The sequence below is a fragment of the Streptomyces sp. NPDC058246 genome (genome assembly GCF_042881985.1).
Taxonomy (GTDB): domain Bacteria; phylum Actinomycetota; class Actinomycetes; order Streptomycetales; family Streptomycetaceae; genus Streptomyces.
This window is the reverse complement of the sequence record NZ_JBHVWZ010000001.1, coordinates 1-57,671: the sequence shown is the minus strand read 5'-3', so window position 1 is coordinate 57,671 and position 57,671 is coordinate 1. Positions and strand designations below refer to the sequence as shown.

Below are 57,671 nucleotides of genomic sequence, written 5' to 3'. Positions count from 1 at the left end.
GCCCGACCGGGGCGATGCGCAGGTGCGCGTAGAGGTGTTCGGAGCGGCCGTGGTAGCGGTAGCGGACCGTGGTGCCGGGCGGTACGAGGCTCACCCGGCCGGGACGGATGAGGTGCGCCGTGCCGTCGACGGTCAGTTCGGCGTCGTACTGGTACAGGTGCAGTTGCCACAGCTCCGGCAGCCGGAAGACGTCGGTGGGGCTCGCGACACCGTGTACGCCGACGCCGATGTTGACCACGGCGGGCGGCTCGCCCAGGTGCAGCTCCGTCTCCCGCATGGTGAAAAACTACCAGTGATGGTGAGTGCGGCCAACGCGCCGACGGCGCTGCCGGTCCTACGTTGACGGCATGACCACCAAACTCCTGAGTTCGGTACAGATGGCGCGCTTCGTCGCCCAGGGGTCCCTGCGGCTGGATGCCGTGGAGCCTCCGGAGATGAACGCCGAGGGGATCGAGGTGCTGCGCGGGGGCATGCCCGGCGTGCCCTACGGCAGCAGCGTGCCGGACGCCTACCCGCCGGAGTCCTTCGCCCGTCGGCTCCTCGAACTTCCTTCTGTGGCCGGGGCTTTGCGCAGCCTTGTCGGGCCCGGTCCCACCGTCGACCACCACGCGGTGCACATGCGCGAGCCCCACGAGGGGCAGGCGCAGCCGCTGCACGCCGACGCGATCATCGATGTGCGCACCGATGCCTTCGACGTCCAGTTGATGTACTACCCGCAGGACGTCACCCTCGACATGGGCGGCACCCTGAGCGTCCCGGGCAGTCATCTGCGGCGCACGAACGAGTCGGACACCGGGCGCTACCAGAATCTGCGCGGGCAGAGCCGACTCGTCTGCCCGGCCGGTACCGTGGTGTTTCTGCACCATGGACTGTGGCACGGCGGGCGGCGCAACGACAGCGACACCGTCCGCTATATGTTCAAGATCCGCTTCAATCCGACGGTGCGGCAGCGGCGCCTGTGGGACACCTCGGACCTCGGGGACCCCCGCGTCGCCGAGGAACTCGCCACGACCTTCCCCTGGTACGAACCCGCCACGGCCCGTCTCGAGGTCTACAACCGCGTCCTGCTGTGGCGCTCGCTGACCGGGGACGGCTCCTTCGACCTGGACCACTGGATGACCCGGGTCTCCAACCGCCCGCGGAGGGAAGCGATATGAGTCTCCGTCAGCTGGTTCTGGTGCTGTACCTGGCCACGTCCGCGCTCGACTCCGACGTGGTGGGCTGGTCGGTCTACGACGGCACCGGCCGGACGTCTCCCACCACCGGGGACAGCGACGCGCCCCCGTACAAGTCCGGTGTGCACGCCCTGGAGGACGGGTGGCGGCTGTTCCAGGCGGCGCAGCTGATGCCGCCGTATCCAGGGCGTGAGTACGACGTGTCGTTCCTCAAGCACGAGTTCTTCTTCGAGAAGCTGGTCGAGACGGAGTCCGCGACCGAGGCCGGCATCGAGTCCGGGACCGATCTCGGTGCTGCCTGAGGTCAGGCCCGCAGTACACCGATGAGCCGCGCCACCGCCCGCGCCATCGCCTCCCGCCCCACGCTGAGGTACTTGCGTGAGTCCACGGCCTCGGGATGGGCGGCGAGGAACTCCCGGATGGCGCCGGTCATCGCGATGTTCAGCGCGGTGCCGACGTTGACCTTGGCGATACCATCCGTCACGGCTGCCGCCAGCTCGTCGTCCGGCACCCCGGACGAGCCGTGCAGGACGAGCGGCACGTCGAGGGCGGCGGTCAGCCGTTTGAGCAGTGGGTGGTCGAGGGCGGCGGTGCGGGTGGTCATGGCGTGCGAGCTGCCGATCGCCACGGCCAGGGCGTCCACACCGGAGTCGGCCACGAAGGCTCGCGCCTCGGCGGGGTCGGTACGAGCGCCGGGCGCGTGCGCGTCGAGCGGCGGCTCACCGTGCTTGCCGCCGACCTCTCCCAACTCGGCCTCGATCCACAGGCCTTGGGCGTGTGCCCAGTCGGCGGCGGCGCGGGTGGCGGTGAGGTTCTCCTGGTACGACAGCCGTGCGGCGTCGTACATCACGGAGCCGAACCCGGCGCCCGGCGCCTGCCGCAGCAGATCGTCGCTCTGGACGTGGTCGAGGTGCAACGCTACGGGCACCGAGGCGCGCTCGGCCGCCGCGGTCGCGGCGCGGGCCAGCGGGAGCAGCCGTCCGTAGCGGAACTTCACCGCGTTCTCGCTGACTTGAAGGACGACGGGCGCGCCGACGGACTCCGCTCCCGCGATGACGGCCTCGACGTGTTCCAGGGTGATGATGTTGAACGCGGCAACGGCGGTCCGCGCCTCGGCGGCTGCGACGACCAGTTCACCGGTGCGTGCGAGGGGCACGACTCCTCCTTCTCGGTGGGCGGTTGAGCCGGTTCAGTGGGCTGTTCGGCCGAGGATCACCGAGCGGGTGAGGTGGCGCGGCTGATCTGGGTCCAGCCCACGGGCCGCGGCGACGGCGACGGCCAGCCGCTGTGCGCGGACGAGTTCGGCGAGCGGGTCGAGACCGCCGGCCACCCACAACCCGCCGGTCTCCCGCACCTGTTCGGCCAGCCCTTCCGGCGCCTCGCCGAGCATCCAGGTGGCGGTGCCCCGGGTGGTGATGCTGATGGGACCGTGCCGGTACTCCATCGCCGGGTAGGCCTCGGTCCAGGCGAGCGACGCCTCGCGCATCTTGAGCCCGGCTTCGTTGGCGAGCCCGACCGTCCAGCCGCGGCCGAGGAAGGTGAACTGGGCGCAGTCGACGAGCCCTTCGGGCAGTGGCGTCTCCAGGGCGGTGCGCGCGTCGGCGACGACGGCGTCGCAGTGCAGCCCGAGATGGGCCCGGAGCAGGGTGAGCGCGGTGGTCGCGAACCTGGTCTGCACGACGGACTGTTCGTCGGCGAAGTCCAGCACCACGATGTCGTCCGCGGACTCCATCACGGGTGTGTACGGGTCGGCGGTGACGGCGGTCGTACGCGTACGACCCCGGAGGCGCCCGAGGAGTTCGAGCACCTCGGTGGTCGTCCCGGAGCGTGTGAGGGCGACCACGCGATCGTACGAGCGGGAGTCCGGGAACTCCGACGCGGCGAAGGCGTCCGTCTCGCCCTGCCCGGACTGTTCGCGCAGCGCGGCCACCGCCTGCGCCATGAAGAACGAGGTGCCGCACCCCACGATCGCGACCCGCTCCCCCGCCGCCGGCAGTGCGGCACCGTGCGCGGCGGCTTGCTCGGCGGCTCGTATCCAGCACTCCGGCTGACTGTTCAGCTCGTTCTCGACATGAGTCATGCCGCACCCCTCCCGCTGATGATTGTTCATGCAAGATATAGCGAACTTTCGAGCACAATCAAGCATTCCAGCCGCAGCGGGGTGCGCTAGGGTCGCGGAAGATCGAGGAACGGAGAGTGCGGATGTCGCGCGACGCCCGCTGGAAGGCGCTGCTGGAACTGCTCGTGGAGCGGGGCCGCTTGGATGTCGAGGAGGCCGCGGCCCAGCTGGAGGTGTCGGCCGCGACGATCCGGCGCGACTTCGACCAGCTCGCCGAGCAGCAGATGCTCGTCCGCACCCGGGGCGGCGCGGTCGTCCACGGTGTCTCGTACGAACTGCCCCTGCGCTACAAGACCGCCCGGCGCGCGTCCGAGAAACAGCGCATCGCGAAGGCGGTGGCCGACCTCATCGCTCCCGGCGAGGCGGTGGGCCTGACCGGCGGCACCACGACCACCGAGGTGGCCCGCGCCCTGGCCGTACGCCCCGATCTCGCTTCCGGCTCCCCCGCGCTGACCGTCGTCACGAACGCGCTGAACATCGCCAACGAGCTAGCCGTGCGCCCGCAGTTCAAGATCGTGGTGACCGGCGGGGTCGCACGCCCCCAGTCGTACGAGCTCATCGGGCCGCTCGCGGACGGTGTACTCGGCCAGATCACCTTGGACGTCGCCGTACTCGGCGTGGTCGCCTTCGACGCCACGCACGGCGCGGCCGCCCACGACGAGGCGGAGGCCGCGATCAACCGTCTCCTGTGCGAGCGTGCCGAGCGCGTGATCGTCGCCGCCGACTCCAGCAAGCTGGGCCAGCGCGCCTTCGCCCGCATCTGCTCCGCCGAGTCGGTGAACACGCTGGTCACGGACGCGGCGGTGGGGCCGGAGATGGTGCGGCGGTTCGAGGAGGCGGGGGTAGGGGTGGTCGCCGTCTGACGACGGGCGGCTCGCGCGGCGTCCCCTTCAGCCACCCGGTCACCCAGTCACCCCGGTTGCCTTGCGTCCGACGGCTGGGAGGAGGCTTGTGGCTGGGGCTGGGGCTGGGTGGGAGTCTGCGGGGACTGGGTGCGGGACGGTGCCTGGCCCGCGGTTTGTGGATCGTTCCCGGTTGGCGTGGGGACGGGGGTTCGTGGGTCGGCCGGGGGCTGCGCAGAGGGCGGGGCGACCGGCTGGGTGGGGCTTGGCGGCTGTCTCGGAGTCTGCGGCTCGCTCGGGGTTGATGTGTCGCTCCGGGGTGGGGTCGCGGGCGGAGTGGATGCGCTGCCCGGTGTCGATGTCCCGCTCGAAGCCGGTGTCTCGGTCGGGGCCGGTGTCTCGGTCGGGGTTTGTGACGGTGCGAGGCCCTGCGGTCCGTGCGATGTGTCCGCGTCGCTCGGGGTCGGCGCATCGCTCGGGGGGTGCGGAGGCCGCGAGGATGGAGACTCGCCCTGGGTCTGCTGCCGGCTCGACGACTGCGTGTCCTCGCCCTTCGGCTTGCCCTGGTCCGTCTTCTTGCCGTTGTCCGTCGGCTTGCCCGAGTCCGTCGGCTTGCCCTGGTCCGTCGGCTTGCCCTGGTCCGTCGGCTTGCCCTGGTCCGACTTCTTGCCGTTGTCCGTCGGCTTGCCTGTTTCTGTCGTCCCGTCGGTGGACTGCTCCGGTGATCCGGAAGGGGGCGACGGCAGGACCGGGAAGGGCGACTTCGAGGTCTGACCTTCCGGCCGAGGAACCTGCCGGTCCTTCCCGCCGGTCAGGTCTCCGCTCGGGCGCTCGAACCAGCCTTCGCGGACGGGGTCGTACATCGTGACGGTCCGCATGGGCGCGGCGGCGGGCGTGATCGCGACGAGGCGGGAGGGCTGGAACGACGACCATCGCGGGCCGGTGTAGGTCTGCGTGCCCGTGTCCGCGACGGGCGGATTCAGGGGGTTGCCGCAGGCGCAGCGCACGCGCGGTACGCCGCGCTCGTCGACCAGGACGGCCGTGCCGGCCTGCAGGATCGCCTGATACGTGGTGGCCGCGCCGTCCTTGTACCCGTGGTTGGTGACCCGGGTGTCCCAGTCCAGCCGGGCGGGCGTCAACGACCGTAGATAGGAGGGGATTTCGGGCTGCTGGATGCCCAGGGCACCGGCGAAGGCCGTCCCCTTGTCCCGGTTCTGCGTGAGGAACTTGATCTGCTTCTCGACGTCGCAGCTCGCGACGCTCTGCGTGCCCCCGTACAGCCCCGGATGCGCACCGGTGACCCGGAGCACGTAACCGGTGCGGTCGGCGTCGGACGTCGGGCCGACAGGGTTTGCGGGCGGGGCGTCGATGCCGTTGGCCTCCTGTGCCGTCGACAGGGTGAACGGATCCCGGTCGGGTGCCGTGGCGGTCTGGAGGAAGACCTCTCCGCCTCTCGTGCCACCGCCCAGGAGCGGGAAGCCGAGGCCCACGGCGGAGGCCGCGACCGCCGCGGTGGCGGCGATCAGCGCGGTTCGGCGCGCCCGCCACCAGGGTCGCGGCCCTGGTGGGGGCGAAGGCGCCGACGTCGTCCTCGGTGGTGGTGGCGGGGGCGGAGGCACCGGTCTCCCCGCCGACCGCACATCTGTCGGCGGGACGGACAGGGGACCCGAGGGAGGGCCGGTGGGTGGCTCGAAGGCTGAAGGCAGGGAACTCATGTGACTCTCCTCGACCTTGGGCATGGAGGCATGGGAAAAACGACGATGCTGCGTCAGGCCACCCGCTCCGGGTGTGCCCATGTCTCCAGTAAGCCGAGGCCGTCCGATCGCGTCATGCCGCTGCTTTTCGGGACTTGACAAGCGACGACACCCGGCCCGCCCCGGCCGCGGCTCCTGACCGGCTACGCTCGGCCCGTTCCGGCCCCGGTTTTTGACCGGCCACGCCCGGCCGCTCCGGCCGCGGTTCCTGACGGACGACACCCGCCCGGGCCCCGGCCGTGGTTGACGTCAGCGTGGGTGCGCGGCGAAGACCTCGTGCAGGATGTCGACGTAGGCGCCGTGGCCGCTGGAGCTCGGCCAGTCCGTGGACGACTCGACGGCCGTTCCCTCGCCCCATTCGTTGTAGGTCACGACCAGCTGGAACGGCTCGCCCGAGGTGGCGACGGCGGTGGCCTCCTTGCGGAAGCGGTTCAGGTCGCGTGGGACGGTGGGCTTGTCGTCGGTGTTCTTCCAGAAGCCGGGGGACACGATGGCCGAGTAGCCCTTCTGGATGTCCAGGCCGGAGGCGTACTGGTGCCAGCCCTCCGGCTGGTTCGCGCAGTCGCGGTAGCCGCCGAAGACCTTCAGGACGACGTAGTAGCCCTCGGTCTTGTTGGCCTGCGCCCAGCGCGTGGCCATGTCGCAGCCGTCGCCGCCTCCGCCGTACACGAAGATCACCGGTTTGCCGTCGACGTGCAGCCAGGTCTTCTGGACGGCGTACTTGCGCAGGTAGGTCAGGTTCTTCCTGATCTCAGCCGCCGAGGGGTCGGCGTAGGCCTCGTTCTCGTAGTAGACCGTCCAGGAGAAGCCGAGTTCCGCGCCCTTGGACATCAGCAGGGGCAGCCGCTTGTCCTCGCGCTTGCCCTCGCCCCACCACGAGGAGATGCCGGCCTGGAGACCGGCGTACTGCATGTCCTTGATCTGGCGCTCGACGGTGGCGGGGTCGTCGACGTCGTACTTGCCCGCCGAGGGCGTGTACTTGCTGCCCCCGGGGGTGAAGTTCTCGCTGTACCAGGGGTAGTAGAAGGCGGCGCGTACGGGGAGCTTGGTGTTGGTGACGGCCGCCGGCTTTCCGGCGGTGGCGGGCTTCGGTGACGCGGTCGGGTGCGACGGCTTGGGGCTCGGGGTCGCGGAGCGCTTGGGGGTGGGCGAGGGGGACGGGGTGGCCGACGGCCGGACGGCCGGGGGTGCCGACGCCGCCGTGCCCGCCGGGGTCTCGTCGTGCGCGGCGTCCTGTCCGAACAGGCCGAGGGTGTACGCGACGGTGGTGGCTACGAGGGCCAGTGCGGCGGCGGAGGAGACGACCGCGGCCTTGCCGAAGGAGACTCCCCCCGCTTTCGCGGCGCGAGCGGCCGCCCGGCCGGCCCGGGCGGACGTGTGGAAGGCCGCGGTGGTCGCATCGCTTCCGGGCGCGGCCGCGCCGCCGGCTCCCGCGCCCGCGGTCAGCAGACCGATGAGAACGGGGGGAACGGACACCAACGCCAGGTCGGCCAGCAGCCGCTCGGCCGGGACCATGTCGACGGGGACCCCGCCGCACGCCGGACAGGTGCGTACGTGCCGGGCGATCCGCTTGCGCCACAGACCGGCGGGCCGCCCGTCCCAGCCACGCAGGTCCGCGTTCAAGTCCGGGCAGCGGGGCACGGCGCCGAGGGCACGCACGACGGCGCGCGCCGCATCGAGGCGGGCCTTCATCCGCTGCACCCGGACCGCGGTCTGCGGCATCGGCAGCTCCATCGCCGTGGCGAGTTCGGCCCGGGTCAGCCGGCCCGCGACCTCCATCCACCACAGGGAGAGCAGCTGTCGGTCGTCGGCGTCCAGCCACCGCGTGGCCTCGGCCGTCTCCTGCCGCTGGCCGGACAGGTGCAACACGGTGATCGTCAGGTCGACGAAGTCGGCTCCCGGATCCGCGAGCAGGGCCGTCTCCTCCAGGTCCTCGATGCCCGCGGTCGCCGGTCCGCCACGCCGCACCCGCCAGTGCCGGCGCACCTCGCGCATCGCGATGGCGACCAGCCAGGACCGGAACGCCTCGGGGTCACGCAGCGTCCGCAGGTCGCGGATCATCTGCAGCATGACCTCCTGCACGACGTCGTCCGTGTCGGAGGGGGCGTCCAGCGCCCGGCCCACGATGTTGTAGATCAGGGGCAAGTAGTCGGACACGAGTGTGTCGAGGGCCCGCTGGTCGCCGGCCTGCGCGGCCCGCACGAGCGCGGCCCGCGCCCGGGGGCCGTCCGGCCCGTCGTACTCGTCGTACTCGCTGTGAGAAGTCTCGGTCATGACTGGAGGAGGGTCCCTCGTCGGCGTCGGCATAACAGAAATCGGCGGAGCGGAACTCGGGAGCTGAAGCGTCAGAGCTGAAGCGCGAGAAGAGCAACGCGACGACAGCGACGCGAGAACGGGAATCGGTGCGTCATCATCGCACCGCCCGTCAAGACGGTCGGTCGTCAGTCCCCGACGACCCGCTGGGCCGGGAGCCGGACCCCGGGTGCCGGGGTGGGCGCATCGGCCGCGGCACCGGCGTCCGGGTGTCTCTTCAGCCATACGACGAGGCCGATGTAGACGAGGTCGAACACGCTGCACAGGAGGCCGATGCCGAGCACGAAGGAGGAGTGGTCGAGCACGCCGATCAGGATGGTCGGGGCGAGCGTGCCGAGCCATTTCGCGACGGCGATGGTGAGGGTCTGCCCGCGCAGGCCGCGCCGCGCGACGAGCATCGCGATGAACAGGCCCGACATCAGCAGGTTCTGCAGGAAGGCGGAGTAGCGGGCGGCTTCGTGTACGCCGTACTCCGCTATGAACAGCCACTGCACCGCGTACGAGGCGGCGAAGACCAGCGCGCCGAAGGCGGCGAAGAGCGACCGGGGCACCCAGCGCGGGTACTCGGCGCGCCCGAAGGCGAAGAAGGTGTACACGATGGCGAGGTCGGCCAGCGCCCAGACCAGATTGATCCAGCCCTGCGGCGATACCTCGCCACTCAGGTCGTGCACCGTATACGTCGTCTCCCACGCGAAGTTGAGGCCCAAGGCGGCCAGCGGTATCGCGTAGGTCCGCTGGCGGAACCCGATCCGGATCGCGTCTATGTAGACGATCGTCCAGGCGAGACCGCTGAGAGCGCTGAGGAAGGGGTCCATGGGTGTTCTCCTGCGAGGGTGAGGCCGAGGCGCGGAGTGCGGGGCAGCCGAAGGTCAGCGGGCGGCGCGGTAGCGGCGGATGAGATCGCTCACCGCGTCGCGCAGGCGGCCCGGATCGCGTGCCCGGTCGGGCGCCAGAGCGGACAGGACCAGCCCTTGCAGCGCGGCCGTGACGGTCGAGGCGGCGGCTTCCGACTCGACGTAGGAGAACAGCAGGCGGGACAGGCGCTGTTCGAGAAGTCTTTTGACCGGACCGAGTTCCGGATCGTGAGCGGCCGCGACGATCATCTCGAAGACGGCGATCGTGTCGGTCCGCCGCTCGGTGACCAGACGCGCGGTGAAGTCGCCGCAGATGTCGGGAAGCGCGTCGGGGTCCGCGGCGGCGCGGGTGACGAGGGCGAGGAACTCCAGTCCGATCCGTGATCCGGCGTGCTCGAAGGTCGAGCGGCGCAGGTCGTCGATCGACGGGTAGTGGTACGTGACGGAGGCGAGGGACACGTCGGCCGCGGCGGCGACCGCGCGGTGGGTGAGCGCGCCGACACCCCGTTCGCCGACGATGCCCACGGCTGCGTCGAGCAGCAGCTTCCTCCGAGCCTCGCCACGCGCCAGGCGCCCGTCGGCCACGATCTGCGTCACCGCCGCCTCACCATCTATCCGTACGGATGTACGGATAACTTACGGTACGGATGTACCGCCGATCAACCTCCTATGTACCGCCCCGCAATCGCGGCACGCACCGTCAACCGGGGTGCGCGGCAGGTTCGAACGGTGATCTCCGCGACCACGCCTGTGCCGCGGCGGCCTTCCGGCCCCGGGTCGGCCAAGACCGCACGCGTCCTTCCGGACCGTGTGAGGCGGTCACTCGGACGCGACGAGAGTGAGAGCCCGTGTCAGGTCATCGCCCCGCTGGAGTGCAGCGCGCCGGGCGAAGGATCGGGGCGGGTGGCGAGGAGGGCGAGGGCGGCGGCGTCCGGGCTGCCGGGGGCGGCGGTGCCGACGAGGAGGGACTGACCGGGGGCGTCCTGCACGTCGAAGGTCTGATAGGTGAGCGTGAAGCGGCCCGCCCGGGGGTGCTGGAAGGTCTTGGTCTTGCTGCCGAGCCGGCCGACGCCGTGCTGCGCCCACAGGGTCGCGAACTCCTCGCTGTCGCGCAGGAGTTCGGCGACGAGGGCGGCGGTGACGCGGTCCCGCCGCTCGTGGCCCGACGCCAGTCGCAGCGCGACGACGGTGTCCTCGGCGACCGTCGGCCAGTCCGTGAACAGCTGCCGGGCGGCGGGATCGGTGAACAGGGAGCGGACCATGGCGCGCGGATCCGCGAGCGGGGACAGCAGGGCGTCGGCAAGGGCGTTCGAGGCCAGCACGTCGAGACGGCGGTCGACGACATAGGCGACGGCCATCGGGAAGAGGTCCATCAGCCGCAGCAGCTCGGGAGCCACCCGTTCCTCGGGACGGTCGAAGACCTCGGGCCTCGGGACGAGCCCGGCCAGCCGGTACGCGTGCCAGCAGGCGTCCGTGTCCAGGTGCAGGGCCCGGGCCAGGGCATCCACGACCTGACCGGAGGGGTTGCGTTCGCGGCCCTGCTCCAGCCGGGCGTAGTAGTCGGCGCTCACCCCGGCGAGGACGGCGACCTCCTCACGCCGCAGCCCACTGACCCGACGGCCCTCCGAGCGGGGGAACCCCGCATCCGCGGGACTGAGCCGGGAGCGCCGCGCCCGGAGGAACTCCCCCAGTTCATTGCCGCTCATCGACTCATCGTACGTCGCCGCTTCCTAGGAGTGGCGCACCCAGGAAGCGGCGTCCTGCCGCTCCCGGACCGTTGCGCGCATGATCGGACTCCCGGCCGGACAGCGCCGGGACCGCAGCCCACGAAGGGGTACTCATGACCATCCCGTCCACCGCCGAAGCCGTCGGCAAGGTGGTGCTGATCACCGGAGCCAGCGGCGGAATCGGCGAGGCCGCGGCCCGGCGGCTGGCCGCCGCGGGCCACCGTGTGGTGCTCGGCGCCCGGCGCACCGACCGGATCGAAGCCCTCGCCAAGGACATCGCGGCCGAGGGCGGCGACGCGACTGCGCACCCACTGGACGTGACCAGCCAAGGCGACGTGCGGTCCTTCGTCGAGGCCGCGCACGACCACCACGGACGGGTGGACGTGCTGGTCAACAACGCGGGCGTGATGCCCCTGTCCCGGCTGGACGCGCTCGACGTGGACGCATGGAACCGCATGATCGACGTCAATCTGCGCGGGGTCCTGCACGGCATCGCCGCCGTTCTGCCGGTCATGCGCGCCCAGCGTTCCGGGCACTTCGTGAACATCGCCTCCGTCTCGGGGCTACGGGTCGACCCCACCGCGGCCGTCTACAGCGCCACCAAGTTCGCGGTCCGCGCGCTCTCCGAAGGTCTGCGCCAGGAGAGCCGCGAGCTGCGCGTCACCGTGATCAGTCCGGGCCTGACCCGCAGCGAGCTGACCGACGGCATCAGCGACGGCGACGTACGGCAAGCCGTGCGCGAGCAGATGGCCATCGCGATGCCGGCCACCGCGATCGGCGAGGCGATCGCCTACGCCATCGGACAGCCCCCGGAGGTCGACGTCAACGAGATCGTCGTCCGTCCCACCGCTCAGGGCTGAGGGAAGGGCCGCACGGATGGTGACGGAACAGCGGGTCCGTACCTGGGTCGAGGGGTACGTCCGCGCCTGGGGCAGCAACAGCGAGAAGGACATCGTCTCGCTGTTCCCGCCGGACGCGGAGTATCACGAGTGGCCGTACGAGACCCACTGGCTGGGCCGCGAGGAGATCGTCCAGGGCTGGATCGGCCGCGCCGCCTGGCAGGAGGGCGGCTGGGACTTCACCTGGTCCCTCCTGACGATCAACGGGGACACCGCGGCCATCGAGGGCACCGGCCGCTACAAGGAACTCGGCACCTTCGCCAATCTGTGGACGGTGACCTTCGACCGGAACGGAAGATGTGCCGTGTTCCGCATGTGGAACAACGAGGTGTGACCTCGCCGTGCGGCGTCGGCCGCCGACAGCTTCGTAGCGGAATCGGCCACCGACAGCTTCGTAGCGGCATCGGCCGCGACATGGTCATCGGGCCGACGACCGCCTTGGCGTTCCTCGGGAGTGGTTCGGGGCGGCCGTGGGCCGTGGTGGACGCTTCGCGGGCCGCGGCCACGGCTTGTCGACGTCGGCGGTGGTGGCCCGGGCCGCGCGCCGCCCGAGCAGGGAGCGGTCATGGGGCGAGTGGATGCCGAGAAGGTGACGACCTTCGCGCTCACCCGGGCTGTGCCCACCCGAGCTGTGTCCACCCGGGCTGCGCCCACGCGCCCGACCCCGGCGCCATGAGGCCGACAAAGCATGCGAAAATGGGCCAAATCGGCAACGAGGTGACGGCGGTATGGCGGACCCGGGGATCGACTACGCGGCGGTGTTCAGGGCCCTGCCCGGCATGGTGGCGCTGCTCACGCCCCAGCTCGTGTACGTGGATGCCAACGAGGAGTTCCTGCGTCTGTCCGGGCGCACCCGGGAGCAGGTGGTCGACCGCTACCTGTTCGACGTCTTCCCGGACAACCCGAACGACCCCACCGCGACGGGCACCCGCGACCTGTGTGCCTCGCTGCGCCGGGTGCTCGCCACCGGTGAGCGGGACGCCATGGCCCCGCAGCGCTACGACGTCCAGTGCGCCGACCGGCCAGGGCACTGGGAGCAGCGCTACTGGAGCCCGGTCAACGTGCCGGTGCACGGCCCGGACGGAAAGGTGGTGCTGCTGGTTCACCGGGTCGAGGAGGTCACCGAACTGATCCGGTCCCGCAGCGGCCCGCGCGGGACCCGGGCCCGCGTTCTGGAGACCGAGCTGTACACGCGCGCCCGTGAACTGCAGGAACTCAACGAACGGCTGCGCCAGGCGCACGCCCGTGAGCGCGAGGTGGCGCTCGCCCTGCAGGAGGCGATGCTGCCCGCTCCTCGGCAGGTCGGAGACCGCCGGGCCGCCGTGCGCTACCGCCCCGCGGTGGGCGCGCTGAACGTGTGCGGGGACTGGTACGACCTGGTCGACCTGGTGGGCGGCAACCGCATCGGTGTGGCCGTGGGCGACGTGGTCGGGCACGGTCTGGAGGCCGCGGGTGTGATGGGCCAGCTGCGCAGCGCGCTCAGCGCCGCTTCCCGCGTCGCCGAGGGTCCCGCCGAGGCGCTGAACGTCCTCGGCCGGTACGCCCACGTGGTCGACGGCGCCGAATCCGCCACCGCGGTCACGACGTTCATCGACTTCGACCACCACACCATCACCTACAGCAGTGCCGGCCACCCCCCGCCCGCGCTGGTCCACGCCGACGGCCGTGTGGAGTTCCTCGACCAGGCCACCGACCCGCCGCTCGACGCCCGTCCCGACCCGATACCGAGGCCCCAGGCCACCACCACGTTCGCCGAAGGCGCCACCGTCGTGCTGTACACCGACGGTCTGATCGAACGGCGGGACGAGGACATCGACGTCGGCCTCGGCCGTCTCGCCGCCGCGCTGCTCCGCCACCAGGACGCCGACCCCGAAACCCTCGCCGACTCCGTCCTCCTCGAACTGCTCCCTCCCGGGGGTGCGACCGACGACACCGCGGTGATCATCGTGCGTCTGTGAGCGGGAGAACCCCCACCGCGTACGCGCCCTTCAACGGCAAGGCCGCGCCACAAGGGGTCAACGGCACAAGGGGTCAACGGCACAACAGGGCGGCCCACAGGTCGAGCCGGTCGTAGAGGCGGGAGAGGTCGCGGCCGGTGAAGTGCTCGATGCGCTGGATGCGGTAGTGGATTCTGCGCAGCGTGTACGCCGCCGACGCGGGCAAGGTCATGAACCCCATGCAGTGCCGTGGCCAGGTCGAGGGCGGAGTCGCCCAGGCGCTGGGCGCGACCCTCTTCGAGAACGTACGGGTCGACGCGCACGGCGCGGTCGAGACGGCCGCCTTCCGCCGCTACCGCCTCCCCCAGTACGCCGACATCCCGCGCGCCGAGGTCCACTTCGTGGAAAACCGCCGACGCCATCGGCCCGCTGGGCGCCAAGTCGATGAGCGAGAGCCCCTTCAACCCGGTCGCCCCGGCCTTCGCCAACGCCCTGCGCGACGCGACGGGGATCCGCTTCACGGAACTCCCCCTCACCCGGGACCGGGTGTTGCCGGCCCTCGACGCCGCGTCCACGCCCCGCCGGAAAGGACGGTGAGCCGTCCTTCCGGCGGCCTGCGGAGTCATGCCCGTTCGGACACGAACCAGTCGAGGGTGGAGGTCAGTTCGGCCGGCTTCTCCACCGGGAGTTCGTGGCCGGCGTCCATGATCCGGACCACTGCGTCCGGGTAGGCCTTCGCCATGCGCAGCATCTGGGCGACGGGCAGCTGGATGTCGTGGTAGCCGTGCACGAGGAGGGTGGGGACGCGGATCTCACCGAGCCGGTCGAGGATGTCGAAGGACCGCATGGCGTCGTAACACGTCATGACCACCTCCCGGGGGGTGGTCGCGGAGGCCCGGATGTACTCGCGGATCTCCTCGCGCGGATAGCCGGGGGCGAAGGCCCGCTGGATGTTGGCGGCGACGAACAGCTTGAACGGTACCCGGGTGGAGACCGCCATCAGCAGGCCCCTCCCCCGGCTGAAGGCCATCCGGCTGATCGAGTTCACCAGGACCATGCGCTCGATCCGCTCGGGATGCCCCAGCGCCAGGGTCTGCGAGATCATCCCGCCCATGGAGTGGCCGACCGGGACGAACCGGTCGACCTTCAGGTGGTCGAGGACGGCGAGGACGTCCCCGGCCAGCTCCTCGATGCTGCGCCGTCCCGACCCGGCGCTCTCGCCGTGCCCGCGCAGGTCGAGGCGTATCACCCGCCGCGTGAGGGCGAAGTGGGCCATCTGGTGGTCCCAGCGGTGCCGGTTCGCCGTCCAGCCGTGGATGAACACCAGAGGGACACCGTCACCGTCACGGGGGCCCTCGTCGTCGTACGTCAGTGTCGCGCCGTCGACTTCGAGCTGCGCCATGGGTCCCCTCCAGCGATCCGGTTACTGACGGGTACAGTAGCCGCCCGCCCGCCGGCCGTCACTGTCGTTCGCCGAGGAAATCGAGGATGTGCCCGAACACGTCGAGGGCGGCGCCCCTGCCGAGGAACGTGTCCAGGTGGCCGTAGCCGGGGATCTCGGTGTATGCCACGTCCAGCTGCGGCTGTCTGCGCGCAAGGACGTCGTGGCAGAGCTTCTGGGAGTCCAGCCACAGGCCGTTCTCGCTGCCGGCCAGCAGCAGCACGGGGGTGTCGATACGGGCGGCCGCGTCCAGTGCGTTGGGCGGCAGGGCCCGGTAACGGTGGTCGCCGTCGTGCCAGCGGACCACGGTGCGGGCCAGCTCGATCCGGCGCAGGTGCGGCAGGATCCACAGCGGGGCGGGGCCGAGCAGCTCGGCGAGCCGGTTGTGGGTGGCCTCGGACAGGTTCTCGTGCACGAAGAGTGAAGCGCCCGTCCCCCAGGCCGAGTTGTGCAGGATCTGGCAGGTCGGATCGGGGCAGCTCGCCTTGCGGGAGGCGAGCGCGAACAGGGGGGTGTACTTCGACCACAGGCCCACCCTGCGGAAGTCGACCGGGATGTGGTCGATCCGGTTCTTCAGCAGTTCCCCGGCCAACGACATGCGCAGCGAGGTGCGGCCCGCCAGCTTCGGCGTCAGGAACACGCCCTGCGACACCACGCCCGCGAGCCCCGGTACCAGCCCCGCCGTCATGCTCAGCGACAGCGTGAGCGAGCCGATGCAGTGGGCGACCACGAACAGCGGCCGGTCACCGATGCGCCCCCGGACGTAGGAGACCGCCTCGGGGATGTCGTACAGGGCGACGTCGTCGTACGTGTACTTCTGGCCGGTCTCGTTGTACGGCAGCCGGCAGCTGCCCCGCCAGTCGAGCAGCCAGGGCTCGTAGCCGCCGTCGAGCAGCACGTCGACCAGGTTGCGGGTCTCGGGCTGCAGGAACATGTCGGCGGACGCGGTGTGTCCGTGCAGGAGCAGCACGGCGGGCCGTTCCGCCGCGCCGCTGTCGACGCGGGTCAGGCCGAGGCGTACGCCGTCGCCCGCCCGGAAGTCGATCTCCTCGACCCTCGCCGGATCGAGACGGTGGTGGAGCGGGCGCAGGGCGGTGGTGGTCCTGACCTTGCGGAGGGCCGGCCTGGTCCGGGCGGTGGTCGTCCTGAGGATCATCGGGGGTGCTCCGAGGGGGTCTGGGTGCGGCGCAGGTCGAGGAGGTCGGCCGCGGCCCGGGCGAAGGGGCCGAGCAGGCCGCGGCCCATCTCCAGGCCGAACCAGGCGAGCCAGGTCAGCTTGGCGGCCCGCTTCTCCTGGCTGGTCAGGCGCGGGTCGACCTTGATGCCGTCGACCTGGTCGCGCAGGTAGCTGTCAGCGGGCACGACGACCTCGCCCGCCAGACTCGCCGGTTCACCCTCGCGCCCGATCCCGACGGTGAGCGCACGGGTCTGCCGCCATACATCGCGGCGGGCCCGGGCGTACTTGTGGCCCTCCAGCCACCAGCGCCCCCCGTCGGCGTCACGCAACGCCAGCCGGTAGCTGAGGAGTTGATGCCGCCTTCCGTGGTGCTGCGGGATGCCTTCGTCGGGGCGGATCACGACATCGCCGCGCTCGACGACCAGCGGTTCGGGGTGCAGAGCCGCGCATCTCAGCTCGCCGCTGACGTCGACCCGGCGCTCCTTCACCAGCTGGTACATGCTCGCGATGGAGAGGGTGAGCGCCATCGAGCACGGGGTGTCGGCGGCGGCGCCGACCGGGCCGACGCTGCCCTCGGTCGTCTCGGAGAACCAGAGGTACGGCTGATCGTCCTTGTGCGGCAGCTTGGCCAGGCCGTCCCGGGCGAGCCGCTCGAACGTTTTCAGCTGGGCCTGGGCGTCGTAGCGGGCCGCAGGTCGGAGCCCGAGCGCCTCGACCAGCGCGGCGGTGCGCTCGGCGGTGGCCGCCGGGCCCTTCAGCGTCGCCTCGCACAGCTTGAGGGCCGTGGGACTCTGCAACACGCGTGCCAGGAAGGCCAGTTCGGGCACTGGGTCGGCCTCCAGGCGGGCCAGGGCGTCGGTGCGCCACTCGTCCCAGTCCTGTACGCGCACATGCATGCCGCCGAACGCCATGTCCCGTACGACGTCGTCGAGGGTGTTGGGTACGCCGGTCAGGTGGTAGTCGTAGCCCCAGGCGTCGGGTTCGCAGACGACGCCCACGGCCACCCGGCTCACCCAGTCGACCGGGGCCGCGTTCAGATAGTGGAAGGCGGGCACGGTGCGGAAGCGGCCGAAGGCCGAGATGAGGCCGCTGCTGAGGTCCTGCGGGTTGTAGGCGCCGGTCCTGGTGTGGCCGCCGATGCCGCCGGGGCGCATCGCCGTGACGATCAGCCCGTGGTCACGGGCGCGTCGCAGGGCGACCTCGGCCGCCCACTTGGTCTGGTCGTAGCCCGCGACGAGGCGGTCGGCATGGGCGAGCGGGTCGTCCTCTCCCATGGCCGTGATGCCGACCTCGTTGAAGACCGCGATGGAGGAAATGTGGTGCAGCGGCTTGGGCCGGCCGGTCGCCGCGAGCTCGGCGAGGGTGAGTGAGCCGATGACGTTGCTCTGCCTGAGCGACTGGTAGCCGCGCAGGAAGTCCACGGCGGCCGCCACGCCGACCACGCTGTCCAGCTCGTGGGCGAGCGTGTGCCACAGCTCCTCGGACAGGCCCAGGCGCGGGCGCCGGATGTCGCCGGGGAGCACGGTCACCCGGCGGCGAACCTCGGACGACCAGGGCAGCGCGTAGCTCTTGAGCGCCGCGCCGAGCCGGGCGACGGCGGCCTCCTCGTCGGCCGCGCGGACCAGACAGTAGACGTGGGCGTCGCTGTGCCGCAGCAGGTCGAGGAGCATGTGGCTGCCGAGGAAGCCGGTGGCGCCGGTCAGCAGGATCCGGCGCGGCGGCAGCGGCTCGGGCAGTCCGGTCCACGGCAGCCGGTCCGCCAGAGCGAGATCGGCCAGGATCTGGTCGAGGTCCTCGGGGCGGGCTGTGGAGTACGGGGCGGAGGTGCCGGCGGCTCGGGGGGCGGGGCTCGGCGGGGGTGCGGTGCGGGGGTACGTGACGGGGAGGGCGCTCGGGGCGGGGGCCGGGGTCCCCGCCCGTACGGTCAGCTGGACTCCCGGCAGGACCGGGGCCCAGGACGCCGCCCCCGCTTGGATTTCGCGCGCGTCCGGGGCCCAAGATGCCGCGACCATCGCGCTTCCCGAGGGGGCCGAGGTCGGCGCGACGTCGGGCGCAAGGCCCGCCGGGGGCCGAGTCGGCGCGGCCGTGGCGGTAGCCGGCGGGGCCGGGGTCGCCGGGGTTTCTGACGGCATGGCCGGGGCCGAGAGGACCGCCGTGGCGCCCGCGGTCGACAGCCAGCGCCGGGCGAGGCTGCGTGGCCGGGCGTCGGCGAACACGTCGTCGAGGTCGATCTCCATACCCAGCTCGTCTTCCAGCGCCGCGACGAGCTCGACGGCACCGACGGAGCTGCCGCCGGCGTCGAAGAAGTCGGCGTCGGGCGACAAGTGCCCCTCGGGCAGATGGCGGCTCGCCGCGGCGGCGATGGCGACAGCCAGACCCTCCACGTCCGGGACCGCTGAAGGCGGGGCGGCGGCTGCTCGGGGCGGGGCGGCGTCCGCGGAAGCCGCGGACGCCGCAGAAGCCTGGACCACGGGAGCCGGCCCCGAGGCCTCCCCCTCAGGAGCGGGGGCGGGAGCCAGGCCGGAGCCAACCACCGGGGCCGCGGGGGCCAGTCCGGTAGCGGCCAAGGCCGCAGGAGCCTCGCCGCGGGCCAGGCCGGGGGCGACCGCGACCGCGGGGGCCGAGCCGGGAACAACCGGGGCCTCAGGAGCCCAGCCCGTGGCAACCGGGGCCTCAGGGGCCGAGCCCGTGGCATCCGAGGCCCCAGCGACCGAGCCGGGAGCAACCGGGAACGCGGGGACCGAACCAGGAGCAACCGGAGTCGCAGAGGCCGAGCTGGGGGCGGGTGGAACCGTCGGTTCGGTGGGGGCGGTAGCGGCACCCGGCTCCGTGTCGGCGCCGGGTGGCGTCGGCGCGGCGGACGACCTGACCTTGGCCAGCAGCGCGTCCACGCTCAGCCCGCCGCCCCGCTCGATCGACTCGGCGGTCGCCCGCTGTCCGGCGTACGCCGATGTGTCCTCGTTCACTTCACGCATGAGAGCCCTTCACCCTGTGCACTGTCCTCTCGCTCACTGCCACTCACTGCCACTGCTTTCGAAGCCGAAGTCGAGGCCGCAGCAACCCCAAGCCGAACCAAGCCCGACCCGCCTCCCCTTGTCCACGGCCGGTTCACGGCCGCCGCCAGGAGCGGAAAGCCCGCAGGTGTTCCGGCGTGACCACGCTCTCCAGACGCCGGTCGTCCTGGTCGCCGCCGCCGAGCGCGGCCAGCAGACGGCGGGCGGGTACGTTGCGCGGGGTGTGCTCCGCCGTCAACCGGACCTTGACGCAGCCGAGTTGGTCGGCACGGTCGGCCAGCCACTGCAACAGGCGTTCCTCGACGCCTCGGCCGAGCGCGCGGCAGCTCATCATCCAGGCCAGTACGTCGAGTTGGTCGCCGTCCTGGCGCAGGGCGAGCAGTCCGATCTGGCCGTAGTCGCCGAACCGGTCCCGGGCCGCGGCCGTCCACACCTCGCCACGCTCCCGCCACCGGGCGAGGTCGCCACCGTCGGCCGACCGGGCGCGGAGAGTGAACTGGTTGGTGCGGCGCACGAGTTGCCCGGCCCGTTCGACGTCGGCCTCGGACAGGGCCCGGATGTCGACCTCGAGCTCCAACTGGGCGAGAAACTCCTCGAATCCGGCCTGCTCGCGGACGGCGTCCCGCTCCCGCTCCTGCTCGTAGAACCGTGCCCGCAGCGCGTCCTCGGCCGTCGCCGCGGCCGGCACGAGCGGCCACAACCGGCCCAGGAAATCCTCCAGTTCGGCGGCCGGCGGGCAGGTCACCGACAGCACCTCGGGCAGCCCCGAGCGCACTCCCGCGATCTCGACCGGGTTGTCGTCGAGGAACAGGAAGCTGTCGGGGCCGAGGTTGAGCGTGCGCGCCGCCTCGGCCAGCCGACCGGACTTCGGGCCCCAGGTGGCGGAGAGCACGCTGAAGTGCTCCGCCTTCAGCAGGCTGTCCGGGCGGTCCAGGACGGCTCGTACGGTGGCCTCGTCGTTGTTGCTGACGAGCGCCAGCAGCGCGCCCGCGGCCCGCCACTGCGACAGCCGGCGTGCGAGCAGCGCACGCGGACCGGTCAGGTCCACCGCCTCCGGGCCGATCTCTCCGGCCACCCCGCCCCACAGCGTCTCGTCGCCGTCCACCGCGATCACCTTCGGCGCCGGGCGCCGCACGGCTCGTACGATCTCGGCGAGCCGGAGCGCCACCGCCGCCTGGAAGGGCGGGGTGAAGGGGAGGTGCGCAAGCCGTTCGGTCCGCTCGTCGAAGCGTTCTCCGACGGCGTGGTGCCGGGTCCAGTCGTCGGGGCGGAGCACCGCGATGCCGGGCAGCTCGGCCAGCTCGTCGGCGATCTCGCGCTCCCACCGCGCGAAACGGTCGTTCTCGCGCGCGGACGGCAGGAAGCCGACGACCAGCGGCTTGCGGGTCCGTTCGGCCAGGGCCCGCAGCGCGGCCGGGTACTCGGTCCGCAGTTCGGCGAGCAGCGCGTCCCCCACCGGTCCGAACCGCTCCAGATCCGCTGCGCGCAGCAGCACCACGCCCAGGGCCGTGCCGGGGTCGGCGAAGACGCCGGAGGGATCCCGCAGGGCGGCGAGGACCTGGTGGTACGGGGCTTCGGCGACCGTCAGCCCGTGGTTCCCCGCGCCCTCCTCTACCGCCGCCTCGCACAGCAGTGGCAGATTGCCGAGGGCGAAGGTGGCGGCGAGGGCGAGCTGACGGCGCGGGGATCCAGCGGGCTCTTCACCGGCGGAACCTTCCGTCACGGCCGTCGCCTCCTCGGCGGTCGCACCCGTCGAATCCGGCCGACCCGTCGTCGTACGCACCACCGTCGTCGTGCGCATCACCGCCGTCGTACGCACCACCGCCGTCGCATCCTGCACCGCCTCGTCGAGCAACCGCAGGAACTGCTCCCCCAGCGCGAGGGAGGTCGCCGCGTCCAGGATGTCGAGGTTGTGGTCGAGCCGGATCCGGCCGGCGTCGGGCGTCATGGTGATCATCAGGTCGAGGTCGGAGTAGCCCGTCCCGGCCGGCAGCACCTCCAGGTTCCTGAGGCGGCCCGCGGCGGAGCGTACGTAGTTGAAGTACACCTCCACCAGCGGCGCGTTCGCCCGGTGCAGCCCCTGCCGGGCGAGTGTCGACAGCACGTCCGTGAACATGGCGCCCTTGGCGAGCACCCGGTCGAGGCGGCTGTCGGTGCGGCGCAGTGCCTCCTCGATCCGCTCGCCCGCGCGGGCCTCGGCCGGGAACGGCACCGGCACACCGAAGAAGCCCACGGCGTCACAGGCGTCGGCGTGGATGCGTGTGTCCACGGGCACGGCGAGCACGAAACGCTCCCGCTCCCGCAACCGCGCCAGCAGCACGGTCAAGGTGCCGAGGCTGAAGGCGGCGGGCGTGACGGCGAGCCGGCTCGCGGCGGCCGAGACGCGTTCCATGAGCCCGTCGGGGATCGGCACGGTCACGCTGCCGGCCCGGTACGAGCGCGTCGCCGGGCGCGGCCGGGCGAGGGTCAGATCGAGTCGCTCGCTGCCGTGGAAGGCCGCGCGCCATTCGGCCGCGCCCTCTCCCGGGGAGTCGTCGGTCTGCTGCGCCTCGATCAGTTGGTGGATGTCGCGGTTGGTGACGGCGTCACCGAGCGAGGTGCCGGAGAGTTCGGCGTCGATCTCCCCCGCCACGAGCAGCAGCGACTGCAGATCGCTCACCGCGTGGTGCGCGCCGAACGCCAGGGTCTGGCCCCGCGCTCCGGCGTCGAGCAGCTCGAACCGCCACAGCGGCGCCTGCGTCAGGTCGAACGCCGGCTCCAGGAGCCGGCGCAAGTGGTCAGCCGCGTCGAGTTCGGCCTCGGCGTCGGCGTCGGCGTCCGTCCAGCGCAGCAGCGGCCGCGCGGCCTCCCTGTCCACCCTCAACTGCCGCCCGCCGCCTTCGCCGTTGACGATCGCGGTGCGCAGGGCCGCGTGCCGTCGGGCGAGGCGGCCGAGGATGTCGGTGAGCGTCTCGTGGGTGGTCGGCGTGGTGAGCCGCAGGGCCAGGCCGACGGCGTGTGCCGCGTCCGGCATGCCCGGCTGGGCGCTGCGCAACAGCCGGACGACGTCGCGGGTCGCCGGGCGCACCTCGCTCTCGGGCACCTCGGTGGTGACCTCGGCCTGCCGCTCGTCCCGCTCCGCTCCCTCCACCACGGCAAGCCGTTCGGGAAGGGCCCCGCCGAGCGCAAGTGCCAGGCCTCGGATGTCGGACGCCGAGAACACGTCGGCGGCCGGGAGTTCGGCGCCCAGCTCGCGGGCGAAGGTGTTGCGCAGCCGGACGAGCATGAGCGAGTCCAGGCCGAGTTCCTTCAGGGCCGTGGTCGCGGACACGTCCACGGTCCCTCCGGAGACCTGGCTGACCCTGTCCCGTACGTACGCTTCGAGGCGTTGGGTGCGGTCCCAGTCGGTCGTCGCCGCGAAGACCTGCTGGACGAGGGTGTCCGCGTCCGCTCCACCGGTCGGGACGGTGATCAGATCGCCCAGGATCGGGCGGGCCGCCGCCGCGTCCGGGTCGAGGGCCAGCATCTCCCAGTCCAGGGCGAGGGGGGCGAGCTGGCGGCGGGAGGTGGACAGCACCCGCTCGAACAGTTCGCCGCCGTCCTGCGGGGAGAACGCGACCAGACCTGACCGGCTGGTCTCGGCGGCACGGGTACCGGACTCGGCGACCATGCCGACACCCTTCCAGGCTCCCCAGTCCAGGCTCAGCGCCCGGCGGTCGGTACGGGAGAGGTGGTGTGCCCAGGCGTCGAGGAAGGCGTTCGCCGCCGAGTACGGGCTCTGTCCGGCGGAGCCTAGGAGACCGGCCGCCGAGGCGAAGAGGACGAGGTTCCGGGCTTCCGGGATCAGCTCGGTGAGCAGGGCGGTGCCGAGGACCTTCGGGGCGAGGACGCGCCGGACACGGTCGTCCGTCAGGTTCGCCACCGTGGCGTCGTCGAGGACACCGGCCGCGTGGACGACACCGGCGATCGGGCCGGCTTCCCGTCGTACGGCGTCCAGGGCTGTCGTCAGTCCGTGGCGGTCGGCCACGTCGGCGCGGGCGAGGTGCACCGCGACGCCCTGTTCTTCGAGGCCCCTGATCCAGCCCGAGGTCGGCGCGTCGGGGGTGCCCCGGCTCAGCAGGGCCAGACGCCGGGCGCCCCGGCGGACCAGTCGCTCGGCGACGACGCGGCCGAGACCGCCCAGACCGCCGGTGATCAGGTACACGCCGTCCGGGGTGATCTCGGCGGCACCGCCGTCGTCGGGGCGGGTGCGGGTCAGGCGCGGCACCAGCCGGCCCGACTCGCGCAGCGCGACCAGCCGTTCGTCGTCGGCGTGCCACAGCTGCGTCCACAGGTCGTCGACGCCGTCCGTGGGCGGCAGGTCGATCAGCGTGGCCGACAGCCCGGGGTACTCCTGCGCGACCGCGAGGCCGAATCCCCAGGCGAGCGCCTGCTGAGGGTGTGTGACCTGTGTGCTGTCACCGGCGGCCTGGCTGCCCCGGACGACCACGGACAGGCGCGGAGCCCGGCCGTGCGGACGGTCGGCCAGCGCCCGTACCAGGTGCAGAGTGCTCAGGCAGCACAGGCGTGCCGCCTCCTCCGCCGTACCGGCGTCGCCGATCGCCGGGGCGTCGAGTGCGGACAACTGGACCACCTGGTCGGGCAGCGCGTCGGCGAAGGCCTCGTCGAGGAGACGGGCCAGGTGCCGTGGATCGGCCGGGTCGAGAACGTAGCGGCCGGGCCCCTCGACGCCGAACGACTCGCCCCTGCGGGCGATCACATGCGGCACCGATGCGCCCAGCCGCTCCCCGAGTGCGGATGCCACGCCCGTCTCGTCGGCCAGGATCAGCCAGCTCCCCTGGGCGGGTGGCTCCTGGGCGACCGGACGCGGCTGCCAGCGTGTCTCGAAGAGCGCGCCGTCCAGCGGGGAGAGCGCGGCCAGCTCCAACTCGCTCGCCTCAAGTACGAGTTGTTCGTTCTCGTCCCACAGCCGCAGGTCCAGGGTGGCGATGTCGCCGTCCACGGAACGCAGATGGCAGGTCACCCACGCAGGCGTGGTGCGCGGCCCGGTGAACCGCAGCCGTCCGACGCCCGCGGGTACGAACGCACGCCCCTCGGGCGCGGCGCCGGGCAGGGCGGCGGTGTGGAAGGCGGCGTCGAGGGTCGCGGGGTGCAGCAGATGACCGGCGGCGGGCGTCCGGGCCAGCCGGCCGAGGGCGGCCGAGTCCGTGCGGTGGCCCTCCTCCAGGCCCCGGAAGGCGGGGCCGTAGTCGATGCCGAGGGCGGCGAGCCCGGCGTAGACGGCCGACAGGTCGACCTTTTCGTCACAGCGTTCGCGCAGCGCGGCGGGCCCCTCGTCCCCGTCGGCCGTGGATTCGGCGAGGGCGACGCGCCCCATGACGTGCCGTTGCCACGGCGCACCCCGCTCACCGGCGGCCGCGGAGGCGATGGTGAAGTCCCGGAAGCCGTCCTCCGCGGGCCGCAGGACGAGCTGCAGCCGTACGGGACGGTCCGCGTCCAGTGCCAGCGGCCGTACGAACCTGACGTCGGCCAGGCACACATCGCCGCCGTCCTGCGAGGCGGCCGCGGCTTCGAGGGCCATGTCGAGGAAGGCGGCGCCGGGCAGCCAGACCTCGCCGGTGACCTGGTGGTCGGTGAGATAGGCGAACCGGCTGTCGTTCAGGTCGATGTCGGTCTGGAAGATGTGCCGGCCGGGTTCGTCGCTGGCCTCGATCCGGGTGCCGATGAGCGGGGAACCGCCGAGGGTCCCGGTGGCCGGGGCGGGGACGAGCCAGTGCCGTTCGCGGGCGAAGGCGTAGGTGGGCAGCTCGACCCGGCGGCCTTCCGGGAAGAGCGCAGACCAGTCGGGGGCGTGGCCCGCCGCGTACAGCTCCCCCAGCCTGCGCAGCAGAACGGCGTGTCCGTCCTGCTGCCGGCGCAGCGAGCCGACCGCGACCGCGTCGATCCCCCTCTCGGCCGCCACGGCCTCGATGGACGAGGTGAGTGACGGGTGCGGGCTCAGCTCGACGAACGTGCGACAGCCGTCGTCCAGCATCCGCCGGATCGTGTCCGCGAATCGGACGGGCTGCCGGAGGTTCGCGAACCAGTAGTCGGCGTCCAGCCGTTCACCGGGTACGGGTTCGGCCAGCACCGCCGAGTACAGCGGCGTCTGTGTGCGGGTGCCGCGGACACCGGAGAAGCGGTCGAGCAGCTCCTCGCGGAGCGGGTCCATCAAGGGGGTGTGGGAGGCGAACGGCGTCGAGAGGGGGCGTGCGGTGATTCCGCGCTCGTCGAGGTGATGGCGCAGCTCGGCCAGCGCCCCGGCTTCGCCGGAAACAGCCGTGGAGTCGGCGCTGTTGACCGCCGCCACGAACAGTCGGCCCGTGTAGGGCGCGAGCAGTTCCTCGACCCGCGCGGGCGGCAGCTCCAGCGAGAGCATGCCGCCCTTGCCCGCCAGCGGGACGACCGCCAGGCCACGCCCGGTCACCACCCGCACGGCGTCGTCCAGGGTGAGTGCGCCCGCGCTGTACGCGGCGGCGATCTCACCCAGGCTGTGCCCGACGACGGCGTCCGGCGTGATACCGAGCGTCCGCCAGGCCGCGGCGAGTGCGGAGTTGACCGCGAACAGCACCGGTTGCAGGAACTCGGTGCGGCCGAGCGGGGCGAACTCCTCCGGCGCCCGCAGCACATTGAGCACCGACCAGCCGACGTGACGGCGCACTGCCTCGTCGATACGGCCCAGCTCCTCGCGGAACGCCTCCGACTCGGCCGCCAACTCCAGGCCCATGCCGGGCCATTGGCCGCCGTGTCCGGCGAAGACGAAGGCCACCTTGCCCGCCTGCTCCGCACGGGGCGATGCGAGAGGTGCCCGGCCGCTCGCCAACGCGTCGAGGCGGGCCAGCAGTTCGTCCCGGTCGGCCGCCACGATCGCGGCACGCCGTTCGAAGTGGCTGCGGTGGCGTGCGAGGGTGTGGGCGACGTCCGCAAGCGCACTGTCCTCGGTCACGTACCGGGCCAGGCGTGCGGCCTGCCCGCGCAGGGCTGCCTCACTGCGCCCGGAGAGCACGAACAGCCTCTTGCCGGGCGTGACTTCACGCTCCGGCTCCGCCTCGACCGGCGGGGCCTCCTCAAGAATCACGTGCGCATTTGTTCCGCTGATGCCGAAGGCGCTCACACCGGCCCGCCGCGGGCGTTCGGGCGTCGAGGGCCAGACCTCCTCTTCGTGCAGCAGACGCAGCCCGCTGCTGTCCCAGTCGACATGCCGACTGGGCGTGTCGGCGTGCAAGGTGCGCGGCAGGGTCTGGTGGCGCAGCGACTGCACCACCTTGATCAGCCCGACCACCCCCGAGGCCGCCTGCGCGTGCCCGATGTTGGACTTGAGCGAGCCCAGACGCAGCGGGCGGCCCTGCGGACGCGCGTCACCGAAGACCGCCGACAGGGCGTTCGCCTCGATCGGGTCACCGAGCGTCGTGCCCGTGCCGTGCGCCTCCACGTAGTCGATGTCGGCGGGCTCGAGGCCGGACAACTCCAGTGCGCGCCGGATGACCTGCTCCTGGGCCGGGCCGTTGGGCGCGGACAGGCCCTGGCTGCGGCCGTCCTGGTTGACGGCCGTGCCGCGCAGCACGGCCAGCACCTCGTCACCGTCCCGCCGCGCGTCGCTCAGCCGCTTCAGGACGACCAGGCCGGCGCCCTCGGCCCAGATGGCGCCGTCGGCGTCGTCGGAGAAGGAGCGGCAGCGGCCGGTCGGGGACAGGCCACGCAGCCGGCTGAACTCCACGAAGGTCTGCGGCGTCACCATCACCGTCACACCACCGGCGAGGGCCAGGTCGCACTCGCCCGACCGCAGCCCCTGCGCGGCCAGGTGCAGCGCCACCAGCGACGACGAGCACGCCGTGTCCACCGTCAGCGCCGGGCCGTTGAGCCCCAGCGCGTAGGCGAGCCGGCCCGAGGCCACGCTCAGCGCCGACCCCGTACCGACGTACCCGTCCAGCTGGTCGAGGCGGGAGCCCGCCAGGTAGTCGCTGCCGAACATGCCGACGTACACACCGGTGGTGCTCCCCGCCAGCGCGGCGGGCACGATCCCGGCCCGCTCCAGCGCCTCCCACGCCGTCTCCATCAGCAGGCGCTGCTGCGGGTCCATGGCGGCGGCTTCCTTCGGAGTGATCCCGAAGAAGCCCGCGTCGAAGAGCTGGAGGTCGTCGTCGTCCAGGAAGCCGCCTTCGCGGGCGTACGACTTGCCCAGCGCCTCCGGATCGGGGTCGTACAGCGCCTCCACGTCCCAGCGTCCGGCCGGGAACGGGCCCACCGCGTCGCGGCCCTCGGCGACCAGGCGCCACAGGCCCTCCGGATCACTCACGCCACCCGGCAGGCGGCAGGCCATGGCCACCAGGGCCACCGGCTCGTCCGAGGCCGGGGTCGTGGCGTGCGCCTGCCGCCTGGCGGGCACGGCGCGGCGGGTCGTCGCGAGGGCCGTGGACAGCAGGTACTCGGCCAGCCGGGCCGGGGTGGGGTGGTCGAACAGCAGGGTGGCGGGGAGCTTGGCGCCGAGACGGGCGCCGATGCGGTTGCGGAGTTCGACCGCCGTCACCGAGTCCATGCCGAGTTCACGCAGCGGCTGGTCGGGGCGGACGGACTCGGCCGAGCGCAGGCCGAGCGCGCGGGAGGCCTCCTCGCGGACCAGAGCCAGGACGCGTTCGGCGCGCTCGGCCTCCGGCAGCCGGGCCAACCGGTCCGCCAGGCCGTCGCCGCCGTCCTGACCGGTACGGGGTGCGGGGATCAGCGAACGCCACAGAGCCGCCGAAGTGCCGTCGGACGCCCCCGTGTTGTCCCGCAGTCGGGGCAGATCCAGGGCCCAGGCGACCAGGTGCGGCGCGCCCCGGCGCAGGGCGAGTGCGACGAGGTCACGACCCTGGTCGGGGGTGAGCGCGCGGTGGCCGAGGCGGGCCATCCGCTCCAGGTCGGCGTGTTCGGCGGCAAGCCCTTCGCCCGCCCACGCGCCGAAGGAGACCGAGACTCCGGGGAGGCCCAGGGCCCGCCGGTGGTGAGCGAGTTGGTCGAGGAAGACGTTGGCCGCCGCGTAGTTGCCCTGGCCCGCGTTGCCGACGACACCGGCGGCCGAGGAGACCAGCAGGAAGAGGTCCAGCGGCGCGTCGGCGGTGAGCCGGTGCAGATGGGCGGCCCCGTCGACCTTGGGACGCAGCGCCCGTGCGAGGCGCTCGGGAGTCAGCTCGGCGACCACCCCGTCGTCCAGGACGCCGGCACAGTGCACGACACCGCGCAGGGGTGATTCCTCGCCGATCCGGCCGAGTACGCCGGCCACCGCGTCCGCGTCCGCGACATCGCAGGCCGCGACCTCGACCTCGGCGCCGAGGGCGGTCAGTTCGGCGGCGACCACGGCGGCGCGGGGGTCTGCCGTTCCCCGACGCGATGTCAGCAGCAGGCGGGGAACGCCATGTTCGGCGAGAAGGCGCGCGATGTGGGAGCCCACCGCGCCGAGGCCGCCGGTGATCAGCACCGTGCCGTCGGTGGGTACGAGTGCGGGGCGGCCGACCAGGTCGAGGACGACGGGGGCGTCGGACGCGCTCCGCCGCCGTATCGCCTCGCGGGCGGCGGCGACGGGCAGCACGTGAGGTCGCCGGGGGCCGTCCGGTCCGGCGGCCGCGCTCGTGAACGGCAGGTCGTCGGGAAGCACCTCGACCAGCCCCGCGTCGGCGATCGCCTCGGACCCGAGTGGGGTGTCGGCGAGGGCGACGACCCGCAGACCGGGGGCGAGACCCTCGACGCCTGCGCCGACCTCGGTGAGCACACCGGCGCGCGGCGTCGCGTCGTCCGGGGAGCCGGGCAGGGCGGCCGCGTGCACCTGGATCCTCACCTGCCCGGGCGCCAGGGTGACGTGGGGCCCGACCGCGCTCAGGGTCGGGTTCGCCGGGAGGCCGGTCAGCTCGTAGTGGTCCCCGGCCGGGATCCGCAACGCGTCCTGGGCACGGGCCCGCACCAGCCGGGGGGCGAGCAACGCGCCCGCACGGTGGGCGAGTTCGGGTTCCTCGGCGTGTGCGACGGCCGCCACGAGCGCACCGGCCGGATCAGAGCCCTCGATGTCGAGCAGCGTCAGGCCGAGGCCGGGGTGTTCGGCCCGCGCGCTACGAGCGAGTCCCCACAGCACCGACTGGGCGAGGCCGGGCACGGTGTCCCGGTCGTCGGCCGCGACCGCGCCGCGCGTCACCCACACGGTCCGGGCGGCCGCCCGGTCCTGCGGGAGGGCGATCAGGGCGTGCAGTTCGGCCAGGGCCGTGGCCGCCAACTCCTGTGCCGTGGCGGCCGGTTCGGTATCGACCGCCGGACGCGGCCACAACCGTACGAGGACGTCGGTGTCCGTCCCGTCGATGTCGGCGCCTGTCACGCTCCGGACGTGGACCCCCGCCGCTTCGAGGCCGCGCAGAACCGTGGCGGCCTCCTGATCGGAGGGGTCGGCCAGCACGGCCCACTCGGTGCCCGGCGCCCCCGCGGGCTCTTCGGCCACGGCCGTCCACGCCACCTCGTACAGGTGCCGGGCGTTCTCCGAGGCACCGTTCAGGTCCGCCGGGTCCGCGGCCCGCAGTCGTACGCCGTCCAGGCGGCCCGCGGGGAGACCGTCGGCGTCCCACAGCGTCACGTCCAGCGTGAGGTCCGTGCCGGAACCGCCGGTGCGCCGCACGGACGCGTTGAGGTCGGTCGCGCCGCCGGGCGGCAGGACGCAGCGGCCCACCGCGACCGGGAGCAGCACCCGCGCGTCCTCCGGGTCGAAAGCCGCGGCCACGTGCAGCGCGGCGTCCAGCAGGGCGGGGTGGACGGGGTACGGGTCGGCCACGTCGCGGGCCACGGCCGGCAGGGAGAGGCGGGCCAGCAGCGCGCCGTCGCCGGTCATGACGGCCGACCGTACGCCCTGGAAGGTGGGTCCGTAGCCGAGACCGAGCGCGGTGAGCCGCTCGTAGGTCTGCGGGCTCCAGGCCGGTTCGGCGCCCTCCGGCCACACCGGGGGCTTCCCCGATATCGGCGGGGTGGGATCGGCGGCCGCGGCTGTGGCCGTGGCGTGCAGGGTCCAGCTCGTCTCCTCCTGCCCGCGCCCCTTCTGGCCGCTTTCCCGCCGGCCGCGCGGACGGCTGTGCACGGTGATCTCCGGTACGGGACCGGCGGTGACCACCTCGACGGACACCTCGACCGTGCCCAGGGGGGTACCTCCCCGTTCGAGCGAAGTCGGGACCTCGGGGGAGGGCAGCGCGAGCGGCGCGAGGAGGAGCAGGTCGGTGACGTCGGCCGGATCGTCCGGGCGGGCCACGGCGAGCGCGGCGCGGCACAGTTCCATCAGGGTCGTGCCGGAGACGACGGTCCGGCCGAACACCGCGTGGTCGGGCAGCCAGTCGGCGGTGGCCGGGGACCACTCGTTGCGGAAGGTCCAGCGGGACTCGTCCGCCGACCGGAGCTGGATGCCGAGCAGCGGGTGGGCCGCACGGTCGAAGAGGCCGGGGACGCCGGCCGTGGGCTCGGGCTCGATCCAGTAGCGCTGCGGATCCCAGGCGTACGTCGGCAGGTCGGCCGGTGCGGTGTCGGGGACCAGGCGGCGCCAGTCGATCCGGCGTCCGTGGACGTGGAGTTCGGCGGCGGCGCGGTCGAGGCGGCCGGGGCCGTCCTCGTCGCGGCGCAGCGAGCCGACGGCGACCAGGTCCTCGTGACCGGAATCCTCGGCGACCGTGCGCAGGGCGGTGACGAGGGAGGGGTGGGGGCTGAGCTCGACGAAGTAGCGGTATCCGTCGGCCGCCATGCGTTCCACCGTGGACGCGAAGCGGACGGGTTCGCGGAGGTTGGTGTACCAGTAGTCGGCCGCCAGCTCCTCGGTGACCGGCTCACCGGTGACCGTGGAGTACCAGGCGACGGTGGTCGGGAAGGTGGTGACGCCGTCGAGTTCGTCGAGGATCGTGGCGCGGACCGGCTCGACCTGAGCGCTGTGGGAGGCGTAGTCGACGTCTATGCGGCGGACGAACACCTGCTCCCGGTCGAGGTCGGCGAGCAGGACCTCCAGCGGCTCCACGTCACCGGCGATCACCGTCGAGCGGCCGCTGTTCACGGCGGCGACGGACACCCGGCCGTCGAGCTCGGCCAGGCGCGCCTCGACCTCGGTGTGCGGCAGGGCCACGACGGCCATGGTGCCGGTGCCGGACAGCTCGGTCAGGGCCTGGCTGCGCAACGCGACCACGGCCGCCGCGTCGTGGAGGCTGAGCGCCCCGGCGACGCAGGCGGCGGCGACCTCGCCCTGGCTGTGCCCGATCACGGCGTCCGGACGTACGCCCCGGGCCCGCCAGACCGCGGCCAGGGACACCATGACGGCGAACAGGACCGGCTGGACGACGTCCACGCGCTCCAGGGGCGGGGCGCCCGCGTCCTCGCGCAGGACGGCGGCCACCGACCAGGTGGTGAACGGGCGCAGCGCGGCGTCGCAGCGGTCGAGTTCGTCCGCGAACACCGGGTCGCGGTCCAGCAGATCCCGGGCCATGCCGGACCACTGGGCACCCTGACCGGGGAAGACGAAGGCCAACTTCCCTGCGGGAATGGTCTGTTCAGGGCCGATGGTGGGATCGGCGTCGGACCGCCCCTCCGCGAGGTCACGGAGTGCGCCGAGCAGTTCGTCGAGGTGGGCCGCCTGGACGACGGCTCGGTGCTCGAAGTGCGTCCGGTGATGCGTCAGCGTTCCGGCCACCTCGGAGAGCGTCAACTGCGGCTCGGTTGCCAGCAGTTCATGAAGGCGCGCGGCCTGTCCCCGGAGGGCGGGGAGAGTACGGGCGGAGAGCGGGAAGAGCGTTTTGACGGGCAGCTCGGGGGTGGGCTGTTCCCGGGGGGACGGCTCGGCCATCGGCGCTCGTGTGGACGTCCCCGCCAGGTCCTCGGGCGCCTCCTCCAGCACCACATGAGCGTTCGTACCGCTGATCCCGAACGCGCTCACCCCGGCCCGCCGCACCCGGTCGCCGCCTCGCGACCAGCCCCGGGCGCTGCTGTGCACGCACAGACCGCCGGCCGCCCAGTCGACGTGCCCGGTCGGGGTGTCGGCGTGCAGCGAGGCCGGGAGCAGCTCGTGGTCCAGGGCCAGCACGGTCTTGATGACGCCACCGATGCCCGCGGCCGCCTGTGTGTGACCGATGTTGGACTTCAACGAGCCGACGGTGAGCGGACGTTCAGCCGGGCGCCCCGGTCCGAAGACGGCGGCGAGCGCCCGCCCCTCGATCGGGTCGCCGAGCCGCGTTCCCGTGCCGTGGGCCTCGACGTAGTCCAGGTCGTCCGGCCGGAGCCCGGCGGCGGCGAGGGCGGCGCGCAGCACCCGTTCCTGCGCGGGGCCGTTGGGGGCGCTGAGGCCCTGGCTGCGGCCGTCCTGGTTGATCGCCGAGCCCTTGACGACCGCGAGGACCCGGTCGCCGTCCCGACGCGCGTCCGCGAGCCGCTTGAGCAGCACCAGTCCGCAGCCCTCGGCCCACACCACGCCGTCCGCGTCGGCCGAGAAGGGGCTGCACCGCCCGGACGGCGACAGCCCCCGCAGCCTGCTGAACTCGACGTGTCCGCGGGGGGTCACGAGGAGCGTCGCGCCACCGGCCAGCGCCAGGTCGCACTCGCCGCTCGCCAGTGCCCGCGCGGCCAGGTGCAGGGCGACGAGGGAGGAGGAGCAGGCGGTGTCGACGGTGACCGCCGGGCCCTGGAGACCGAGGGTGTAGGCGATCCGCCCGGACGCCACGCTGGACGCGGAGCCGGTGCCGACGTGCCCGTCGAGCTGGCCCAGGGCGGCCGAGGCCAGGTATCCGCTGTCGTACAGGCCGATGTAGACGCCCGTGGAGCTGCCGTTCAGCGTCTCCGGGACGATCCCGGCCCGCTCGATCGTCTCCCAGGTGGTCTGCAGCAGCAGCCGCTGCTGGGGGTCCATGGCCGCGGCCTCGCGCGGCGAGATGCCGAAGAAGGGCGCGTCGAAGCGGTCTATGTCGGCCAGGAAGCCACCGCGCAGGGTGTACGCCTTGCCGCCGGCCTCCGGGTCGGGGTCGTACAGCCCCTGGGTGTCCCAACGCCCCCCGGGCACCTCGGTGATGGCGTCCTCGCCCGCCGTCAGCAGCCGCCACAGCGCGTCGGGGTCGTCGGCACCGCCGGGGAAACGGCAGGCCATGGAGATGATCGCGATGTCGTCGTCCGCGCGTACGGGCAGATCCGACTGCGTCGTGTCCGGCAGCGCCGCGACAGCGGGCCGTGTGTCGACGATCGCCTCGGCGAGTTCCGCGATCGTGGGGTGGTTGAAGACGAGGGACGGGTCGAGGGGCCGCCCGATCCGCTCGGAGAGACCGGCGGCCAGCGTCACCAACTGGCGTGAACCGAGCCCGAGTTCGGCGATCGGCCGTTCCGGGTCGACGGCCAGCGGGGCGAGCCCCGCCTCCTCCGCGACAGCCGACGTCAGCCAGGCCCGCACATCCTCGGAGGTCGTGACGGACATCTCGGGGAACTGCTTCGGGGCATCGTTCGCAGTCATCTAGACAGGTGTCCTCGTGAACTCGGGCTCAGGCGGTTTCCGTACGACGGACCCGACCGATACGGGCGGCGTGTCCGCCGTGACTGGTACGGCTGGTGCGGTTGGTGCGACGGCGCGACCGGAGCGGGCGGTGCGGGCGGTGCGGACGGATACCGGCGTCGCACGGCCTGCACGGTCGCCCCGGCCCGGATTCCGGCGCTCCGGCGCGGATTCCGGCGACCCGGCGTCGTGCGGCGATTCCGGCGTCGTACGACACCGGAGGCGATGTACGACAGCGGAGGCGATGTACGACCGACCAGGACGACCGTGGTGCCGCCGCCCCCTGCGCGGACGCGCGCGCAGGCGGCGGGCGACGTCGGCACTGACGTCGCCTACGTCATCTCGTGGCGGGCTCGCCGACCACCGAGAGGTTGCCGGCGAGGTAGGCCGCCCGGGACGCGTGGCGCTGGATCTTCCCGCTGGAGGTCTTGGGAATGGTGCCGGGGTGGACCAGGACGACGTCGCGGAGCGACAGACCGTGCGCCTCGCCGATCGCACTGCGGATCAGGTCGGTGATCTTCTCGGACTCGGCCACCGCCTCCGGAGCCGTCTCGGCGACGATGACGGGCTGTTCGCCCTCCACTCCCCCGTCCACGGAGAACGCGGCGGTGCAGCCGGGCCGGAGGGCCCCGTGGGACATCTCGGCGGACAGTTCCAGGTCTTGCGGGTAGTGGTTGCGTCCGTCGATGACCATCAGGTCCTTGAGGCGGCCGGTGACGAACAGTTCGCCGTCCCGCAGGAATCCGAGGTCGCCCGTCCTGAGGAAACGACCCGGGCGGTCCCTGAGGGTGGCCCGGAAGGTCTCGCGAGTCGCGAGGGTGTTGCGCCAGTAGCCCTTGGCGACGCTCGCGCCGCCGACCCAGATCTCACCGACCTCGCCCTCGGGCAGTTCCTCCTGCCGTTCGGGGTCGGCGATCACCAGGGTCACGCCGGGGCCGGCCCTGCCGGAGCTGACCGCAGCCGCGTCCGCCGCGCCCGCGTGCGGCCCGCTCCCGGCGGTCTCGGCGAGGGTCGGCGGGGTTTCGACCGAGCTGCCGGTGACCATCAAGGTGGCCTCGGCGAGGCCGTAGCACGGGTACAGGGCCTCGCGGCGGAAGCCGGCCGCGCCGAAGGTCTCGGAGAAGCGCCGCAGGGTGGCGGCCCGCACCGGTTCGGCGCCGTTGAAGGCGACCTTCCACCGGCTCAGGTCGAGTCCGTCGAGGAGGTCGGGCGTGGCGTGCTTCAGGCTCAGCTCGTAGGCGAAGTTCGGGCCGCCGCTGGTGTGCGGGCGGTAGCGGCTGACGGCGGTCAGCCAGCGCGCGGGCTGTTGCAGGAAGTGCAGCGGCGAGAAGAGCGTGGCGGTCACGCCGAGGTAGACCGTGTTCAGGACCGGGCCGATGAGGCCCATGTCGTGGTACACGGGCAGCCAGCTGACGAACAGTTCGTTGTCGTACGCGGCGATGGTGTCCGGGGTGTGGCCCATCCGCTCGGTGATGACCCGCTCGTTGTCCAGCAGGTTCCCGTGGGTCACCATCACGCCGCGCGGGGCGGAGGTGGATCCGGAGGTGTACTGGAGGAAGGCGACCGAGTCGGCGCTGAGGTCGGGTTCGCGCCAGGACGCGGCGGCGTCGTCGGGGATGTCCTCGGTGGCGACACAGGTGATCTCGTCGAGTTCGGGCAGGTGTTCCGCCATGGCGCCGAGGGCGGCGATCACCTCGCGGCCGCCCAGGATCACCTTGGCGTCCGCATCGGCGATGAGCCGCTTCATCCGGGTCAGGGCACGATGGTTCTGTGACCGCCCTTGCGGCGGCACACCGGGTACGGCGACGACTCCGGCCGAAAGGCAGCCCAGATAACCGCAGATGAACTCGATTCCCGGCGGATACAGCAGCATGGCGCGGGAACCCGCGAGGCCGCGCTCCTGAAGCCAGGCGGCGACGGCTCGGGACCGGCCCGCCAGACGGCCGTAGGAGATGTCCTGGATTTCTCCGTCACAGTCGCCCGTGACGAGATAGCGATAGGCGGTCCGGTCGGGCTGTTGCGAAGCGTGCGAGGTCAGTAAATCGACCAGAGAACGAGCCATATGACGAGTCTCACCTGTTCGGATGAGTGAGCGACGAAACTGGGGTGCGAAGGCCGCGTGATGCGTACGCGCAGATGCCGTGGCCGCCCGGCCCCCTTGCCGGACAGTCCGTCTCGATCAACCCGCCCGAGGAGCGGCGGCGATGCGTACGCCGACTCCTCGTGACCCCCGTTCAGCTTGCTACCAACGAGTAGGACCATAGCAACTCTATTCGACCTGACAGAGGTAACCGCGAGTATTCGACGGCGAATTGACTGACCTGACACTCAGTCACTGAAGCGTGTTACCCGCCCGGACAAAGGCGAATGCCCGGATGGAATGAGTCGTTCGGCTTCTACCGGGACCACCGATATGTGGCACAGAACACGTCCGCCGCCCGTGCGGAAGCCGCCGCCATCAGCGCGGTGACTCCGCCCGTAACCGCCTGTTCACAAAAACACAGGGCGCCGCTGAACGCGCCCTGCCATCTGCGGCCCCTGAAGTGACTCCGATACATGTCGGGGCGACTGTCTCCGGGCCGTATTGCTTTCCCTACCGCAAGCGGTGGTAGTGCCGACTGATGCGGTTGGACAGGTGCCGCTGGCCGGCCCGTGCGGCGGTCGCCGCGCTCACGGCGGCGCGGATGGGCGCCACGGTCATGGGCGGACCCGAGCGGCGAGGCCCTGGGCGCGGCCCTGCCCGCCTTCGCCGCGCACGGAAAAGTCCGTTGCGGGCCGGGCGTCGCCACCGGACAGTGAGTCCATGACCACACCCGCCGCGCCCCCACCCGCCGCGCCTCCGCCCACCGGCCTGCCGCCCGGTCTGAGCGTGCGCCCGGCGACGCTCGGCGACTCGGTGGCGGTGTGCGCGTTGCTCAATGAGATCGACCTGCTGGAAGTCGGTCGAGCCGACACCGAACTGTCCGAGGTCCAGAGCTATTTGAAGCATCCCGAGGTGGACCTGGAGCGCGACTCCTGGCTCTTGTTCGACGGCGACCGGCTGGTCGGTCACGGGCTGCTGTGGGACGAGTCCGGCGGCGAGCGGATCGACGTGGACCACTACGTGCTGCCCGGTCAACCGCGAGGCGCCCGGCACCTGTTCGACCTGATGGAGAGCCGGGCCGCGGAGCGGGCCGCCGCGAACGGGGCGTCACGGGCTGTGGTGCACCTGCACCTCAACATCGCCCCCACCACGGACCTGGACGCGCTGCGCGCACGCGGCTGGCGCCCGGTCCGCCGCTACAACGTGATGGTGCGTCACCTTTCCGCCGAAGCAGACCAGTTGCCGGCACCGTCGTCGGGTGTCACCCTGCGCCCCTGTCTGTCCGAACCGGACCGCCGGCGCGCCCACGCGCTGCTCCAGGAAACCTTCGCCGACCACTTCGACTTCCAGCCGCGTACGTACGAACAGTGGCTGAACGACCTCGACGCCGAGCGTGTCGACTGGTCGCTGATATGGATCGCCCATGTCAAGGGCCTCGGGGACGTCGCGGCGCTGCGCACCCACAACGACCGCGCCTCGATGGCCTGGATCGGCCACCTCGGTGTCCTGCGCCAGGCCCGGGGTCACGGCCTCGGCAGCCATCTCCTGCGCCACGCCTTCGGGCACTACGCGGCGCTGGGCCGCGACCGGATCGGCCTGGGCGTGGACACCGAGAACAGCAGCGGGGCCCTCGCCCTGTACGAACGGCACTCGACTTCGCCGTCGACACCTGGGAGCTGATCCGCACCCTCTGACGGGGTCCCGTGACCGGTCGGCTCCTTGCCCTGCGGCACACGCCTCCTCGCACAGCGCCAGGACCCGGTCATGCCGCGGAACCCGGTCACGCCGCGGAGCGCGGCTACGCCCGCCCCTTGCGCAGGAAGCGCCGCAGCCGCGCCTCGGGCCAGGTGTTGATCACGTCGTCCTTGGTGAGCCAGCCGCGCTGCGCCGTCCCCACGCCATAGCGCATGACGGCCAGGTGGAGGATGGCGTGGGCGTCGCTGTCGATGGCGAATTTCACCCCGAATCGCCTGGCCCGCAGGATGTCCTGGTCGCGCAGGTCGAGCCGGTCCGGATGGGCGTTGATCTCCAGGGCCGTACCGGTGCGCGCGCAGGCCGCGAAGATCGCGTCGAGGTCGGCGTCGATGGCCGGCCGCTTGCCGATGAGGCGGGTGGTGGGGTGGCCGATGATGTCGACGTACGGGTTCTCGCAGGCCCGTACGATCCTGCGGGTCAGCGCCGCCCGCCCCTGGTTGAAGTGCGAGTGCACCGAGGCCACACACAGGTCGAAGCCGGCCAGGAACTCGTCGGGCCAGTCCACTTCGCCGTCGGGGCCGATGTTCAGCTCCGCACCGTGCAGGAGCCGCATCCCCCGGCGCCTGCCGCGTGGGCCGTACGCACCGTCGAGCTCCCGTACGCGCTCGCGCTGCGCCAGCATCCGTTCGTCGGTCATCCGCTGCATGGACAGATCGGGTCCGTGGTCGGTGATCGCGTAGTAGGCGTAACCGCGCTCGGCGGCCGCCTGGATCATCTCCTCCAGCGGGGCGAGGCCGTCGGTGAGGTCGGTGTGCGTGTGCAGGTCGCCCCGGATGTCCGTCTCCGTCACCAGGTCGGGCAACTCGCCGTGCAGACCGGCCTCGATCTCGCCGCGGTCCTCGCGCAGCGTCGGCGGGATCCACGGCAGTCCGAGCCGGGCGTACACCTCCTCCTCCGTCGCGGAGACGATCTTCTGCCCGCTCTCGACGTCGTACAGTCCGTACTCGGAAAGCTTGAGCCCCTGGTGCACGGCAAGCTCCCGGGTGCGGATGTTGTGCCCCTTCGAGCCGGTGAAGTACTGCAGGGCCGCTCCCCAGGAGTCCGGCGGTACGACGCGCAGATCGACGGCCAGGCCCTTGGTGGTGCGAACGGACGTCTTCGTCCCGCCCGCTGCGATGACCTCCGTGACGTACGGCAGCTCGGTGAACGCCCGCATGAGCGGTGCCGACTGCTCCGCCGCGGCCAGCACGTCGATGTCGCCGATCGTCTCGCGGAAGCGTCGCAGCGACCCGGCGTACGCGCACCGCCGGCAGCCGGTCACCCGGGACAGCTCGGCGACGATGTCCTCGGCGAGCTCCATGGCGACGTCGAGCTGGACGCGACCCCCGGAGGACCGCAGGAGTTCGACGCCGTGGAGGAGATTCTCCTCGGTCCTGGGCCCGAAGCCCTTCAGGTCGCGCAGCCGCTCCTCGTGAATGGCGTCGACCAGTTCGTCGATCGAGGAGATGCCCAGCTCCTCGTACAGCATCAGGGCCTTCCTCGGGCCCAGCGTGGGGATGGCCGTCAGCCGCCGGACGCCGGCGGGGATCTTCGCCCGCAGTTTCTCGACCGCGGACACGCCGCCGGTGGAGAAGTACTCGACGACCTTCTCGGCGATCGACGTGCCGACGCCCGGGATCTCCCGCAGACCCTTGACGTCGAGTGTGGACACGTCGGCATGATGGCCGCCGATCGCCCGGGCGGCCTTCTCGTAGACACGTGCCCTGAACGCGTCTCCTCCGGTGATCGAGATCAGGTCCGCGTATTCGTGGAACAGTGCGGCGACCTCGTCGTTGGACCGAGCCACACCTCCAGAGTAGGCACGGTCCCGGGGACGCCTCCCGCAGAGAAGGCACAGACCGGTGGAGGCCCCCGCAGGAGGCACGGACCGGGTGACGTCTCCCGCAGAGAAGGCACAGACCGGTGGACGCCTCCCGCAGGAAGGCACGGTCCGGTGGACGCCTCCCACCGAGAACGCACGGACCGGGTGACACCTCCCGCAGGTAGACACGGCACCGGCCGACGGCTCCCGCCCTGAACCGGCGTTTCAACTCGCTTGCCCTGCCCTCGCCCTCCACCTAGCCTGAGTTTGTGCCGCAAATAAACAAAACCCGATCGCACAACGCCGTGCCGGGCGACGACCTCATCCGCCTCCGCATCGCTCTGACCGCCTTCTTCGCCCTCGACGGCTTCATCTTCGCCGGATGGGTCGTCCGGATCCCCGCCATCAAGGCACAGACCGGCGCCTCGGCCAGCGCCCTGGGGCTCGCGCTGCTCGGAGTATCCGCCGGTGCGGTGATCACGATGACGCTCACCGGACGGCTGTGCCGCCGCTTCGGCAGCCACCCCGTGACGGTGGCCTGCGGGGTTCTGCTGTCCCTCAGCGTCGCGCTGCCGCCGCTGACGCACTCGGCACCGGCGCTGGGCGCCGTACTTCTGGTCTTCGGGGCGGCCTACGGCGGGATCAACGTGGCCTTCAACAGCGCGGCCGTCGACCTGGTGGCCGCGCTACGACGGCCGATCATGCCCAGCTTCCACGGCGCCTTCAGCCTGGGCGGGATGGTCGGCGCGGGACTGGGCGGGCTGGTCGCCGGATCCCTCTCCCCGGCGCGCCATCTGTTCGGACTCACCGTGACCGGCCTGCTCGTGACCGCCGTCGCGGGGCGCGCCCTGCTGCGCCTCGATCCGCCGGCACCAGCACCAACACCGGCACCGGCACCGGCACCGGCACCGGCACCGGCGGATCGAATACCGCGGGAAGGGCTCGCCCCGCACCGCCTGGACTCCCGCACCCGCACACTGGTGATCGTCTTCGGACTGATCGCCCTGTGCACGGCGTACGGCGAAGGAGCCCTGGCCGACTGGGGCGCGCTGCACCTGGAACAGGATCTGGACGCCCACCCGGGCGTCGCGGCCGCCGGATACTCGTGCTTCGCGCTCGCCATGACCATCGGCCGGCTCAGCGGAACGACCCTGCTGGAACGCCTCGGCCGGACCCGGACCGTCGTGGCGGGCGGCGGCACGGCCGCCGTCGGCATGCTGCTCGGCGCTCTCGCCCCTTCCGTGTGGGCGGCCCTGCTCGGCTTCGCGATCACCGGTCTCGGGCTCGCCAACATCTTCCCGGTCGCGGTCGAACGCGCCGGCGCGCTGGCCGGTCCCAGCGGCGTCGCGACCGCCTCCACGCTCGGCTACGGCGGCATGCTCCTCGGTCCGCCCGCCATCGGGTTCATGGCGGACTGGTTCTCCCTGCCCGCCGCCCTCACCAGCGTCGCGGTGCTGGCGGCGGTCGCCGCCGTCATCGGGTTCGGAACGCGGCGGGCGACGGCGAACTGACAGCGGCCGTGCGGGCCTTGACGGTGAGGTCGTCGCACGGTTCGTCGCCGACGTCTCCAGCCACGACCGCTCCCCCGGCCCGACAGGCAGTACGAGGATCTCCCGGCGGCCTGCTGGGGAGGACTCGCCGTCAGGCGAAACAGGGGAACAGGCCGAGCGCGTTGTCCCGTTCCACGCCGCGCAGTTCGTCCTCGGTGAAGCCCTCGAAGGACGTGAGGTTGTCGATGTTGTGGATGACGGTGGGTTCCGGGGCGGTGACGCGCCCACACCGCAAACGAAAACGAGCGTTTGCGTTACGCGGCGGCCGGTGCTAGCTTCGACGGTGAAACGAAAACGATCGTTTCGATTTGACGCTTGGGCGCCCCACCGCCCTCCACGCCTCCCGAGCCGGCCGCACCGACCGGCGGAAGCGGCGGCCGACCGCGGCGGGAAACCCGGACCGCGCCGCCGCCCACCGGATCCGCCCCGGATCCGCCCCGGATCCGCCCCGGGCGTCGTCGCGCTCTCGGACGACGAGGAGGGTGTCATGCCGACGTCACGAGCCACCCCGGTCCTGCCCACCCACACCGACGTACTGATCGTCGGCTCCGGTCCCGCGGGACTGACACTCGCTGCGAGCCTGCGCCGGCTGGGTGTGGACCACGTTCTGATCGACCGGAATCCCGGTACCCGGTCAGGGAGCAGGGCGGCCGCCGTGCAGCCGGGCGCCCTGGAGTACCTGGACCGCATCGGCGTCACTCCGGAGCTGATCCGGGCCGGGAAACGCGGCCGTGGCTTCCGTCTCCACGACCGCGAGCGCACTCTTCTGCGCGCCCCCTACGACGGGCTGGACACGCCCTACCCCTTCGTCCTGCTGGCCTCCCAGCAGACCACGGAGGAGCAACTGCTGTGCCGTCTCGAGGAATTGGGCGGCAGGGTGTACCGCAGCCACACCTACCTCGGCCACGCCGCCCAGTTCCCCGGTGTCGCCGCCACGGTCGCCGGCCCGGACGGAGTGCTGCGGGCGATCTCGGCCCGCTATCTGGTCGGCTGCGACGGCGTCCACAGCGCGGTGCGTACGACGGCGGGCATCGGGTTCCCCGGCGAGGCACCGGAGGAGCTGTTCGCGCTCGCCGACGTACGCCTGGCCTCCGGAGACGAGAGCCCGTCGGGCGCGGGACCCGGCAACGCGTCGACCACCGGGTACGACGACGCGTCGCGGGACGACACCACGTTCTTCCTGTCCTCCTCCGGGATGCTGCTGCTCTCCCCGCTCGCCGACGACCAGCACCGCATTGTGAGCCCCGCCGCGCCGGACGGCACCGCGCCCGGTGTCGTCGCTGTGCAACGGATGCTGTCCGAGCGGGGGCCGCTGAAGGGCGCGCTCCGGGTGGCGGAGGTCGTGTCCGCCGCGACCTACCGCGTCCAGGAACGGGTGGCCGAGCGCTTCCGCGCGGGCCCGGTCCTCCTGGCCGGAGACGCGGCCCACACCCACAGCCCGGCCGGCGGGCAGGGTATGAACACCGGCATCCAAGACGCGGGCAACCTGGCTTGGAAACTGCACGCCGTGCTCGACATGGCCGCTCCGGAAGCGCTGTTGGACAGCTATCACCAGGAGCGGCACCCGGTCGCGGCCGCACTGGTCGCTTTCACCGGCCAGTTCGCCAGGCTGGCCAACCTGCGTGACACGGCGGCCGGACAGCGCCGCAACGGCCTCCTGGCCGCCGCGGCGACCGCACCCGGCGTCACCGACTGGATCGCCACCAGGCTCGCCCAGCTCGACGTGGACTACACACAGGAGTCCGCCCCGCGGGGCCCCCAGGAGCCGCCCGACGGATCCCCGCGCGTGGGCGAACGGATCTCCCCCCTGACCGTCCCCGCGTCCGGCCTGCGCTGGACCCTGGCCCTGCCCGGCCACGGCGCCTCCTCCGACGGGCGCCCCGCCGACCGGTACGGCAGCGGAACACCGGCCGACGAGGATCCCGCCGACCGGCACGGCCCCCTCGCCGTCCGGTATGTCCCCAGCCTGCCGGCCACGCTGCTCGTCCGCCCCGACGGCTACCTGGCCGCACGCGGAGTCCCGGCCGACCCCGACGACGTACTCGACCGGCTGCGCGAGTACCTGCCGTCGCCCGCCACGCGATGAACCGCCCGTCCACTCAGCCCGAAGGAGACACGGACATGTCCGCACCCACCCCCGCTTCCCCTCCCACCACCACGTCCGCTTCGACTCCCGCCTCCTCGCCCACTCTCGTCCGACGGGTCTCCGTCTTCGACGGCAGCCAACTGCGCCCAGGGCTGGACGTGTTGATCGACGGGCCCGTGATCGCCGCGGTCGGCACCGGCCTGGAGATCCCGGCGGGCGCCACCGTGATCGACGGCACCGGCCGCACGCTGCTGCCCGGCCTGATCGACTCCCACACCCACACGACCGACGTCGCCCAGTTGCGGCAGGCCCTGCTCTTCGGCATCACCACCGAACTCGACATGGGCGGCGCACCCGCGACCGCCCGCCGGGTCCGCGCGGCGGCCGACGAGCGCGACGATCTCGCCGACGTACGGGTCGCCACCACCGGCGCCACCGCTCCGGGCGGCCATCCGGGACAACTGGTCGAGATGGGCATGCTGGAGCCGTTCCCGACGGTCGCCGGGCCGGCGGACGCGGCCGGCTTCGTGGCGGCGCGGGTCGCGGACGGAGCGGACCACCTCAAGATCTTCATCGAGGACGGCACCGCGATCGGCAGGCCCATGCCCGTCATGTCCGCGGAGACGATCACCGCGCTGGTACGGGCCGCGCACGAGCGTGGCCTGCGTACCGTCGCCCACACCCTGACCCGTACGGCGGCACGGCAGGCGATCGACTGCGGCGTCGACGGGCTCGCCCACGCTCCCGCCGACGGCCCCGCCGATCCCGCACTCGTCGAAGCGGCGGCCGAGCAGGGCCTGTTCGTGATGCCCACGCTGACGGCACTGACGGGGATGACCAGTCTTCCGGCGGAGTACGAACTGGCCGACGACCCGAGGCTGCGCCCGTACGCGGATCCGCAGTGGCTCAAGGGCCTGGAGCAGGTACGCGCCGGCGATCCGGGGCAGCGCGTGGGCCCGATCGGGGTGGATTCCCGGCACGCCGCGGACGCAGCCGTACGGATGTTCCGGCTGGGCGTCCCCCTGCTGGCCGGCACGGACGGCACCGGCGGCACGGGGCACCCCACGACCCACGGCATCAGCTACCACGGCGAGTTGGCCCTGCTGGTGGCCGCCGGGCTCACTCCGGCCGAGGCGCTGACGGCTGCCACGGCGGCGCCCGCCGCCGCCTTCGGTCTGGCCGACCGCGGACGCGTCGCCCCGGGACTCCGCGCCGACCTGCTGCTCGTCGACGGCGACCCCACCCGGGACGTCACGGCGCTGCGCTCGGTGGCCACCGTGTGGCGCCGCGGCTCCCGCGTGCGGCGCACCGCACAAGCCGGCACGGACGGCCAGCAATGACCATGAACCTCTCCCCGGTCCCCGCGCACTGCGGCATCCACCACATCAAACTGCCCGTCACCGACCTGGAACGCAGCACCCGGTGGTACGGCGCCGTACTGGGCGCCCGCCGGCTGACCGAGCTGGACCACCGCCGCCCCGACGGCACTCTCTTCGCCGTCATCCTGGACGTTCCCGGTCTCGGCACGCACCTGGAACTGCGCCTGGACCCGGCGACCGCCGTCGCTCTTGACGGATACGACTTCCTCACCCTGACCATCGAGGACCGCGCCGCTCTGGACCGGTGGACGGCGCACCTGGACCGCCTCGGCATCCGCCATTCGCCGCCGATCGTGGGGCTGGTGGGCCGGCTCCTGGTGATCCCCGACCCGGACGGACTGCGGCTGCGTCTGTACACCGCCCGGCCGCACGGGCTGGGCCCCGACGCCGTCGCATACGACTCGCCGTGGCTCAGCACCGGCCCCGCGGCCCCGACTTCCGTCACGGACCGGGAATCCGCCACCCCGCCCCGTACCGACCGATCCGTCTGAGCCGTGGCCCGGCTCGCGGTACGGCCCGGCACGGCCCGGCCCGGCCCCGGCGGTGAACTGCTCATCCCCGGCGCCTGACCGACGGTCACGCTTTCCGGGAAGCGGGACCGCCGAGGGCGGCCAGACCCCCGATCAGGTGCTCCGCGGTGACCGGCGCGACCAGGTGCCGGCCGACCAGAAGGCCGGGCATCAGCGTGACCAACAGCGTCGCGATCTCGTCGGGGTCCGCCTCCGGGGGTACCCGGCCCTCCGTCCGCCACCGGGACGCCAGTTCGGCGACGATCCGGTGCACATCCCGGTAGAACGACCGCGTACGCTCCTCCAGATCCGGCCGGCGCAGCGCCTCGCCCCACGCCTGGATGGCGATCCGTGTCAGGTCGTACCGGGGTTGTGCGGCGCGTTCGCCGATCTCCGCCACCATCGCCGCCAGGACTTCGGACGGCGACGGAGTGGGCTGCTGCTCCAGCAGCCGGCCGAAGAGGTCCCGGAGCAGGGTCAGGGCCTCGTCGGCGGCCGCGTCGATGAGTTCGTCCTTGCTCCGGAAGTACCGGTAGACGGCACTGGAGGACATGCCGGTGGCGGCGATGACGTCGTCCATCGTCGTGGCGTGGAAGCCGTTGCGGGAGAAGCAGCTCCAGGCGCTGGTCAGGACGTGACGGCGCCGCTCTTCTCGGCGCTCTTCACTCAAGCGGGGCATGCCCCCCACTCTAAACGAAAACGATTATTCCCGTTACCGGGGCCGTGGCGCCGGTCAGGGGAAGGTCAGCGTACGGGCGAACAGCGTGACGAGGATCAGGACCAGGGGGAAACAGACCAGGAACATCGCGAAGGTGTAGCCCATGATGTCGCGTGCCTTGAGTCCGAGGATCGTGAGTGTGGGCAGCATCCAGAAGGGTTGCAGCAGGTTGGCACTGGCCTCGCCGAGGTCGTAGACGACGACCACCCAGCCCTGGTTCACGTGGAGTTGGTTGGCCGCGTCCAGGACGTACGGCGCCTCGATGACCCATTTGCTGCCGCCGCTCGGCACGAAGACGCCAAGGACACAGCTGTAGACGGCGATGAAGGCCGGATAGAGGTACTCGTTCGACACCGACACCAGCCAGCCGGCGATGGTCCTGCTCAGTCCGGTGAACGCGATCATCCCGAAGATGCCGCCGTACAGCGGGAATTGGAGCAGTACACCGGAGGCCGCGGGCGCGCCGTCCTTGAAGGCCTGCGCCAGGCGTACGGGACGCCAGTGCAGGATCAGGGCCAGCAGGATGAGGATGAGGTTGACGGTGTTCAGGTCGAGGGCGTTCAGGGCGCCCCCTTCGGCCCTGGCGAAGTGGCGGGCCAGATACCAGACGCCGAGGGCGAACAGGAGGATCGCGAAGACGGGGCTGTACTCGATCCACTCGCCCGGCCTGCCGCGGCCCGGCCGGGCGCGCTCCTCGGCGACTCCGGGGCCCAGCTCGATCCCCAACTGCTCGGCCGTCTTGGCGCGTTGGGGCGACGGCGACAGGAACCACGCCAGGCCGACCGCGACCACGAAGACGATGGCCGTCGCCGCGATGCCCTGCCACAGGAAAATGGTGTCGGTCAGTGGGATCAGCCCGCTGCCCCGGCCCTCCGCGATGACCTTCTGGACGGCCGGCGGACTCGACGCGGCACTGGCCACCTGGAGTGCCGCCGAGCCCGACAGGCCCTGGGCCCAGACCGTGCCGAGGCCGAGGAAGGCCATCGCGCCGAGCGCGCGGTAGTCCACACCCGCGACCCGGCGCGCGATCTCCTTGGCCAGGATCGCCGTGAAGATGAGGCTGAAGGCCCAGTTCAGATACGAGGTCACCATGGCGACGGCCGCGGTGAAGGCGATGGCGCCGCGCGGGGTGCGCGGCACCCGGGCGATGCGGGCGATGAGCCGGCCGACGGGCGGGGACACGGCGACGGCGTACCCCGCAATGATGATCATCGCCATCTGGAGCGTGAAGGTGATCAGGGACCAGAAACCCTGGCCCCAGGCGTCGATGAGGCCGTAACCGCTCGTCGCCGTGGGATCGGCGGGGGCGCCGAACAGCTTCTCGCCGGTGGCCAGTCCGAGGACGAACACCGCGAAGGTACCCACCAGCACAAAACCCAGGGCGTCGGGCAGCCACTTCTCGGTGAAGGCCGTGAAACGCAGCGCCGTCCGCGCCAGCCAGTTGTCCTCACTCCGCGTCAGGTCGGGTTCCTGTCGGGACGCCGTGGCCATGGTCCGCCTTCCTGTCGGGGCATGGGGGAACCTTGACTTCCAGGTGTGTGCGGGTGCCGAGGATCCTGGGCCGTCCGGGGCCGAAAAGCAAGACCCGCGACGGGGCGCGCCGAGGCGGCCGATGCGTTCGCGCCTACAGCAGCGAGTAACTATCTCTGCGCGGACTGTGGACTGAACAACATCACCATGCAACTCTTCGACAACTGAGCGCAAAAAACAGACCCTCAGGCTCTCGCGCACCTTCGCACCTTTTCCTCATCGACTCCCTATCGACGGGACGCCGCTCAGGGGCAGGAGACGCATGTCCAGACATCGCTGGAGAGGCCGTTTGCTGGCCGCTCTGCTGACCACCGCACTGGCTCTCATAGGACTTCCGGCACTGACCGCGACCGCGGCCGGCGGTCCGAACCTCGCCGCGGGCAAGACCGCCACGGCGAGCAGCTCCAAGCCGGACTACGGCGCACCGAACATCACCGACGGCAACTCCGGTACGTACTGGGAGAGTTCGGGATCGAACTTCCCCCAGTGGGTGCAGGCCGACCTCGGCACGTCGGCCCGCGTGGACGAGGTGGTGCTGAAGCTCCCGGGCGCCTGGGAGAGCAGGAACCAGACCCTCGCCGTGCAGGGCAGCGCCGACGGCACGAGCTTCGACACCCTCAAGTCCTCGGCGGCGTACGCCTTCACGCCGAGCGCGGGCAACACGGTGACCATCTCGTTCCCGGCCACCCAGACCCGCTATGTCCGCGTCAACATCACCGCGAACACCGGCTGGGCCGCCGCGCAGCTCTCCGAGCTGGAAGTGCATGGCGCGACCGACTCCTCCGGGAATCTGGCCGCCGGCAAACAGTTCTCGGCGAGCAGCTCCACCCAGACGTACGTCGCCGCGAACGCGGGTGACGGCAACCGCGCCAGCTACTGGGAGAGCAAGAATGACGCGCTCCCGCAGTGGGTCCAGGTCGACCTCGGGTCCTCCGTGCGCGTCGACCGGGTGGTACTGCGTCTGCCGACGAACTGGGGCGCGCGGACGCAGACCCTCACGCTCCAGGGCAGCACGAACGGTTCCGACTTCAGCGACATCACCGCCTCGAAGGCCTACGACTTCAACGCGGCGAACGACCAGTCGCAGACGCTGACCTTCAACGCCACCACCACGCGGTACGTGCGCGTACTGGTGAGCGCCAACACCGGCCAGCCGGCGGGTCAGCTGTCGGAGTTGGAGGTGTACGGGCCCACCACGGGTGACACCGAGGCCCCGACCGCGCCCACCAACCTCGCCTACACGGAACCCGCCACCGGTCAGATCAAGCTGACCTGGACGGCCGCCACGGACAACGTGAAGGTCACCGGCTACGACATCTACGCCAACGGGGAGCTGCGGACCTCCGTCGACGGTGCCGTGACCACGTACACCGACACCCAGCCCGCGTCGGCGACCGTCGCCTACTACGTGCGGGCCAAGGACGCGGCGGGCAACCAGTCCGCCAACAGCAACACCGTCACCCGCAAGGGCGACGGGGGCGACACCCAGGCCCCGACCGCACCCGCCAACCTGGCCTTCACCGAGGCCACCAGCGGTCAGGTCAAGCTCACCTGGCAGGCGTCGACGGACAACGTCAAGGTCACCGGCTACGACGTGTACGCCAACGGCACCCTGCGCCAGAGTGTCGCCGGTGACGTCACGACGTACACCGACAGCCAGCCCACCTCGGCGACGGTGACGTACTACGTGCGGGCCAAGGACGCGGCGGGCAACGTGTCCGCGAACAGCAACTCCGTCACACGCACGGGCTCCACGAGTGACGACGCGAACCTGGCCGTCGGCAAGCCGATCACGGCGTCGTCGACGGTCTACACGTTCGTCGCGGAGAACGCGAACGACGACAAGACCAGCACCTACTGGGAGGGCGGCGGAGGCAGCTATCCGAACAGCCTGACCGTCAAGCTCGGCGCCAACGCCGACGTCAACACCGTGGTGCTGAAGCTGAATCCGGACGCCTCCTGGTCCACCCGGACCCAGAAGATCCAGGTTCTCGGCCGGGAGCAGAAGGCGACATCGTTCACCAGCCTGGTCGACGCGAAGGACTACACGTTCGACCCGGCGAGCGGGAACACGGTGCGGATCGCCGTCTCGGGCCGGATCGCGGACGTCCAGCTGGTGTTCACCGCCAACTCGGGGGCGCCCGCCGGTCAGGTCGCCGAGTTCCAGGTGCTGGGCAAGCCCGCCCCGAACCCGGACCTCCAGGTCAGCGGCATCACCTCGGCGCCGGCGAGCCCCGTCGAGTCCGACGCCGTGAAGCTGACCGCGACCGTGCGCAACACGGGCACGGACGCCTCGGACGCCACCGACGTCGAGTTCCAGCTCGGCGGCAAGAAGGTGGGCACCGCCTCCGTCGGCGCCCTCGCGGCCGGTGCCTCGGCGACGGTCACCGCCGACGTCGGCACCCACGACGCCGGGACCTACCAGGTGAGCGCCCTCGTCGACCCGAGCAACAAGGTCATCGAGCAGAACGAGGGAAACAACTCCTACACCAGCCCGACCTCCCTCGTCATCAAGCCCGTTTCCAGCTCGGACCTGGTGGCCGCACCGGTCGGCTGGTCGCCCAGCGCGCCCGCCGAGGGCGACACGGTCACCTTCTCCGTCACCCTCAAGAACCAGGGCACGGTGGCCACCGCGGGCGGCAGCCACGGCATCACCCTCACCGTGCTCGACTCCTCGGGTGCGACGGTGAAGACGCTCACGGGCGCCTACAACGGCGCGATCGCGGCGGGTGACACCGCCTCCCCGGTGAACCTCGGCACATGGACCGCGGGCAAGGGCAAGTTCACCGTGAAGACGGTGATCGACCCCGACGCCAACGAACTGGCGGTCAAGCGCGACAACAACACCAGCAGTCTGCCGCTGTTCGTCGGCCGCGGCGCCAACATGCCGTACGACATGTACGAGGCCGAGGACGGCACCGTGGGCGGCGGCGCGCAGACCGTCGGGCCCAACCGCACCGTCGGCGACATCGCCGGCGAGGCCTCCGGCCGCAAGGCGGTGACGCTCAACAGCACCGGCAACTACGTGGAATGGACCACCAAGGCCAGCACCAACACCCTGGTGACCCGCTTCTCCATCCCGGACTCCGCGGGCGGCGGCGGGACGAACTCCACGCTGAACATCTACGTCGACGGCAAGTTCCTCAAGGCCATCGACCTGACGTCCAAGTACGCCTGGCTGTACGGGGCGGAGACCGGTCCTGGCAACTCGCCGGGCTCGGGCTCACCACGGCACATCTACGACGAGGCGAACGTGATGCTCGGCCAGACCGTCCCGTCCGGCAGCAAGATCCGCCTCCAGAAGGACGCCGCCAACGACTCCAAGTACGCGATCGACTTCGTGAGCCTGGAGCAGGTGTCGGCCGTCCCCAACCCGGATCCGGCGACGTACACGGTGCCGGCCGGATTCTCGCAGCAGGACGTGCAGAACGCGCTCGACAAGGTGCGCATGGACACGACGGGCAAGCTCGTCGGGGTCTACCTGCCGGCCGGTGACTACGAGACGTCGAGCAAGTTCCAGGTGTACGGCAAGGCCGTCAAGGTGGTCGGCGCCGGACCCTGGTACACGCGGTTCCACGCGCCGTCCTCGCAGGAGAACACCGACATCGGCTTCCGGGCCGAGGCCAGTGCCAAGGGGTCGTCGTTCACGAACTTCTCGTACTTCGGCAACTACACCTCGCGCATCGACGGGCCGGGCAAGGTGTTCGACTTCTCCAACGTCTCCGACATCACCATCGACAACATCTGGAACGAGCACATGGTGTGCCTCTACTGGGGCGCCAACACCGACAGCATCACCATCAAGAACTCGCGGATCCGCGACATGTTCGCCGACGGCATCAACATGACCAACGGCAGCACGGACAACCACGTCGTCAACAACGAGGCGCGGGCGACCGGCGACGACAGCTTCGCGCTGTTCTCCGCGATCGACGCGGGCGGGGCCGACGAGAAGAACAACGTCTACGAGAACCTCACGTCGCTCCTGACGTGGCGCGCGGCGGGTATCGCCGTCTACGGCGGCTACAACAACACCTTCCGCAACATCCACATCGCCGACACCCTCGTCTACTCGGGCATCACCGTCAGTTCGCTGGACTTCGGCTACCCGATGAACGGCTTCGGCACGGATCCGACGACCCTGGAGAACATCTCGATCGTTCGCGCGGGCGGTCACTTCTGGGGTGGGCAGACCTTCCCCGGCATCTGGATGTTCTCCGCCTCGAAGGTCTTCCAGGGGATCCGCGTCAACAACGTCGACATCGTCGATCCGACGTACAGCGGCATCATGTTCCAGACCAACTACGTGGGAGGACAGCCACAGTTCCCGATCAAGGACACCATCCTCACGGACGTGACGATCTCCGGGGCGCACAAGAGTGGCGACGCGTACGACGCGAAGTCCGGCTTCGGTCTGTGGGCCAACGAGATGCCGGAGGCGGGACAGGGTCCCGCGGTCGGTGAAGTCACCTTCCACAACCTGAAGTTGAGCGACAACGCACAGGACGTGAAGAACACGACGTCCACCTTCAAGATCAACCTGCTGCCCTAGCGCATCGCGCGCTCTGAGGCATCGGCAGGCTTGGGTGGCGGGGGCTTCGGCGCCCGTCACCCAGGCTTGTCGGCAGAGCCGGGCAGCTCGGCGGACGGACCGGACCGCCCGGCTCGGCACGGTGGACGAGCGGATCAGACCCGCGCCACCGCTGACGGCCGGCCTCTCGGACGATCCACGGCTGGACCGGCCCCCCGGCCGGCCCTCGGCCGGGGAGTCAGGCGCCCAGCATCTCGCGCACCAGCGGTGCCACCTTCGTGCCGTACAGCTCGATGTTGGTCATGAGCGCGTGGTGGGGCATTCCGGTGATCCCGTATTTGAGGTCGAAGCGGGTCGCGTCGAGGCTCTTGAGCGTTTCCGTGATCTTCCGGGCCACGGTTTCGGGGGATCCCACGTGCAGCGCGCCGCCGGGGCCGACATCGCGCATGAGGCTCTCCCGGGTGGGGGTGCGGAAGCCCCGCTGCCGGGACACGCCGCGGATCACGTCTTCGAACGCTGGCAGGAACTCCTCCAACGCCTGCTCGTCGGTGGCGGCGACATGCCCGGGCGCGTGGACGCCGACGGGCCGCCGGGGGTGTCCGAACTGGTGCAGCGCCTGCTGGAACAGCTGGGAGAAGGGCGCGAAACGGGCGATGTCGCCCCCGATGATCGCCAGCATCAGCGAGAACCCGTAGCGGGCGGTCCGCACGACCGACTGCGGGCTGCCACCGACGCCGATCCAGGTCGGTATCGATCCCGTCTCGCTGTGCGGGTAGACGGAGACGCCGTCGAGGGAGGGGCGGGTGTCGCCGGACCAGGTGACCGGCTTTTCCTTGAGCAGTTCGGCGAAAAGCTCGACCTTCTCCTCGAAGAGCTGCTCGTAGTCGTTCAGGTCATAGCCGAACAGCGGGAAGGACTCGGTGCTCGATCCCCTCCCGAGGATCACCTCGGCCCGGCCGCCGGACACGGCGTCGAGGGTGGCATAGCGCTGGAAGACACGGACGGGATCGTCGGAGCTGATCACCGTCACCGCCGAGCCGAGCCGGATGTGCGAGGTCTGCGAGGCGATGGCCGCGAGGACGACGTCGGCGGCCGACAGCGGCATCGAGTCGGTGTGGTGCTCGCCGATGCCGAAGTGGTCCACACCGACCCGGTCGGCGAGGACGCCCTCCTCGACCAGCCGGCGGATGGCCTGACCGTGCGACAACGGCTTGCCCTCGGCGTCGTTCGTCACGTCCCCGAACGTGTCGAGGCCGAGCGAGACGGCGGCACCGCTGGTGGGCTCGAGCGAAGGACGGTTCATCTCGTACTCCTTGGATCGCCGGCCGCGTCACGTCGCGACGCGGCGCAGTACGTCGACCAGCCGGGTCAGATCGGCACCGTCCACGTGGTCGAGGACGTGGTGCCGGACACTGGCCAGATGGGCGGGCCACGCCTCCTCCAGCCGGGCGAGGCCCATGTCGGTGAGGACGGCGTTCCACCCGCGGGCGTCCTCGTCACACCTGCTCCGCTCGACCAGTCCCCGCTTCTCCAGGCGGGTGACGATGCGGGTCATCCCACTCAGCGAGAGGTTGGAGACATTGGCGAGTTCACTCATGCGCATACGCCGGTGCGGGGCCTCCGACAGATGCATGAGGGTCGTGTACTCGGAGAGCGGCAGGTGCTGCTCACGCATCATGTCGGCGTCGATCACGCGCGGCAGCACGAGCATCACCCGGCCGAGCTCGCGCACCAGCGCCTCCTCGTCCGCGCTCATGGGCTGAAGTGACTTCTCGGTGCTGGACATGCGCCCACCTTACTTGCTTGACGAAGCAAGGACAAAATGGGTTACTTGACGTGGCAAGTAATTCCTGAGGGAACGGCTTGCGACCTGAAGATCACCACGACCGGCTACGGAGACACATCATGACCAGGATAGGAATCATCCTCGGCAGCACCCGCCCCGGACGCAACGGTGAGGCCGTCGCGCGTTGGGTGCACGAGGTCGCCGCGCAGCGCACGGACGCCGAGTTCGAGCTCATCGACCTGCTCGACTACAAGCTCCCCCACCTCGACGAGGCGTACCCGCCGTCATTGGGCCAGTACTCGCAACCGCACACCCTGAACTGGGCTGCCAAGATCGCCTCGTTCGACGGCTTCGTGATGGTGACACCGGAGTACAACCACTCCACCTCCGGTGCGCTGAAGAACGCCATCGACTTCCTCTACGCGGAGTGGAACAACAAGGCCGTCGGGTTCGTGAGCTACGGCTCGGCCGGTGGCACCCGCGCCGTGGAGCACCTGCGCCTCATCGCGGGCGAACTCCAGATGGCCGACGTCCGCTCCCAGGTCGCCCTGTCCCTGTTCACCGACTTCGAGAACTTCAGCGTCTTCAAGCCCAGCGACTTCCAGCGCGAGGCACTCACCACCACGCTGGACCAGGTCGTGGCGTGGAGCGGGGCGCTGGCACCCCTGCGTGCCGCCTGACGCGCCTCACCTCACGCACCGACGCGCCTCACCTCACGCACCGACACGCCTCACCTCACGCACCGACACGCCTCACCTCACGCACTGACGCGCCTCACCTCCAGCCAGACCGCGTCGACGCCGGGCAGGACGACCTCGTCCCAGGCTGCCGCGGGCACCTCGCCCCAGGTGACCGGACGGCCGTAGCGGTGCCTCAACTCCCGTAGCCGGAGCGAATTGTTGATCTCGTGGATCACCGGCCGGCCGGGCCACGCGGTCACGCGGTCACGACAGCGGCCTTCCCCCGGGCTGGGGCGTCGCGGACTCGACGGCGATGGGCCTCCCCAGGGGGGCCCTGCGTGACAGTGAGGCGCCGGTCATCCTGCCCTGGGGCGCACTCCATCCGGCACACTCACCGTATGAAGATTCCGGAGTTCGTGGAAACCCTGGACAGGGAGGGCCGGCTACTGGCGGCCGCGGCCGAGGAGGCCGGGTCAGGCGCCAAAGTGCCGACGTGCCCCGGCTGGCAGGTGCGGGACGTCGTGCGGCACACGGGCATGGTGCACCGGTGGGCCGCCGCCTTCGTCACCGAGAAGTACACCTCGTACCACCCCGACAGCGGTCTGCCCGATCTCGACGGCGCCGAACTGCTGGCCTGGTTCCGGGACGGCCACCGGCGGCTCGTCGACACGCTGGCCGACGCCTCGCCGGAGGTGGAGTGCTGGAGTTTCCTCCCCGCCCCCTCCCCGCTCGCCTTCTGGGCGCGGCGGCAGGCCCACGAGACGACCGTGCACCGGGTCGACGCCGAGTCGGCGCTCGGCGCCGAACCGACCGCTGTGGCCACGGACTTCGCCGTGGACGGGATCGACGAGCTGCTGCACGGCTTCCACGCGCGCCCGAAGAGCAGGCTGCGGACGGAGGACCCAAGCGTCCTGCGGGTGCGGACCACGGATACGGACGCGGTGTGGACCGTACGGCTGTCGTCGCAGCCGCCCGTCACCGAACGGGAAGTGCCACGCGAGGGACCACGCAACGGGCGGAACGAGTGGGCAGAGGCGCACTGCGAACTCGCCGGACCGGCCGCGCGGCTCTACCTCGCGCTGTGGAACCGCGTGCCGTTCCCGACCGTGACGGGTGACGCCTCGCTGGCCGCGCTGTGGCGGGAGAACGCCGGGGTGACCTGGAGCTGAGCGGAACCGGGAGCGGAAAGCCGCTGAGCCGAGGCCCCGGGGTGGGTGTCGCCCCGGGGCGGACGTCGTCGAGCCGTCGTCCGGCCACGGCCGCGAGGCGCTGCGCGAGGGGGAGCCCGAGCGGACCGAGCCCGGTTATTCGGACGCCGACGCGGCGTCGCCCGCCAGCATCCGCGTCAGCACCGCGCGCTGCACGGGCAGCACCGCGCCGTGCAGCTCGCGCCCCTTCGGCGTGAGGCACACCCGTACGCCCCGCCGGTCCTCCGCGCACATCCCGCGCGTGACGAGACCGTCCTTCTCCAGGCGACCGATCAGCCGGGACAGCGCGCTCTGGCTCAGATGCACGCGCTCGGAGATCTCCTGGACGCGGTACGAGGGATCGCCGTCCGACGCGGAGCCCTCGGCCAGCACGTCCAGCACCTCGAAGTCACTGGCGCCGAGGCCGTGTCGGTGCAGCTCGCGGTCGAGCTCGCAGAGGGTGCGCGCATGCACCGCGAGGATGTCGCGCCACTGGTTCACGAGCCCTTGCTCGGCCTTCTTCGCCGCCATGGGCGCACCGTAGCAAAGAATCGGCTTTGTTGCATCGGAATTAAATGCATTTGCATTGAATGCATGCGCATGTAGTCTCTCGGGTCATGACCTCTCCGCTCACCCACCCCGCGTCCCAGGGACGCTGGACCCCTCGGCTGTGGGGCACCCTGCTGGTGCTCTGCGCCGCGATGTTCCTCGACGCGCTGGATGTGTCGATGGTCGGCGTCGCCCTGCCGTCCATCGGCTCCGAACTCGATCTCTCCACCTCGACGCTCCAATGGATCGTCAGCGGCTACATTCTGGGATACGGCGGACTGCTCCTCCTCGGCGGACGCACCGCAGACCTGCTGGGCCGCCGCCAGGTCTTCCTGGTGGCCCTGGGCGTCTTCGCACTCGCCTCGCTGCTCGGCGGGCTCGTCGACTCGGGCCCGCTGCTGATCGCCAGCCGCTTCATCAAGGGCCTCAGCGCCGCGTTCACCGCGCCCGCGGGCCTGTCGATCATCACCACTACCTTCGCCGAGGGCCCGCTGCGCAACCGGGCGCTCTCGATCTACACCACCTGCGCGGCCACCGGTTTCTCGATGGGCCTCGTGCTGTCCGGCCTGCTCACCGAGGCGAGTTGGCGGCTGACCATGCTGCTGCCCGCGCCCATCGCGGTCCTCGCGCTGCTCGCGGGTCTGCGGCTCATCCCGCGCAGCGAGCGCGAGAAGGACCACCGCGGTTACGACATCCCGGGCGCCGTCCTCGGTACCGCCTCGATGCTGCTGCTCGTCTTCACCGTCGTCCAGGCACCCGAGGTCGGCTGGGGCTCGGCCCGCACCCTGCTCTCCTTCCTCGCCGTCGCCGTACTCCTCACCGTCTTCGTGGCCGTCGAGCGACGCAGCCCGAGCCCGCTGATCCGGCTGGGAGTGCTGCGCTCCGGCAGCCAGATCCGGGCCCAGCTCGGGGCGATGGCGTTCTTCGGCTCGTACGTCGGATTCCAGTTCCTGGTGACGCTGTACATGCAGTCGCTGCTGGGCTGGTCGGCCCTGCACACCGCACTCGCCTTCCTGCCGGCGGGCGCACTGGTCGCGCTCTCCTCCACCAAGGTGGGGGCCGTGGTGGACCGGTTCGGGACCCCGCGGCTCATCGCGGTGGGCTTCGCGCTGATGGTCGTCGGGTACGCGCTCTTCCTGCGCGTCGACCTCGACCCGGTGTACGCGGCGGTCATCCTGCCGACCATGCTGCTGATCGGCGCGGCCTGCGCGCTGGTCTTCCCCTCGCTCAACATCCAGGCCACCAACGGCGTGGACGACCATGAGCAGGGCATGGTGTCCGGTCTGCTCAACACCTCGGTCCAGGTCGGCGGCGCGATCTTCCTGGCCGTCGTGACGGCGGTCGTGACCGCGAACTCCTCCGAGGGCTCCTCACCCCAGGCCGTCCTCGACAGCTACCGGCCAGGCCTGATCGTGGTGACGTGCATCGCCCTCGCGGGTCTGCTGATCACGCTCCCGGGTCTGCGGACACGACGTACGCAGCAGTCCGTAGTCGTCGCCAAGTCCCTCCAGGGGCACCGGGAGGGCCAGGAAGTCCAGGAGGTCCGGCAGGGCCAGCAGGGCCAGGCGGAGGAGACGGCGGCGGAGCGCGTGGCGGTCCGCGACTAGACCTTCTCCCGTGGGCCGAAGTCCGGCGGCGACACCGTCCAGGACACCCGTCGCAACGCCCCGCGGTCCTGATGACAGCGGCCGCGAGGCGGATCCGGCCAGGCCGCACAGTGGCGGCGGTCCCGTCGTAGCGAACGACGG

At 71.6% G+C, this 57,671-nt stretch carries 36 protein-coding genes and 2 pseudogenes (1 of these 38 running past the window's edge); 16 read left to right on the top strand and 22 right to left on the bottom strand.

The window, feature by feature from the left end:
* Positions 1–277, bottom strand: the start of a protein-coding gene (locus ACFVXA_RS00190) for a helix-turn-helix domain-containing protein (RefSeq protein WP_389752605.1). The gene continues 497 nt to the left of window position 1, outside the view; only the first 277 of its 774 coding nucleotides appear in the window; the start codon lies at positions 275–277; its stop codon lies beyond the left edge, outside the window.
* A 70-nt stretch (positions 278–347) separates the two neighbouring features.
* Here ACFVXA_RS00190 and ACFVXA_RS00185 point away from each other — a divergent pair, with 70 nt between their 5' ends.
* Both ACFVXA_RS00185 and ACFVXA_RS00180 read left to right on the top strand, forming a co-directional pair.
* Complete coding sequence (locus ACFVXA_RS00185; protein WP_390023191.1) at positions 348–1,157, top strand: phytanoyl-CoA dioxygenase family protein; 810 nt, start codon at positions 348–350, stop codon at positions 1,155–1,157.
* Positions 1,154–1,477 (top strand): hypothetical protein, encoded by a 324-nt coding sequence (locus ACFVXA_RS00180; protein ID WP_390023188.1) that lies wholly within the window; start codon positions 1,154–1,156, stop codon positions 1,475–1,477. The genes ACFVXA_RS00185 and ACFVXA_RS00180 overlap by 4 nt, the downstream gene beginning before the upstream one ends.
* 2 nt (positions 1,478–1,479) lie before the next feature.
* On the opposite strand, the gene ACFVXA_RS00175 is transcribed toward ACFVXA_RS00180, so the two are convergent.
* Together ACFVXA_RS00175 and ACFVXA_RS00170 are read right to left on the bottom strand one after the other, a co-directional pair.
* A complete protein-coding gene (locus ACFVXA_RS00175) occupies positions 1,480–2,331 on the bottom strand; it encodes a ketose-bisphosphate aldolase (RefSeq protein ID WP_390023186.1) in 852 nt (283 codons plus the stop codon).
* Positions 2,332–2,364: 33 nt separating this feature from the next.
* The gene (locus ACFVXA_RS00170; protein ID WP_362015672.1) at positions 2,365–3,255 is read right to left on the bottom strand and encodes a sugar isomerase; all 891 of its coding nucleotides are present in this window, start codon (positions 3,253–3,255) and stop codon (positions 2,365–2,367) included.
* Between the two features lie 122 nt (positions 3,256–3,377).
* On the opposite strand from ACFVXA_RS00170, the gene ACFVXA_RS00165 reads away from it, so the two are divergent.
* The gene (locus ACFVXA_RS00165) at positions 3,378–4,157 is read left to right on the top strand and encodes a DeoR/GlpR family DNA-binding transcription regulator (protein ID WP_362015670.1); all 780 of its coding nucleotides are present in this window, start codon (positions 3,378–3,380) and stop codon (positions 4,155–4,157) included.
* A gap of 47 nt (positions 4,158–4,204) precedes the next feature.
* Here ACFVXA_RS00165 and ACFVXA_RS00160 read toward each other — a convergent pair whose 3' ends face one another.
* The 5 genes from ACFVXA_RS00160 to ACFVXA_RS00140 all read right to left on the bottom strand — a co-directional run bounded on the left by ACFVXA_RS00160 (position 4,205) and on the right by ACFVXA_RS00140 (position 10,763).
* Positions 4,205–5,755, bottom strand: coding sequence for a DUF6777 domain-containing protein (locus ACFVXA_RS00160; RefSeq protein ID WP_390023184.1), 1,551 nt, complete (start codon positions 5,753–5,755; stop codon positions 4,205–4,207).
* A gap of 384 nt (positions 5,756–6,139) precedes the next feature.
* Positions 6,140–8,164: a sigma-70 family RNA polymerase sigma factor gene (locus ACFVXA_RS00155; protein ID WP_362015664.1), complete on the bottom strand. Its 2,025-nt coding sequence runs from the start codon at positions 8,162–8,164 to the stop codon at positions 6,140–6,142.
* A gap of 167 nt (positions 8,165–8,331) precedes the next feature.
* Complete coding sequence (locus ACFVXA_RS00150) at positions 8,332–9,018, bottom strand: hypothetical protein (RefSeq protein ID WP_384398828.1); 687 nt, start codon at positions 9,016–9,018, stop codon at positions 8,332–8,334.
* A 54-nt stretch (positions 9,019–9,072) separates the two neighbouring features.
* Positions 9,073–9,654 (bottom strand): TetR/AcrR family transcriptional regulator, encoded by a 582-nt coding sequence (locus ACFVXA_RS00145; RefSeq protein ID WP_383735483.1) that lies wholly within the window; start codon positions 9,652–9,654, stop codon positions 9,073–9,075.
* A 254-nt stretch (positions 9,655–9,908) separates the two neighbouring features.
* Positions 9,909–10,763 carry a helix-turn-helix transcriptional regulator gene (locus ACFVXA_RS00140; RefSeq protein WP_390023181.1) on the bottom strand — a complete coding sequence of 285 codons (855 nt, stop codon included), beginning with the start codon at positions 10,761–10,763 and terminating at the stop codon, positions 9,909–9,911.
* Between the two features lie 134 nt (positions 10,764–10,897).
* Between ACFVXA_RS00140 and ACFVXA_RS00135 the strand changes: the two genes are divergently transcribed.
* From ACFVXA_RS00135 to ACFVXA_RS00125, 3 genes are all read left to right on the top strand, one after another.
* Positions 10,898–11,644, top strand: a complete 747-nt coding sequence (locus tag ACFVXA_RS00135; RefSeq protein ID WP_390023179.1) for an SDR family oxidoreductase — start codon at positions 10,898–10,900, stop codon at positions 11,642–11,644.
* Between the two features lie 16 nt (positions 11,645–11,660).
* Positions 11,661–12,017 carry a nuclear transport factor 2 family protein gene (locus ACFVXA_RS00130; RefSeq protein WP_390023176.1) on the top strand — a complete coding sequence of 119 codons (357 nt, stop codon included), beginning with the start codon at positions 11,661–11,663 and terminating at the stop codon, positions 12,015–12,017.
* Positions 12,018–12,411: 394 nt separating this feature from the next.
* Complete coding sequence (locus ACFVXA_RS00125; protein ID WP_362015649.1) at positions 12,412–13,641, top strand: SpoIIE family protein phosphatase; 1,230 nt, start codon at positions 12,412–12,414, stop codon at positions 13,639–13,641.
* Positions 13,642–13,714: 73 nt separating this feature from the next.
* Here ACFVXA_RS00125 and ACFVXA_RS00120 read toward each other — a convergent pair whose 3' ends face one another.
* Positions 13,715–13,852 carry a helix-turn-helix domain-containing protein gene (locus tag ACFVXA_RS00120; RefSeq protein ID WP_390023174.1) on the bottom strand — a complete coding sequence of 46 codons (138 nt, stop codon included), beginning with the start codon at positions 13,850–13,852 and terminating at the stop codon, positions 13,715–13,717.
* Between ACFVXA_RS00120 and ACFVXA_RS00115 the strand changes: the two are divergent.
* Positions 13,812–14,217 (top strand): annotated as a pseudogene (locus ACFVXA_RS00115) (molybdopterin cofactor-binding domain-containing protein); the annotation flags it as partial. The gene ACFVXA_RS00120 and the pseudogene ACFVXA_RS00115 sit on opposite strands and share 41 nt — an antisense overlap.
* A gap of 25 nt (positions 14,218–14,242) precedes the next feature.
* Here the strand turns inward: ACFVXA_RS00115 and ACFVXA_RS00110 are convergent.
* From ACFVXA_RS00110 to ACFVXA_RS00090, 5 genes are all read right to left on the bottom strand, one after another.
* Positions 14,243–15,022 (bottom strand): alpha/beta fold hydrolase, encoded by a 780-nt coding sequence (locus tag ACFVXA_RS00110; protein ID WP_383735491.1) that lies wholly within the window; start codon positions 15,020–15,022, stop codon positions 14,243–14,245.
* 58 nt (positions 15,023–15,080) lie between these two features.
* Positions 15,081–16,217: an alpha/beta hydrolase gene (locus tag ACFVXA_RS00105; RefSeq protein WP_390023172.1), complete on the bottom strand. Its 1,137-nt coding sequence runs from the start codon at positions 16,215–16,217 to the stop codon at positions 15,081–15,083.
* Positions 16,214–18,622: a thioester reductase domain-containing protein gene (locus ACFVXA_RS00100; RefSeq protein ID WP_390023170.1), complete on the bottom strand. Its 2,409-nt coding sequence runs from the start codon at positions 18,620–18,622 to the stop codon at positions 16,214–16,216. Before ACFVXA_RS00100 ends, ACFVXA_RS00105 begins: the two co-directional genes overlap by 4 nt.
* 724 nt (positions 18,623–19,346) lie before the next feature.
* On the bottom strand, positions 19,347–33,740 hold the full coding sequence (locus tag ACFVXA_RS00095) for an SDR family NAD(P)-dependent oxidoreductase (protein WP_390023168.1): 14,394 nt from the start codon (positions 33,738–33,740) through the stop codon (positions 19,347–19,349).
* Between the two features lie 376 nt (positions 33,741–34,116).
* Positions 34,117–35,841 (bottom strand): fatty acyl-AMP ligase, encoded by a 1,725-nt coding sequence (locus ACFVXA_RS00090; RefSeq protein WP_389515305.1) that lies wholly within the window; start codon positions 35,839–35,841, stop codon positions 34,117–34,119.
* A 741-nt stretch (positions 35,842–36,582) separates the two neighbouring features.
* On the opposite strand from ACFVXA_RS00090, the pseudogene ACFVXA_RS00085 reads away from it, so the two are divergent.
* A pseudogene (locus tag ACFVXA_RS00085) lies at positions 36,583–37,556 on the top strand (GNAT family N-acetyltransferase).
* Positions 37,557–37,660: 104 nt separating this feature from the next.
* Here ACFVXA_RS00085 and polX read toward each other — a convergent pair.
* On the bottom strand, positions 37,661–39,403 hold the full coding sequence (polX, locus tag ACFVXA_RS00080; protein ID WP_390023165.1) for a DNA polymerase/3'-5' exonuclease PolX: 1,743 nt from the start codon (positions 39,401–39,403) through the stop codon (positions 37,661–37,663).
* Positions 39,404–39,723: 320 nt separating this feature from the next.
* Here polX and ACFVXA_RS00075 point away from each other — a divergent pair, with 320 nt between their 5' ends.
* Positions 39,724–40,929 carry an MFS transporter gene (locus tag ACFVXA_RS00075; protein ID WP_390023518.1) on the top strand — a complete coding sequence of 402 codons (1,206 nt, stop codon included), beginning with the start codon at positions 39,724–39,726 and terminating at the stop codon, positions 40,927–40,929.
* A 130-nt stretch (positions 40,930–41,059) separates the two neighbouring features.
* Here the strand turns inward: ACFVXA_RS00075 and ACFVXA_RS00070 are convergent, their stop codons facing one another.
* Positions 41,060–41,203, bottom strand: coding sequence for a hypothetical protein (locus tag ACFVXA_RS00070; RefSeq protein ID WP_390023162.1), 144 nt, complete (start codon positions 41,201–41,203; stop codon positions 41,060–41,062).
* A gap of 252 nt (positions 41,204–41,455) precedes the next feature.
* Between ACFVXA_RS00070 and ACFVXA_RS00065 the strand changes: the two genes are divergently transcribed.
* Genes ACFVXA_RS00065 through ACFVXA_RS00055 form a run of 3 tightly spaced genes read left to right on the top strand, consistent with a single transcriptional unit; the run spans position 41,456 to position 44,924 of the window.
* Positions 41,456–43,054, top strand: coding sequence for an FAD-dependent monooxygenase (locus ACFVXA_RS00065; protein WP_390023159.1), 1,599 nt, complete (start codon positions 41,456–41,458; stop codon positions 43,052–43,054).
* Positions 43,055–43,089: 35 nt separating this feature from the next.
* Positions 43,090–44,394, top strand: coding sequence for an amidohydrolase family protein (locus tag ACFVXA_RS00060; RefSeq protein ID WP_390023156.1), 1,305 nt, complete (start codon positions 43,090–43,092; stop codon positions 44,392–44,394).
* On the top strand, positions 44,391–44,924 hold the full coding sequence (locus tag ACFVXA_RS00055) for a VOC family protein (protein WP_383735510.1): 534 nt from the start codon (positions 44,391–44,393) through the stop codon (positions 44,922–44,924). The genes ACFVXA_RS00060 and ACFVXA_RS00055 overlap by 4 nt, the downstream gene beginning before the upstream one ends.
* A gap of 85 nt (positions 44,925–45,009) precedes the next feature.
* Here the strand turns inward: ACFVXA_RS00055 and ACFVXA_RS00050 are convergent, their stop codons facing one another.
* Positions 45,010–45,621 (bottom strand): TetR/AcrR family transcriptional regulator, encoded by a 612-nt coding sequence (locus tag ACFVXA_RS00050; RefSeq protein ID WP_390023152.1) that lies wholly within the window; start codon positions 45,619–45,621, stop codon positions 45,010–45,012.
* A 54-nt stretch (positions 45,622–45,675) separates the two neighbouring features.
* Positions 45,676–47,151, bottom strand: coding sequence for a TIGR00366 family protein (locus ACFVXA_RS00045; protein WP_362015614.1), 1,476 nt, complete (start codon positions 47,149–47,151; stop codon positions 45,676–45,678).
* 301 nt (positions 47,152–47,452) lie between these two features.
* Here ACFVXA_RS00045 and ACFVXA_RS00040 point away from each other — a divergent pair, with 301 nt between their 5' ends.
* On the top strand, positions 47,453–51,742 hold the full coding sequence (locus ACFVXA_RS00040) for a discoidin domain-containing protein (protein ID WP_390023150.1): 4,290 nt from the start codon (positions 47,453–47,455) through the stop codon (positions 51,740–51,742).
* 217 nt (positions 51,743–51,959) lie between these two features.
* On the opposite strand, the gene ACFVXA_RS00035 is transcribed toward ACFVXA_RS00040, so the two are convergent.
* Positions 51,960–53,024 (bottom strand): LLM class flavin-dependent oxidoreductase, encoded by a 1,065-nt coding sequence (locus tag ACFVXA_RS00035; protein ID WP_390023148.1) that lies wholly within the window; start codon positions 53,022–53,024, stop codon positions 51,960–51,962.
* Between the two features lie 27 nt (positions 53,025–53,051).
* Positions 53,052–53,507: a MarR family transcriptional regulator gene (locus ACFVXA_RS00030; RefSeq protein ID WP_362015607.1), complete on the bottom strand. Its 456-nt coding sequence runs from the start codon at positions 53,505–53,507 to the stop codon at positions 53,052–53,054.
* 119 nt (positions 53,508–53,626) lie between these two features.
* Here ACFVXA_RS00030 and ACFVXA_RS00025 point away from each other — a divergent pair, with 119 nt between their 5' ends.
* Positions 53,627–54,187: an NAD(P)H-dependent oxidoreductase gene (locus tag ACFVXA_RS00025; protein WP_362015604.1), complete on the top strand. Its 561-nt coding sequence runs from the start codon at positions 53,627–53,629 to the stop codon at positions 54,185–54,187.
* 77 nt (positions 54,188–54,264) lie between these two features.
* Here ACFVXA_RS00025 and ACFVXA_RS00020 read toward each other — a convergent pair whose 3' ends face one another.
* Positions 54,265–54,447 (bottom strand): hypothetical protein, encoded by a 183-nt coding sequence (locus ACFVXA_RS00020; RefSeq protein ID WP_390023146.1) that lies wholly within the window; start codon positions 54,445–54,447, stop codon positions 54,265–54,267.
* A 138-nt stretch (positions 54,448–54,585) separates the two neighbouring features.
* Between ACFVXA_RS00020 and ACFVXA_RS00015 the strand changes: the two genes are divergently transcribed.
* Positions 54,586–55,356, top strand: a complete 771-nt coding sequence (locus ACFVXA_RS00015) for a maleylpyruvate isomerase family mycothiol-dependent enzyme (RefSeq protein WP_390023144.1) — start codon at positions 54,586–54,588, stop codon at positions 55,354–55,356.
* A gap of 135 nt (positions 55,357–55,491) precedes the next feature.
* Here ACFVXA_RS00015 and ACFVXA_RS00010 read toward each other — a convergent pair whose 3' ends face one another.
* A complete protein-coding gene (locus ACFVXA_RS00010) occupies positions 55,492–55,905 on the bottom strand; it encodes a MarR family transcriptional regulator (RefSeq protein ID WP_362015596.1) in 414 nt (137 codons plus the stop codon).
* 86 nt (positions 55,906–55,991) lie between these two features.
* Between ACFVXA_RS00010 and ACFVXA_RS00005 the strand changes: the two genes are divergently transcribed.
* On the top strand, positions 55,992–57,530 hold the full coding sequence (locus ACFVXA_RS00005; protein ID WP_362015593.1) for an MFS transporter: 1,539 nt from the start codon (positions 55,992–55,994) through the stop codon (positions 57,528–57,530).
* Positions 57,531–57,671 lie beyond the last annotated feature (141 nt).

What these genes read in the sequence shown, in the direction of transcription:
- ACFVXA_RS00185 (WP_390023191.1), top strand. Translation starts at nt 348, where the DNA reads ATGACCACCAAACTCCTGAGTTCGGTACAGATGGCGCGCTTCGTCGCC.
- ACFVXA_RS00180 (WP_390023188.1), top strand. Translation starts at nt 1,154, where the DNA reads ATGAGTCTCCGTCAGCTGGTTCTGGTGCTGTACCTGGCCACGTCCGCG.
- ACFVXA_RS00170 (WP_362015672.1), bottom strand. Translation starts at nt 3,255, where the DNA reads ATGACTCATGTCGAGAACGAGCTGAACAGTCAGCCGGAGTGCTGGATA.
- ACFVXA_RS00165 (WP_362015670.1), top strand. Translation starts at nt 3,378, where the DNA reads ATGTCGCGCGACGCCCGCTGGAAGGCGCTGCTGGAACTGCTCGTGGAG.
- ACFVXA_RS00155 (WP_362015664.1), bottom strand. Translation starts at nt 8,164, where the DNA reads ATGACCGAGACTTCTCACAGCGAGTACGACGAGTACGACGGGCCGGAC.
- ACFVXA_RS00150 (WP_384398828.1), bottom strand. Translation starts at nt 9,018, where the DNA reads ATGGACCCCTTCCTCAGCGCTCTCAGCGGTCTCGCCTGGACGATCGTC.
- ACFVXA_RS00140 (WP_390023181.1), bottom strand. Translation starts at nt 10,763, where the DNA reads ATGAGCGGCAATGAACTGGGGGAGTTCCTCCGGGCGCGGCGCTCCCGG.
- ACFVXA_RS00135 (WP_390023179.1), top strand. Translation starts at nt 10,898, where the DNA reads ATGACCATCCCGTCCACCGCCGAAGCCGTCGGCAAGGTGGTGCTGATC.
- ACFVXA_RS00130 (WP_390023176.1), top strand. Translation starts at nt 11,661, where the DNA reads ATGGTGACGGAACAGCGGGTCCGTACCTGGGTCGAGGGGTACGTCCGC.
- ACFVXA_RS00125 (WP_362015649.1), top strand. Translation starts at nt 12,412, where the DNA reads ATGGCGGACCCGGGGATCGACTACGCGGCGGTGTTCAGGGCCCTGCCC.
- ACFVXA_RS00120 (WP_390023174.1), bottom strand. Translation starts at nt 13,852, where the DNA reads ATGACCTTGCCCGCGTCGGCGGCGTACACGCTGCGCAGAATCCACTAC.
- ACFVXA_RS00110 (WP_383735491.1), bottom strand. Translation starts at nt 15,022, where the DNA reads ATGGCGCAGCTCGAAGTCGACGGCGCGACACTGACGTACGACGACGAG.
- ACFVXA_RS00105 (WP_390023172.1), bottom strand. Translation starts at nt 16,217, where the DNA reads ATGATCCTCAGGACGACCACCGCCCGGACCAGGCCGGCCCTCCGCAAG.
- ACFVXA_RS00095 (WP_390023168.1), bottom strand. Translation starts at nt 33,740, where the DNA reads ATGACTGCGAACGATGCCCCGAAGCAGTTCCCCGAGATGTCCGTCACG.
- ACFVXA_RS00090 (WP_389515305.1), bottom strand. Translation starts at nt 35,841, where the DNA reads ATGGCTCGTTCTCTGGTCGATTTACTGACCTCGCACGCTTCGCAACAG.
- ACFVXA_RS00065 (WP_390023159.1), top strand. Translation starts at nt 41,456, where the DNA reads ATGCCGACGTCACGAGCCACCCCGGTCCTGCCCACCCACACCGACGTA.
- ACFVXA_RS00060 (WP_390023156.1), top strand. Translation starts at nt 43,090, where the DNA reads ATGTCCGCACCCACCCCCGCTTCCCCTCCCACCACCACGTCCGCTTCG.
- ACFVXA_RS00055 (WP_383735510.1), top strand. Translation starts at nt 44,391, where the DNA reads ATGACCATGAACCTCTCCCCGGTCCCCGCGCACTGCGGCATCCACCAC.
- ACFVXA_RS00050 (WP_390023152.1), bottom strand. Translation starts at nt 45,621, where the DNA reads ATGCCCCGCTTGAGTGAAGAGCGCCGAGAAGAGCGGCGCCGTCACGTC.
- ACFVXA_RS00045 (WP_362015614.1), bottom strand. Translation starts at nt 47,151, where the DNA reads ATGGCCACGGCGTCCCGACAGGAACCCGACCTGACGCGGAGTGAGGAC.
- ACFVXA_RS00040 (WP_390023150.1), top strand. Translation starts at nt 47,453, where the DNA reads ATGTCCAGACATCGCTGGAGAGGCCGTTTGCTGGCCGCTCTGCTGACC.
- ACFVXA_RS00035 (WP_390023148.1), bottom strand. Translation starts at nt 53,024, where the DNA reads ATGAACCGTCCTTCGCTCGAGCCCACCAGCGGTGCCGCCGTCTCGCTC.
- ACFVXA_RS00030 (WP_362015607.1), bottom strand. Translation starts at nt 53,507, where the DNA reads ATGTCCAGCACCGAGAAGTCACTTCAGCCCATGAGCGCGGACGAGGAG.
- ACFVXA_RS00025 (WP_362015604.1), top strand. Translation starts at nt 53,627, where the DNA reads ATGACCAGGATAGGAATCATCCTCGGCAGCACCCGCCCCGGACGCAAC.
- ACFVXA_RS00015 (WP_390023144.1), top strand. Translation starts at nt 54,586, where the DNA reads ATGAAGATTCCGGAGTTCGTGGAAACCCTGGACAGGGAGGGCCGGCTA.
- ACFVXA_RS00010 (WP_362015596.1), bottom strand. Translation starts at nt 55,905, where the DNA reads ATGGCGGCGAAGAAGGCCGAGCAAGGGCTCGTGAACCAGTGGCGCGAC.
- ACFVXA_RS00005 (WP_362015593.1), top strand. Translation starts at nt 55,992, where the DNA reads ATGACCTCTCCGCTCACCCACCCCGCGTCCCAGGGACGCTGGACCCCT.